A 56,656-nucleotide genomic window follows, 5' to 3' on the forward strand; every position below is an offset into this window, starting at 1 on the left:
CGCCGCGACCTGAACTCGCTGCTCGGTGAGCTGGCCGGCACCGGCGTGGACGCCGTGGTGCTGCACAAGGGCAGCCTGCGGCACGTCGACCACCGCTGGTTCGGCGACATGTCGCTGATCGTGCACCTGAGCGTGAGCACCCGGCACGCGCCGGACCCGGACGCGAAGTACCTGGTCGCGCACGTGGAGGAGGCGCTGCGGCTGGGCGCCGACGCGGTCAGCGTGCACGTCAACCTGGGCTCGCCGCAGGAGGCGCGGCAGATCGCCGACCTGGCGGCGGTGGCGGGGGAGTGCGAACGCTGGAACGTGCCGCTGCTGGCCATGGTGTACGCCCGCGGGCCGCAGATCACCGACTCCCGGGCGCCGGAGCTGGTGGCGCACGCCGCGACGCTCGCCGCCGACCTCGGCGCCGACATCGTCAAGACCGACTACGCGGGTACGCCCGAGCAGATGGCCGAGGTGGTGCGTGGCTGCCCGATCCCGCTGATCGTGGCCGGCGGCCCGCGCTCGGCCGACACCGAGACGGTGCTCGCCCACGTCTCGGACGCGCTGCGCGCCGGTGTGGCCGGCATGGCCATGGGCCGCAACGTGTTCCAGGCCGAGCAGCCCGGCCTGATGGCCGCCGCCGTGGCGCGTCTGGTGCACGAACCACGGCACGTCCCGGACCGGTACGACGTCGACGACCGGCTCGCCCTTACGTCCTGAGACTCCCTGACCGTCCACCGAGGAGAAACCCGTGAAGCTGTGCTGGCTGGACATCCGTAACGTCAACGGCGCCAAGGAGGCAATCGTCGAGGAGGCGGTCCACCAGCGGGTGGACGCCGTCGTGGCGGCCGATCCGGCCGACCTGGAGACGCTCCCCCCGACGGTGAGGAAGGTGCTGTTCCCGCAGGGCGGGGAGCTGCCGGAGAAGCTGGAACCGGCCGACCTGGTGATCGTCGAACCGGCCCGGCACGGCGAGCCCGCCGAACTGGCGGCCCGGTACCCGGACGTGGAGTTCGGCCGGTTCGTCGAGATCGTCGACGCGGACAGCCTGGAGGACGCCTGCCGGTCCGCGCGCCACGACCGCTGGAGCCTGCTGTACTTCCGCGACCCCACCAAGATTCCGCTGGAGATCGTGCTGGCCGCCGCGGCGGGCGCGGCGGGCAGCATCATCACCCAGGTCGCCGACGTCGAGGAGGCGGAGATCGTCTTCGGCGTGCTGGAGCACGGCTCGGACGGCGTGATGCTGGCGCCGCGCGCCGTGGGGGAGGCCACCGAGCTGCGGACCGCGGCGGTGAGCACGGCGGCGGACCTGTCGCTCGTGGAGCTGGAGGTCACCGGCATCCGGCGGGTGGGCATGGGCGAGCGCGCCTGCGTCGACACCTGCACGAACTTCCGCCTGGACGAGGGCATCCTGGTCGGCTCGCACTCCACCGGCATGATCCTGTGCTGCAGCGAGACGCATCCGCTGCCGTACATGCCGACCCGGCCGTTCCGGGTCAACGCCGGCGCGCTGCACTCGTACACGCTGTCCGCCGGCGGGCGGACCAACTACCTCAGCGAGCTGGTCTCCGGCGGCCGGGTGCTGGCCGTCGACTCGCAGGGGAAGTCCCGGGTCGTCACCGTGGGACGGGTCAAGATCGAGACGCGCCCGCTGCTGGCGATCGACGCGGTCTCCCCCTCCGGGACACCTGTCAACCTCATCGTCCAGGACGACTGGCACGTGCGCGTGCTCGGGCCCGGCGGCACGGTCCTCAACGTCACCGAGCTGACCGCCGGCACGAAGGTGCTCGGCTACCTGCCGGTGGAGAAGCGGCACGTCGGCTACCCGATCGACGAGTTCTGCATCGAGAAGTGAGCGGCGGCGGGAAGGGGAGCGGGGCGATGACCGCGCAGCCGGTGCTGGACTTCCACGTACGCCTGGCGCCCCGGCCCGGCGCGCGACAGCGGCTGCTCGACGCGCTGGGCGAGTGCGGGCTGACACGGGCGGTGGTGTGCGCGGGCGGCACCATCGACCTGGGCCGGCTGTCCCGCCAGCTCGTCACCGGCGGCCACGTCGAGACCGACGCCGACAACGACGCGGTGGCGGCGGCCTGCGCGGGCACCGACGGGCGGCTGGTGCCGTTCTTCTTCGCCAACCCGCACCGGCCGGCCGAGGCGTACCGGTCCCGGGCCGCCGAGTTCCGCGGCCTGGAGATCTCACCCGCCGTGCACGGCGTCGCCCTCACCGACCCGCGGGTCGCCGACCTGGTGGCCGTGGCGGCGGAGTTCGACCATCCGGTGTACGTGGTCTGCCTGGACCGTCCCGGCGCGGGCGTGGCCGACCTGGTCGGCCTGAGCCGCCGGTTCCCGCGGGTGAGCTTCGTACTCGGGCACAGCGGCATCGGCAACATCGACCTCTACGCCCTGACCCTGATCCAGGACGAGCCGAACATCTCGCTGGAGACCTCCGGCGGCTACACCTGCGTGGCCGAGGCGGCGCTGCGCCGCCTCGGCGACGGCCGGGTGGTGTTCGGCTCCGAGTACCCGCTGCAGCACCCGGCCGTGGAGCTGGCCAAGTTCCAGGCGTTGCGACTGCCGCCGGACCAGTGGCGGCGGGTCGCCTGGGACAACGCGCATCGACTGCTAGGAGAGGAGAAGCGGTGAGCGAGCCGAGTTCGACCCTGCCCCGGCTCGGCCAGTGGCACGGCCCCGAGGACCTGCGGCGCCTTCAGGAGAAGCAACTGGCGGAGACGTTCACCTGGGCGGCCCGATCGCCGTTCTACCGGGCGCGGCTGGCGTCCGGGGCGCCGCCGGTGACCCCGGCCGACCTGGCCGACCTGCCGCTGACCACCAAGCAGGACCTGCGGGACAACTACCCCTTCGGCATGCTCGCCGTGCCCCGCGAACGGCTGGCGACCTACCACGAGTCGAGCGGCACCGCCGGCAAGCCCACCCCCTCCTACTACACCGAGGAGGACTGGACCGACCTGGCGGAGCGCTTCGCCCGCAAGTGGATCGGCATGTCCGCCGACGACGTGTTCCTGGTCCGCACGCCGTACGCGCTGCTGCTGACCGGGCACCTCGCCCACGCCGCCGCCCGGCTGCGCGGGGCCACCGTGGTGCCCGGCGACAACCGGTCGCTGGCCATGCCGTACGCCCGGGTGGTCCGGGTGATGCACGACCTGGACGTCACACTCACCTGGTCGGTGCCGACGGAGTGCCTGATCTGGGCCGCCGCGGCGATCGCGGCCGGGCACCGGCCCGACATCGACTTCCCGGCGCTGCGCGCGCTGTTCGTCGGCGGCGAGCCGATGACCGACGCCCGCCGGCGGCGGATCAGCCGCCTGTGGGGGGTGCCGGTCATCGAGGAGTACGGCTCGACGGAGACCGGCAGCCTGGCCGGGGAGTGCCCCGAGGGCCGCCTGCACCTGTGGGCCGACCGGGCGCTGTTCGAGGTGTACGACCCGGCCACCGGGACCGTCCGCGCGGACGGCGACGGCCAGCTCGTCGTCACGCCGCTGTTCCGGGAGGCGATGCCGCTGCTGCGGTACAACCTCGAGGACAACGTGTCGGTCTCCTACGACGACTGCGCGTGCGGCTGGAAGCTGCCCACCGTGCGGGTGCTCGGCCGGTCGGCGTTCGGCTACCGGGTCGGCGGCGCCACCATCACCCAGCACCGGCTGGAGGAGCTGGTCTTCTCCCTCCCCGAGGCGTACCGGGTGATGTTCTGGCGGGCCAAGGCGGAACCGGCGCTGCTGCGGGTCCAGATCGAGGTGGCCGCCGCGCACCGGGTCGCCGCCGAGGCGGAGCTGACCCACGCGATCCGGGCCGCGTTCGGCGTGGACAGCGAGGTCACCGGCCTGGCGCCGGGGAGCCTGATCCCGCTGGACGCGCTGACCAGCATGCCGGACGTGGTGAAGCCACGCAGCCTGTTCGGTCCGGACGAGGACTGGAGCAAAGCGCTCCTCTACTACTGAGGGAACCGACATGCCGCAGATGAGGGTCGCCGTGGCCGGCGCCGGCATCGCCGGGCTCGCCTTCGCCGCCGCCCTGCGCCGGGCCGGGATCGACTGCCACGTGTACGAGCAGGCCGAACAGCTGACGGAGGTGGGCGCGGGCGTGCAGGTGGCGCCGAACGCCACCCGGCTGCTGCACCGGCTCGGACTGCGCGACCGCCTGCGTACGGTGGCGGTGGCGCCGCAGGCGATCGAGATGCGCCGCTGGGACGACGGCACGCTGCTGCAACGCACCCCGCTGGGCAGCGCGTGCGGACGCCGCTTCGGCGCGCCCTACTACGTGGTGCACCGCGCGGACCTGCACAGCAGCCTGCTGTCGCTGGTGCCGCCCGACCGGGTGCACCTGGGCGCCCGCCTCACCGCCGTGACGCAGACCGCCGACGAGGCGTACCTGCACCTGTCCAACGGCACCACCGTCGCGGCGGATCTCGTGGTGGGCGCCGACGGCATCCACTCGGTCGCGCGCGAGCAGATCGTGGCGGACCGGCCGCGCTTCTCCGGGCAGTCCATCTACCGCGGGCTGGTGCCGGCCGAGCGGGTGCCGTTCCTGCTCACCGAACCCCGGGTGCAGCTGTGGCTCGGGCCGGACCAGCACTGCGTCTGCTACCCGGTGTCCGCCGGCCGGCAGGTGAGCTTCGGCGCGACGGTGCCCGCCACCGACTGGCGGCAGGAGTCGTGGTCGGGCCGGGGCGACGTGTCGCAGCTCGCGGCCGCGTACGCCGGCTGGCACCCGGACGTCACCCGGCTGATCGCTGCGGCCGACCGGGTCGGCAGGTGGGCGCTGCACGACCGGGACAGCATCGACCGGCTCAGCGCGGGACGGGTGACGCTGATCGGCGACGCCGCGCACCCGATGCTGCCGTTCCAGGCGCAGGGCGCGAACCAGGCCGTCGAGGACGCGGTGGTGCTCGCGGTCTGCCTGGCCGGCGTGGAGCCGGCGGGCCTGGGCGCCGCGCTGCGCCGCTACGAACGGATCCGCCTGCCCCGGACCACCCGGATCCAGCGCCAGTCCCGGGCCAACGCCGAGACGTTCCACCTGGCCGACGGCGCCGACCAGCGCCGCCGGGACGTCGCCGCGCAGTCCTCGTCCGGCCTGGACCGCCACGAATGGCTCTTCGGGTACGACGCCGAGAAAGCCACCACGACCAGCGGAGGGACCTGATGGAACTGACCGGAATCGAGTCGAGGGTCGCCCTGGTCACCGGCGCGGCGCAGGGCATCGGCGCCGCCGTGGCCGGTGTGCTGGCCCGGGCGGGCGCGCAGGTGGCGGCGGTGGACCGCAACGCCGAGGCGCTGACCACAGTCGTGACGAAGCTCGCCGCCGAGGGCGACTCGGCGCGCGCCTACTGCGTCGACGTGTGCGACAGCGACGCGGTGGACGCGCTGGTGCGGCGGGTCGAGGACGAGATGGGCCCGGTCGGCATCCTGGTGAACGCCGCCGGCGTGCTGCACACCGCCCCGGTCGTCGAGCTGTCCGACCGGCAGTGGCGCCGGACCTTCTCGGTGAACGCCGACGGCGTGTTCCACGTGTCCCGGGCGGTGGCGCGGCGGATGGTCGGCCGCCGCCGGGGCGCGATCGTCACCGTGGCGTCCAACGCCGCCGGGGTGCCGCGTACCGAGATGGCCGCGTACGCCGCCTCCAAGGCCGCGTCCGCCCAGTTCACCCGCTGCCTGGGGCTGGAGCTGTCCGGCTACGGCATCCGGTGCAACGTGGTCTCGCCCGGCTCCACCGACACCCCCATGTTGCGGGCGATGCTCGGCGAGGGCGCCGACCCGAGCGCGGTGATCGAGGGCACGCCGGGCGCGTACCGCGTCGGCATCCCGCTGCGCAAGCTGGCCCAGCCGCGCGACGTGGCCGAGGCGGTCGCCTACCTGGTGTCCGACCAGGCGGGCCACGTGACCATGCACGACCTGTACGTCGACGGCGGCGCTGCCCTGCACGTGTGACGCCGTGGCACGGAAACCGGAGGCGAGAACCGATGGCCATGACCCCGATCGCGCCGTACCGCATGCCCGGCGACGGCGACCTGCCCGGCACCACGCTGCCGTGGCGTCCGGACCCGGACCGGGCCGCCGTGCTGGTGCACGACCTGCAGCGCTACTTCCTGCGCCCGTTCGCGGCCGGGGAGTCCCCGATGGCCGAACTGCTGCCCAACGTCGCGAAGCTGCTCGCCGCGGCGCGGGCAGCCGGCGTGCCGGTGCTGTACACCGCGCAGCCCGGCGGCATGAGCCGGCGGGACCGGGGGTTGCTGCACGACCTGTGGGGCCCCGGCATGAGCAGCGACGAGGACGACCGGGGCATCGTCGACGACGTCGCCCCGCAGCCGGGCGACACGGTGCTGACCAAGTGGCGCTACAGCGCGTTCTTCCGCAGCGACCTGGAGGAGCGACTGCGCGGCGCCCGGCGGGACCAACTCGTGGTCTGCGGCGTGTACGCGCACATGGGGTGCCTGATCACCGCCTGCGACGCGTTCAGCCGCGACATCGAGGCGTTCCTGGTGGCGGACGCGCTGGCCGACCTGTCGCGTGCGGACCACCTGATGGCGCTGCGCTACGCCGCGGACCGCTGCGCGGTGCCCTTGTGGACGGCGGACGTGCTGGACGGCCTGGCGGGCGCCGCCGGCGCGGCGCGTCCGGATCGGAGCAGCATCAAACGATGAGGAGAGCATCGATGTCGGAACGGACCCGGGTCGTGGTCGTCGGCGGCACCTCGGGGATCGGGCGGCACTTCGCCCGGTCCTGCGCCGAACGCGGAGACGACGTGGTGATCACCGGCCGTTCGGCGGCCCGGACCAAGACCGTCGCGGACGAGATCGGCGGGCGGACCCGGGGACTCGCCCTCGACCTGGCCGAGCCGGAGCGGATCGCGGACGCGCTCGCCGACGTGCCACACGTCGACCGGCTCGTGGTCGCGGCGCTCGACCGCGACCACAACACCGTCCGCGCGTACCGGCCGGGCGACGCGGCGCGGCTTCTGACCGTCAAGCTGGTCGGCTACACGGCGGTCCTGCACGCCCTCGCCCCGCGGATGACCGACGAGAGCGCTGTCGTGCTGCTCGGCGGCCTGGCCAGCCACCGGCCGTACCCCGGCTCCACCACAGTCACCACCGCCAACGGCGGGATCAGCGCGCTGGTCCGGACCCTGGCGGTGGAACTCTCGCCGATCCGGGTCAACGCCCTGCACCCGAGCATCGTCTCCGACACGCCGTTCTGGAGCGACAAGCCCGCCCCGCGGGAGGCCGCCGCGACGCGCGCGCTCACCCGGCGGCCGGTCACCATGCGGGACTGCACCGAGGCGATCGACTTCCTGCTGACGAACCGCGCGATAAACGGGATCAACCTGAACATCGACGGCGGAGACGTGCTCATCTGACGCCTGCGGCGATCCGCCACGGCCCCCACCACCCGGTCGCGCCCTGCCCGTGCTCCCGCTGCTCGCGGGAGTACCGGGCCAGGTCGCGGGCGGAGAACAGCGCCATGCCGGCGTGGAATCCGGTCACCGGCACCGGAACCCGCGCCCAGTAGGCGAGCCGGCCGTCGACGTGGAACTCCACCTCCGACGTCCGCGCCCGGTAGGTGATGGCGTAGCCGTGCGCCCGGCCCGGCTCCGTCGGCACATCCAGGACCACCCGGTGGACGTAGTGCTCGTGCGGCTGGGTCACGCCGGGCAGCGCGAGGCGCTCGACAGTCGCGTACACGGTGTCGTTCGTCGCGGCGGCGTTGAACACGACGCCGGTCTCCAGGTCGAACAGGGCCACCGTGCCGAACGCGTCCAGCAGGTCGTGCGGGATCTGCCGGTACGTCCGCACGCCCATCTCCACCTCGACGGCCAGCGTGCCCTCCGCCGGCACGGCGAAGCGTCGCACCGACCGGTACATCTGCTTGGCGTTGTTCTGCCGGGGATCGGTGTCGTGGAAGCGGGTGAACGGGTCGACGGTCAGCTCCAGCCGCCCGTCGCCGGTGCGGACGCGGGCGTTGCGGTCCTGGTACCTGTGGGTCTGCCCGTCCGCGCCGGTGATCGACATGACCGCCCAGCGGGCGGGGTCCAGCTCGCGGCCGGTGAAGTCGTCGTACGTCCACGCGCTGGTTCTCAGTGCCGACGTCATGCAGTCACCATCGGACGCCGGCCGGGCGCGGGCATCACCCGTTCACGCGGTTCGGCCGGGCCGGGCACGCCAATGCGCCGGCAGCCTCCCGGAAATCCCGTGATTAAGCCATGCCGCAGCGTGAGCGGTCGCCGAGACTGACGCCGCACGCCATCTCCGCATCGTCTGCGACGTTCTCACCAGGGGGAGAGAGCAATGGACACGGCAGCTCCGGCACCGGACGGCGGTCGTTACCTCGCCGTCCATCACAGCGCAGAGTTCAGGGAACTACGGCGACGATCGAGCACGGTCACGCTCTGGGCCAGCGTCGCCTTCTTCGGGTGGTGGTTCCTCGGCAGCCTGCTCGCCACCTACGCTCCGGACTTCTTCCGGGAGAAGGTGGCCGGCCCGGTCAACGTGGGCCTGCTCTTCGTCTTCCTGTCGTTCACCTTCGTGGTGACGCTCGCCGCCTTCTACCTGCGCTACGCCCGCACGCGGCTCGACCCGCTCAGCGAGAAGATCCGCGCCGACCTGGAAGGAGCGTCCCGATGAGCGTCGTCCTCGCCGACCCGCCACCCCCGGTCGACAACACGTGGGCGACGCCCGCGATCGCCGTCCCGGTCACCGTCGTCCTCGCGCTCGCGGTGCTCTACCTGGTCCGCTCGGCGCGCGCCAGCACCACCACCGCGGACGGCTTCCTGCTGGCCGACCGGCGGATCGGGCCGGTGCAGAACGCGCTGGCGGTGGCGTCCGCGCCGCTGATGTACTCGACGATGTACATCATCACCGGCCACATCGCGCTCAGCGGCTACGACGCCATCCTGCTGATGACCGCCTTCACCATGGGCACCATGCTCGCGCTGTTCCTCTTCGCCGGGCCGGTGCGCAACGTCGGCGGCTACACGCTCGGCGACCTGCTCGCGGTGCGCGTCCGGGAACGGCCGGCGCGGATGGCCTCGGCGGTGCTCACACTGCTGACGTACGTCATGCTGACCGTGATCATGATGGCCGCCATCGCGTTCATCTTCAACCGCTGGTTCGGCGTCGACGCCCTCGTCGGCCTTGTCCTCCCGGTCTTCGTGGTCGGCCTGGTCACCGTCGGGTACGTGTACCTCGGCGGGATGCTCGGGGTCACCCGCATCCTGGTGTTCAAGCTGGTGCTGTCGGTGGTCGTGGTGGGCGTGCTGACCGCCTGGGTGCTGGCCCGCTTCGACCTGAACCTGTTCAGCCTGCTGGAGCGGGCCGAGGCCAACGCGGCGCCGGTGCCCAGCGGCAGCGACCTGCTCGGCCCGGGCCGGCTGTTCGGCGAGGGCGCGACCACGCTCGTGCACCTGTCGAAGCTGTTCGCCATCGCGGTCGGGGTGGCGGCGATCCCGTTCCTGTTCATGCGCAACTTCGCGGTGACCAGCGGGCGGGACGCGCGCAGGTCGACCGGGTGGGCGTCGATGATCATCGTCGGGTTCTACCTGTGCCTGTCCGTCGTCGGGCTGGGCGCGGTCGCGATCCTCGGCCGGGACAACATCGGCGTCATCAAGGCCCACCGCGACATCAGCTTCCCCAAGCTCGCCGACGAGCTGGGCGGGCCGGTGATGGTCGGCTCCCTCGCCGGCGTCGCGGTCCTGACGATCGTCGGGGTCTTCGCGCCGCTGCTGCACAGCGCGGTGACGACGGTGACCAAGGACGTGAACGTGCTGCGGGGCCGCCGGCTGGACCCGGCCGCCGAGTTGAAGGACATCAAGCGCAACACCCTGATCATCGGCGTCGGCTCCGTCCTGCTGGCGGTCGCGATGCTGCCGGTACGGACCCACATCTTCATCCCGACGTCGATCGACGTGGCCGGCGCGGTGGTCCTGCCGATCGTCGTCTACGCGCTGTTCTGGCGCCGATTCAACACCCGCGGCCTGCAGTGGACGGTCTACGGCGGCCTCGCGCTCACCGCGTTCCTGGTGCTGTTCTCCAACGGCGTCTCGGGCGAGCCGGACGCCATCTTCCCGGACCGCAACTTCAAGTTCGTGGACGTCGAGCCCGCGCTGATCACGGTGCCGGTCGGCTTCCTGCTCGGCTACCTCGGCTCGCTCACCAGCCGGGAGCGCGACGACGCCGCCTTCGCCGAGATGCAGGTCCGGTCCCTCACCGGCGCGGTGGCCACGGGACCGGCGCGGCCGGCCGCCGTCGACGACGAGGACCGCGACGGCCGCCAGGACCGGGCGCCCAGCCCGGTGAGCTGACCATCCGCCACGGTGTGGGGCGGCCCCCTCCGCCGTCCCACACCCCCTCGGGAGGCAACTGTGGATCCGGTACCGGTTCTGGTCGTGGGCGCGGGCCCGGTCGGCATGGTCACCGCGCTGGCGCTCGCCCGTCACGGCGTCGCCTGCGTCCTCGTCGACCAGGGCTTCGAGACGTCCGTACATCCCAAGCTGGACTACGTCAACGCCCGCAGCATGGAGTTCTTCCGGCAGTTCGGCCTCGCCGACGACGTGCGTGCCGCCGGGGTCGCGCCCGAGCACCGGTCCGACGTGATCTGGTCGACCGGCCTCGCCGGTGAGCCGATCACCAGGTGGGGCCTGCCCTCGGTGACGCAGGAGTGGCGCCGCATCGCCGAGCACAACGACGGCACCCAGCCGGCCGAGCCGGGCCAGCGGATCTCCCAGATCGACCTGGAGCCGGTCCTGCGGGCGCGCTGCCGGCGGGAACCGCTCGTCGACCTGCGCCTCGGCGTACGGTTCGACTCGCTGACCCAGGACGACGCGGCTGTCACCAGCGTGCTGGCCGACGACACCGGCGGCGAGGTCCGGCTGCGGTCGCGGTACGTCGTCGGGTGCGACGGCGCGTCGAGCCGGGTCCGCCGGGCCGTGGGCATCGGCGAGGAGGGCTTCGACGTGCCCGGCCTGCCGGGCGCGTTCATGGTGCACTTCACCAGCCGGGACCTGGACAGCCTGCACCGGCACGGCCGGTTCTGGCACTACTTCGCGTTCCGGTACGTGATCATCGCGCAGGACGAGGTGGACACCTGGACCGCGCACGTCAACGGGATCGACCCGAACGAGTTCGACGAGCCGCCGGCCGACCCGGAGGCGTTCCTGCTCGACACGATCCGCACCGAGCTGCGGATCGACAAGGTGCTGCTCACCTCGCGCTGGCGTCCCGGCTTCATGCTCGCCGACCGGTACCGCGCCGGCCGGGTGCTCCTCGCCGGGGACTCGGCGCACCGGATGTTCCCCACCGGCGCGTACGGCATGAACACCGGCATCGGTGACGCCGTCGACGTGGCCTGGAAGCTCGCCGCGGTGCTCCGGGGCTTCGGCGGCCCCGCGCTGCTCGACAGCTACGACGCCGAACGCCGCCCGGTGGGGCGGCGCAACATGCACACCTCGCACCGGCACCTGGGCGTGCACCTGCGGGCGGGGGAACTGCTGCGCGACGGCGCCCCGCTGCCGTCCGTCGCGGCCTTCCTCGACGCCGAGCGGGGCGAGAACGAGTACCGGGGCATCGAGCTGGGCTACCGCTATGCCGGCTCGCCGGTGCTCCGGCCGGAGGGCCCGGCCGAACCCCCGGACGACCCGCGGGCGTACACCCCGACGACCTGGCCCGGCGCCCGCCCGCCCAGCCTCCTGCTCAGTGGCGGGCAGCAGATCTTCGACCGGTTCGACCCAGCCACGTTCACCCTCGTGGACTTCACCGGCGACGGCGCCGCCGATCCGCTGCTGGCGGCGGCGGCCGCGCGGGGCCTGCCGGTCACCCACACCGTGGTGACCGACGCCCGGGCCCGCGAGCTGTGGGAACGCGACCTCGTCCTGCTGCGGCCGGACCACCACGTCGCCTGGCGGAGCAACACCGCGCCGCCGGACCCCGACGCCGTGGTCCAGCGCGTACGGGGTGGCGGATAGGCGCGACGTGCCGTCACCGGCGGCCGGGTCACGCGCACACGCGACCGGCGGTCCGGCTGACTCTCGACTGGAGGACAGATGCAGCAATCCGGTTCAACGGCGGAACGCAGCCCACTCGGGCCGTGGGAGGGCAAGCCGGCGGTCCAGCAACCGGACTGGCAGGACCACCCGGCGTACGCCCAGACCTGTGCGGCGTTGGCGGCGGCCCCGCCGCTGGTCCCGCCCGGGGAGGTACGGCGGCTCCGGCAGGCGTTGTCGGAGCTGGCGTCGGCCGGCGGGCTCCTGCTGCAGTTGGGCGACTGCGCCGAGAGCCTCTACGAGTGCACCCCCCGGCACACCTCCGACAAGATCGAGGTCATCGACCGGCTGGGGGACCGGCTCAGTGAGCTCACCGGGTGCAACGTGCTGCGGGTGGGCCGGATGGCCGGGCAGTTCGCCAAGCCCCGGTCGCAGGCGACGGAGTGGCACGACGCGCTGAGTATCCCCTCCTTCCGCGGCCACATGATCAATTCCGAGCTGGCCGCGCCCGGTACGCGCAAGGCCGACCCGCGCCGCATGTGGTGGGCGTACGAGGCGAGCGACCGGGTGCAGCGGGTCCTGCGCGCCCACCGGGAGGGGGCCGGGCGGGCCGCGCGGACCGAGGGGCCCTGGTCGAGCCACGAGGCCCTCGTTGTCGACTACGAGTCCCGGCTGATCCGCCGGGACCCGGACACGGGTGAGCGCTACCTGGCGTCGACCCACCTGCCGTGGGTGGGGGAGCGGACCCGCCGCTCCGCCGAGGCGCACGTGGCCATGCTGTCCACTGTGGCAAACCCGGTCGGCTGCAAGATCGGGCCGGACGCCGACCCGGACGAGGTCCTGCGGGTGTGCGAGGCGCTCGACCCGCGGCGCGAGCCCGGCCGTCTCGTCCTGATCCCGCGGATGGGCCGGGACCGGATCCGGGAGGCCCTGCCGCCGATCGTCCGCGCGGTGGTGAACGCGGGCCACCCGGTGCTCTGGTTGAGCGACCCCATGCACGGCAACACCGTCAAGGCCTCGGTCGGCCTGAAGACGCGGCACCTCTCCGACGTGGTCACCGAGGCGCTGCGGTTCCGCGACATCCTCGACCGGCAGCGGCAGCACGCCGCCGGGCTGCACGTCGAGGTCGCCGCCACCGACGTGACCGAGTGCGTCGGCGGGTCCGTGGCCGGCGAGGACGACCTGGCGCGTCACTACACCTCGCTGTGCGACCCCCGGCTCAACCCGGTGCAGGCCACCGAGTTGATCGAAGCGTGGGCCAAGGACACCGCGACGGTCGGCCCGGCGCCGAGGCGGCCCTGAGGTGCCGACCGTTTTCGAACTGCGGGAAAATTGACAGAAGGAGACCTGCCGGAGCAAATTCGGCCAGGCTAGCCGCGCCGCAGTTCGTCGTCCACTACCTGCGTGGGTAGTGTCTACTACCCGTGCCGGGACCGTCAGTGGTGTTGCCCAGCAGGAATCCCATCGCAATGATGTGTGGGAAGGTGTAATCCTTCGATCGGTGACGCGCGCACCTCATCTTATCCGCACGGAATCCCGTCTCGGCTGAAGCGAGTGTTTCCAATGTGGGGCAACTCAAACACGCTGGAAGTGAAGGGCAACGACGAGAGATTTCCCCTGCCGGACGCAGCTACGGAGGATCGGTCTGTGCTTGGCGAGACGGTTCCGGTTTCCGCGCTGCTGCCCGGCGACTCCCCGCGGCTGGCGGGAGAGAACGTCGAGCACATCCGGCTGCTGGCCGCGATGCACGACCTCCCCCCGATCCTCGTGCAGCGCGGCACGATGCGGGTGATCGACGGCATGCACCGGCTGCGGGCCGCCAAGCTGCGCGGCGACGAGACCGTACGGGTGACGTTCTTCGACGGCGACGACGCCGCGGCGTTCCTGCTCTCGGTCGACGCCAACATCAAACACGGGCTGCCGCTGTCCCGCGCCGACCGGGAGGCCGCCGCCACCCGCATCCTGCGGTTGTATCCGCAGTGGTCGGACCGCGCCGTCGCCGCCGCCGCCGGGCTGTCCCCGACCACGGTCAGCGGCATCCGGCGCCGCCTGCTGCAACCGGCGGCGCGGGAGGGCAGCCGGGTGGGACGGGACGGCCGGGTGCGCCCGCTGGACGGCTCGGCGGGCCGGCGGCGGGCCAGCGCGGTCATCGCGCTCCGGCCGGACGCGCCCCTGCGTGCCATCGCGAAGGAGGCCGGGGTGTCGGTGGGCACGGCGCGGGACGTGCGCGCCCGGCTGCAGGCGGGCCGGGACCCGGTCCTGACCCCGCAGCGGCCGGCGGCCGAGCCCGAGCCGGCCGCCGACGACGGGTCGGAGGCGCGCAGGCGCCGGCCGGGTCAGGCCCCGGCGCCGCCCGTCGACTGGCCGGCGGTACGCGGGAACCTGATCCGCGACCCCGCGGTGAAGTACGCCGAGGTGGGCCGGGCCTTCGTCCGGTGGGCCGACGGGCACGTGGTCGACCCGGCCGCCTGGCGCGAGTTCGTCGACGCCGTGCCGCCGTACTGGCGCACATCGGTGGCCGAGTTGGCCCGCTCGTGCGCCGCCGCCTGGCTGGCGTTCGCCCAGGAACTGGAGGACCGGGCGTGAAAACGGCGGTCCGCATATTTGCGGCGGTTGTCGACGGCGCGTCGAATTCCGTTGCCGTCGCCACTACCCGATCGAGTAGTGGACCGGCGTGAATAACGCGCGTTAATGTTCCTTCGATCCGCTGCCCTCATTTTCGGTGAGCACATTTGTGCGGCGGTCCAATGGAGAGGAGAATTCCCGGTGAAGATTCTGAGGCGGCCGCGGAAACGGCATCTCGGGGGTGCCGCGGCCGTCGCCGCGGCGATCGCCCTGGTGGTGTCGCTGACAAACGGTGTGTCGGCGGCCCCGCAGGCAGCGACCTTCGACCTCGACCACGGGAACGCCCTGACCGACGTCATCTACCCGGCCCTCAACACCGAGCCGCGGGTCGAGTACAGCGGCCGGCCCGGGTCCTGGGCCGCGGACCGGGCCATGCTCATCGAACTGCCGTGGTTCGACGCCCTGGCGGCGTACCACCCCACCGCGGTCGGCATCTTCTCCAGCATCGGCCGCCGTCCCGCCGAGGAGCACACGACGCGCAACAAGAACATCGCCGTCATCTACTCGGCCTACACCTCGCTCAGCAAGCTCTACCCGCAGCACGAGGCGACCTGGCAGCGGATGATGGCCACCGCGGGCCTGGACCCGGCGGTCACCGCGGAGGACCGCACCACCGCCAGCGGCATCGGCATCCTCGCCGCGAAGAACGCGATGGCGGCGCGCCGCAACGACGGTACGAACCGGGACGGCGACGCGGGCGGCCGCCGCTACAACCGCGAGCCGTACGCCGACCACACCGGCTACCGGCCGGTCAACAGCCCGTACGAGCTGCGCTTCCCGTCGCGCTGGCAGCCGAACACCATCTCCAAGCGCGAGGTCGTCAACACGCAGGAGTTCGCGACGCCCCAGTTCGGCCGGGTCAAGCCGATCACCTTCGACCGGCCCGAGCAGTTCCGGCTCACCCCGCCGGCGAACCACCACCTGCTGAACCCGAAGGGCTACCGCAAGCAGGCCGACGAGGTGCTGCGCGCCTCGGCCGGCCTGGACGACCGCAAGAAGATGAGCGCGGAGATCTTCAGCGACAACATCACGCCGTACGGCGCCATCGCGCACACGCTGCTGCGGGGCCGGTACAACACCGAGGACTCCGTCCGGTTCATCGTGATGACGGACGTCGCCGGGTTCGACGTGGCGATCGCCTCCTGGTACTACATGCGCAAGTACGATTCGGTGCAGCCGTTCAGCGCGATCCGCCACCTGTACCCGAACAAGAAGCTGACCGCGTGGGGCGGCCCGGGCCGGGGCACCGTCAATGACATCACCGGCACCCAATGGCGCAGCTACCTCAGCTCGGTCGCCATCGCCGCTCCGGAGTACCCGTCGGTAAACGCGGCGGTCTGTGTCGCCTACGCCCAGGTCGCGCGCCGGTTCACCGGCACCGACAAGCTGACCGTGGTGATCCCGGTGCGCAAGGGCTCCTCGATCGTGGAGCCGGGCGTGACCCCGGCCGCCGACATGATGCTGACCTGGAACAGCTACTCGGAGTGGGCCGCCGAGTGCGGGCAGAGCCGGGTCTGGGCCGGCGAGAACTTCCCCGCCTCGGTCGCGGCCGTCGACCAGTACGCGCCGCAGCTCGGTGACCGTGCCTTCGACTTCGTCCAGCGCAAGCTGAACGGGCGCTGATCCCCGCTGTGCCGGTCCGCGCTGCCGGCCATGCCCTCGGGCGTGGCCGGCAGCGCGCGTTCCGACCCCCTCACCACATGTCTTGCATAGCAAGGTATCTTGCGAGGCATGGACGGGGCACGTGAGCGGATCACCACGAACATCCGCAAGGGCGTGCTGGAGTACTGCGTGCTCGCGCTGCTCTCACGGCGCGACATGTACGGCCTGGAACTGGCCGACTGGCTCGCCGTGCGCGGCCTGACCGCCAGCGAGGGCAGCCTGTATCCGCTGCTCGCCCGCATGCGGCAGGCCGGCACCGTGCAGACCCGGTGGGTGGCCCCCGAGCAGGGGCACGCCCGGCGGTACTACGCGATCACCGACCAGGGGCGGGCGCACCTGCGGGTGTTCGCGACGGTGTGGCGGGAGATCCAGCCGCACGTGGACGAGTTGATGGGGGAGGAAGGATGAGCGACGACGGCCTCCCGGAGGCGGCGTGGGCCTACCTGCGGGCGCTGGACGCGGAGTTGTCGGACGTCCCGTCCGGCACGGCGGAGGAGATCGTCGCGGATGTCCGCGCGCACATCGCCGACGCCCTCGACAGCGGGCGGAGCGCCGACGAGGTCCTCGCCGGCCTGGGTGCCGCGCCGGACGTGGCCCGGCAGGCGCGGGAGGAACTGGGGCTACCGGACCAGGACCGCCCGGAGCGGGTCGGCCGGACGCTGTCCCTGGTCGCGTCGGCGGTCGGCGTGCTGATCGCCGTGTGCGTGAGCTTCCTGCTGCCGTCCACAGTGCCGGTCGAGCCGATCCAGGCCGACGCCGGCGAGCAGGGCGTCCTCGGCCGGCTCGGTCCGGGAATCGCGCTGCTCACGCTGCTACCGGCGCTCGTCGCGGCCGCGCCGCTCGTGGCGCCCGCCCGGGTACGCGCCGGGTCGCGGCTCGCCGGCGCGATCGCGCTGACCATGTTCGCCTGCGCGGCCGGCGAGACGGGCCTGTACTACTTCCCGCTCGCGCTGGTGGCCTGGGCGGCGGCGTTCGTGCCGTGGGCCGTGCGGCGAGGCGCCGGGGGACGGTGGTGGCACGTCCTGGCCGGTGGGATCGTGGCGATGCCCGGCGTACTCGTGGCGGTCGCGTCGGCCGGCGGCTCGGTCGGTGTCGGCTGGGTGGGCGCGGCGCTGTGGATCGCCGGGCCGGTCGCGGCCGGTGCGCTGTGCGCCTACGGATTCCGGGCCGGGTACGCGGTGACCGGGCTGGCCGGCGCGCTGGTCATGATCCTCGCGATGGCCGAGCGCGGCTTCCTGTTCGCCGCCTTCTGGCTGTTCGGCGGGCTGTACCTGGCGCTCGGCGCCGCCGGGTACGCGGCGGCGCGGCCGGCCGACGGCGACCCCGCCACCGCGCGGGCGGCCGACGGTGACCCCACCTCACCGCCCGTCGACGGCGACCCCGCCGGGGCGCCCGGCGCACCGGCCCGGCCGCGACCTGAGCCGGCCACGGAGGCGGACCCGGAGGCCGCGGCGCCGGCCGGCTAGGCCGGCACGGCCTGCTGATCCGCGGCGGCGTCGTGCGCGGCCATCGCCTCCTGGCGTCCGGGCTCCTCGCGCAGGATCGCGGCGTGCAGCCAGGCGTCCGGGATGGCGAACCCGTCCACGAGCGTGCGCATGTACGGGCGCAGCTCCTTGAGCAGCCCGTTCACCACGCTGGTGATCGTCTTCGAGCGGGCCGGGGTGAGCCGGCCGTGCTCCAGCAGCCAGCCCTTGTTCGCCTCGATCACGGTGAGCGCGTACAGGTCGCAGACCCGGGACAGCAGCTCCTTGACCGCCGGGTCGGCGGTGGCGTCGATCCCGGCGACGAACGCCTCCAGCGTCACCCGGTCGATGTGCGCGGCGGCGACGGCGAGGACGTGGTCCTGGACGTCGTTGAAGATGTCGAAGGGCCGGTCCTTCTTGGTCGACGCGCCACCGCGCAGGCGGCGCACCGCGCTGTCGAGCAGGTGCTCCTCGCGGTCCTCGAAGAGCTTGAGCTGCCAGCCCCGGTCGGTGACCGCGACCTCGTCGTCGCGGCCCGGCACGGCGCTGACCAGACGTGCGATCAGCGCCCGGGCGGCGGTGCGCTCCAGCACCATCTCGCGTACCTGCTCGGCGACGAAGGAGGCGCGTCCCCAGCCGTCGAGCGAGCCGAACTCGTCCCGGTAACCGGTCAGCAACCCCTTGGCGACCAGTTGCAGCAGCACCGTGTTGTCGCCCTCGAACGTGGTGAAGACATCGGTGTCGGCCTTGAGGCTGGGCAGGCGGTTCTCCGACAGGTAGCCGGCGCCGCCACACGCCTCCCGGCACATCTGGATGGTGCGGGTGGCGTGCCAGGTCTGCGCCGCCTTCAGCCCGGCGGCCCGGGACTCCAGCTCCCGCTGCCGGTGTTCGTCGACCGGCCCGTCGCCGCCCTGGATCTCGTCCAGCGCCGCGACCAGCTCCGCCTGGGCGAAGGTCAGCGCGTACGTGGTGGCCAGCGCGGGCAGCAGCTTGCGCTGGTGCGCCAGGTAGTCGTTGAGCAGCACCTCGCGGTCGCCGTCGGCGTCGCTGAACTGCCGGCGGATGTCGCCGTAGCGCACCGCGATGGCCAGCGCCGCCTTGGTGGCCGCCGACGCCGCGCCGCCCACGCTCACCCGGCCCCGGACCAGGGTGCCCAGCATGGTGAAGAAGCGCCGGGAGTCGTTCTCGATCGGGCTGGAGTACGTGCCGTCCTCGGCGACCTGCGCGTACCGGTCCAGCAGCATGTCCCGCGGCACCCGCACGTGGTCGAAGCTGAGCCGCCCGTTGTCCACGCCGAGCAGGCCGGCCTTGGGTCCGGCGTCGCCGATGGTCACGCCGGGCATCGGCCGGCCGTGCTCGTCGCGGATCGGCACCAGCCAGGCGTGCACGCCGTGCCGGCGCCCGCCGGTGACGAGCTGGGCGAAGACCACAGCCATCCGCCCGTCCCGGGCCGCGTTGCCGATGTAGTCCTTGCGCGCCGCCTCGTGCGGCGTGTGCAGGTCGAAGGTCTGGGTCTGCGGGTCGTACACGCAGGTGGTGCGCAGTTGCTGCACGTCCGAGCCGTGGCCGGTCTCGGTCATCGCGAAGCAGCCGAAGAGCCGGCCCGCGACGATGTCGGGCAGGTAGGCGTCGTGGTGCCGCTTCGTGCCGAGCGCGGCGACCGCGCCGCCGAACAGGCCCCACTGGACGCCGGCCTTCACCATCAGTGACAGGTCCACCTGGGCCAGCATCTCGGTGGCGACGATCGAGGCGCCCACGTCGCCGCGGCCGCCGTACTCGACGGGGAAGCCCGAGGCGATGCCCAGTTCGACAGGGAGTTCGGACAGTAGCCGGGTGATGCGCTCGCGAGCCTGGTCACCGGTCTCGCCGTACACCGGGAGGAAGCGTTCGTCGAGGTGTTCGCGGTGCGCCCGGCGGACGTCGGCCCACCGGCCGTCAAGCGTTTCCCGCAGGCGTGCGATGTCGATGCGGCCGGCTGCGTGATCGAACATTGTCACTCCTCGGTGCAGTGGACATTTGCGTACACTCTCGGCCTGATCAACATTACCGGCGGTGATCGCGCGCCGCTGGCGGAGCGCGTGGTGAGCCCGGCCACCCCCCGGCGGTTCGGCTGCCCGCGAAGCTGAGGTTAGGCTGTCCTCACTTCAAGCACTGGAGGCATCCCCTCGTGTCCCCGCTTCCCCCCGGCAGCGCCGTCACCGCCCGGCACGTGCTCCGCCAGGCGCTGCGCCGCCAGCGCCGCCCGGTGCTGATCGGCGTGACCCTGCTCGGGCTGCACCAGGTCACCGAGGCGCTCGTGCCGGTGGCGATCGGCGTCATCATCGACCGGGCCGTGGTGACCGGCGACCCGTGGGCGCTCGCGTACTCCGTCGCCGGCCTCGCCGCCCTGTTCACCGTGCTGGCGTTCGCCTACCGCAACGGCGCCCGCCAGGCGTTCGCGGCCGTGGAGCGGGAGGCGCACCTGCTACGGGTGGAACTGGCCGAGCGCGCGCTCGACCCGCGCGGGCACCGCTCCGGCCTACGCGACGGCGAACTGCTCTCGGTCGCCGCCTCCGACGCCGAACTCTCCGCGTACGTGGTCCGGGTGGCCGGCTTCGGCGTCGCCGCGGTGAGCGCGCTGACCGTCGCGGCCGTCGCGCTGCTGGTCATCGACGTCCCGCTCGGACTCGGCGTGCTCATCGGCGTACCGGTGCTGGTCCTGGCGCTGCAACGGATGGCGCCGCTGCTGTCCCGGCGCAGCGCCTCCCAGCAGGAGGCCCTCGCCGAGACCACGGCGCTCGCCGTCGACCTCGTCTCCGGCCTGCGTGTGCTGCGCGGCATCGGCGCCCAGCACCACGCCGCCGGCCGGTACGCCGCCGCCAGCCGGCGCGCCCTCGCCGTGACGCTGCGCGCCGCCAACACCAAGGGCCTGCACCTCGGGCTCACCACCGCCGCGAACGGCCTCTTCCTCGCCGCTGTCGCCGGTGCCGCCGGCTGGCTCGCCCTGCGGGGCCGGCTCACCATCGGTGAACTGGTGACAGTGGTCGGGCTCGCGCAGTTCGTCGCCGAGCCGGTGCAGACGCTGGGTTACTGCGTGCAGTTGTTCGCGATGGCCCGCGCCTCCGCGGCCCGGGTCGCGCGCGTGCTCGGCGCCGAGCCGCTGACCCGGCCGGGCGCCGCGTCCCGGCCGGACCGTACGGACGGGCCGCGGCTCGTCCTCGACCACGTCGGGCACGCCGCGCTGGACGGGGTGTGCCTGCGCGTCGACCCGGGGGAGATCGTCGGCGTGCTGGCGTACGACCCGGCCGACGCGGACGCGCTGGTCGCGTTGCTGTCCGGACGGGTGCCCGCGGACCGGCGCCGGGGCGCGGTACGCGTCGACGGCGTACCCGCCGACGACCTGGACATCGACGCGCTGCGCGGCGCCGTGCTGGTCGAGCCGCACGACGTGACGCTGTTCGAGGGAACCGTGGCCGCCAACCTCGCCGCCGGCCGCAGCACCGACGAGGGACGCCTGCGCGCCGCGGTCCGGGCGGCCGCGGCGGACGACGTGGTGGACGCGCACCCCGGCGGCCTCGGCCACCGGCTCGTCGAGCGCGGCGCCAACCTCTCCGGCGGCCAGCGCCAGCGGCTCGGGCTGGCGCGGGCGTTGCACGCCGACCCGCCGGTGCTCGTGCTGCACGACCCCACGACCGCAGTGGACGCCGCCACCGAGGCCCAACTCGCCGACGGACTGGCCGGCGCGCGCCGCGACGCGCCCCGGGGCACGCTGCTGGTCACCAGCAGCCCCGCCCTGCTGCGGATCACCGACCGGGTGGTGGTGATCGCCGACGGCCGGGTGACCGCCGAAGGGACGCACGAGCACCTGCTGGCCACCGACGCCCGCTACCGCGAGGAGACACTGCGGTGACCGCTGACCCGCGTACCGCCGAACCCGGCCGGGCGTTGCTGCCCACCGCGACCGCCCGGCGGACATGGACGACGCTCGGCGCGGAGTTCCGGCGGCGGCCCGGCCTCAGCACCGCCGCGACCGCCGTGCTCGTCGCCGCCGCCACCGGCGGGCTGGTCGCGCCCTGGGTGCTCGGCCGCCTCGTCGACGACGTCATCGCCGACGCCCCGGTCTCCCGGATCGCCGGCCGGGTCGCGGTGATCGCCGGCGCGGCAGTGCTCACCGGACTGCTCACCGCCGCCGGGGCCGCGCTCGCGTCCCGCCTGGGCGAGACCGTGCTGGCCCGGCTGCGCGAGCGGGTGCTCGACCGGGCGCTGCACCTGCCCTCGGCGACGCTGGAACGGGCCGGCACCGGCGACCTGCTGGCCCGGGTCGGCGACGACGTGGCGGTGGTGACGAACGTGATCGCGGTCAGCGGTCCGGCGTTCGTCGGCGCGCTGCTGTCCGTGGTGCTGACCGTGTTCGGGCTGGTCGCGCTCGACTGGCGGCTCGGCCTCGCCGGGCTGGTGGCAGCGCCCGCGTACGCGCTGGCGCTGCGCTGGTACCTGCGCCGGTCCGCGCCGTACTACGCCCGTGAGCGCGTCGCCACCGGCGAGCGGACACAGGCCATGGCCGGCGCGCTGCGGGGCGCGGCGACAGTGCGCGCGTACCGGACCGAGGACGCGCACGTCGCGGCGATCGCCGAGCGTTCCGGCGTGGCGCGCGACCTGTCGCTGGAGATCTTCAACCTGCACACCCGCTTCGGGCTGCGGATCAACAGGTCGGAGTTCCTCGGCCTGGCCGCGGTGCTCGTCGCCGGGTTCTTCCTGGTCCGCGCCGACCTGGTCACGGTGGGCGCGGCGACCACCGCCGCGCTCTACTTCCACCGGCTGTTCAACCCGATCGGCCTGCTGCTGATGGAGTCCGACTCGGTGCTGCAGGCCGGCGCGAGCCTCGCCCGGCTGGTCGGCGTGGCCGCGCTGCCCGACACCGCCCCGTCCGCGCCGTCGGCGGCCGGGCGGCGCGGCCCGGCGGCGCTGGACGTCACGGTCCGCCGGCACCGCTACGACGACGACGGCCCCCTGGTCCTGGCCGACGTCGAGCTGCGCCTGGCCCCGGGTGAGCGGGTCGCGCTCGTGGGCGCCAGCGGCGCGGGCAAGAGCACGCTCGCCGGCATCGCCGCCGGGATCATCGCGCCCACCGACGGGTCGGTACGCCTGGGCGGCGTGCCGCTGACCGAGCGGGGCGAGCACGCCGTGCGGCGCGACGTCGCGCTGGTCAGCCAGGAGGTGCACGTCTTCGCCGGGCCGCTCGCCGAGGACCTGCGCCTGGCCGCCCCGGACGCCACCGACGCCGAACTGCTCGACGCGCTGGACCGGGTCGGCGCCACCACCTGGCTGCGCGCGCTGCCGGACGGGCTGGCCACGGCGGTCGGCGAGGGCGGCCACCGGCTCACCGCCGCGCAGGCCCAGCAGGTCGCCCTGGCCCGGCTGGTGCTGGCCGCGCCCGCCGTCGCCGTGCTGGACGAGGCGACCGCCGAGGCCGGCAGCGCCGGAGCGCGTGACCTGGACCGGGCGGCGCTGGCCGCCACCGAGGGACGGACCACGCTGATCGTGGCGCACCGGCTCAGCCAGGCGGTCGCCGCCGACCGGATCGTCCTGCTCGACCACGGGCGGATCGTGGAGCAGGGCACGCACTCGGAACTGCTCGCCGCCGACGGCCGGTACGGGCGTCTGTGGCGCTCCTGGAGCGTCCCGGTATGACCGCGCACCGCCCATCGACCCAGGTGAGGGGAACATGACCGACGCGCCGGCCCGCTTCGTGCTCTTCCCGGGGCGGCACCACCTGCTGACCCGGTTCCAGGCCGACTACCTGTGCCGGCTGGCCGGGGACGAGGCCACAGTGGTCTGGGCGGTGACGTCGGCCAACCACGAGAACACCAGACGCAACCCGGTGCCGTACCACCGGCGGGAAGCCGCGATCGAGCGGTTCAGCGTGCTGAGCGGGCTGCGCTCGGTGGTGGTGCCGATCTTCGACACCGCGTACACCGACGCGTTCGCCGAGGTGACGCTGAAATCCATCGCGGTGGTTACCGGGCTCGAACTCACCCCCGCCGACACGCTGCTGGCCTGCTCCACGCCGGAGGTCGCGAAACTGTACGAGCGGCTCGGCTTCCGGATCGCGCCGGTCGAGGCGGACCCGGACCTGCCCGAGCCGCCCGAACGGCCGTGGGACGTGCTGCTGCGCCTGGCCGCCGGGGACGAGACCTGGCGCGCGCTCACCCACCCGGCCACCATCGACGTGTTCGAGCGCTACCGCCTGGTCGAGTCGATCCGGTCGGTGGTGAACGACCCGCTCGTCGGCGACGAGGGCGGCCTCACCGTGACCCGCGACTACCGCACCTACGTGGAGGCGTTCGCCACTGCCGCGCAGCGCAAGTGGGACTCGGTGCGCGGGTACGTGCAGCCCGGCCGCATCGTGGACATCGGCTGCGGCGCGGGCGCGGTCCTGGAGCTGGCCGACCGGGAGGCCGCGCTGCGCGAGAGCGACCTGATCGGCGTGGAGGTCGCCCGCCACCTCTACCAGGAGTGCCTGCACAAGAAGGCGCAGGGCGTGTTCCGCAACGCCAACGTCTACTTCTTCCACCGCAACGTCCTCGGCGGCGCGGTGTTCAAGGACCGCTCGGTCGACACCACGCTCACGTTCGCGCTGACCCATGAGATCTGGTCGTACGGGCGGCAGCGGGAGTCGCTGCTGCAGTTCGCCCGCCGCATCCACGACCACACGGTGCCCGGCGGCGTCTGGATCAACAGCGACGTGTGCGGTCCGGACGACCCCGGGCGGCAGGTGCTGCTGCGGCTGTCGGCCGACGACGGCGACAACCCGGCCGCGCCCCGCCGCGATCTCGCCGAGCTGACCTCGGCGGAGGTCCGGCGCTACGTCGGCGGGCTGTCGACGCGGGCGCGGCTGGACCAGTTCGCCGTCGACTTCGCGTTCGACTTCGACCACGAGCCGCTTCCGGACGGCGCGGTACGCCTGTCGCTGGGTGCGGCGATGGACTACCTGACCCGCAAGGACTACACGGACAACTGGCTGTCGGAGACGCAGGAGCAGTTCTGCGGCCTGAGTTTCGCCGACTGGACGGCGCTGCTCACCGAGGCGGGGTTCGAGATCGGCCCGGCGTCGGCGCCGGTGCGCAACGAGTGGGTGATCGACAACCGGATCGCACCGGTCGCGTCCCTCACCGACCTCGACGGCCGGCCGCTGGACTGGCCGACCACCCACGTCCTCACCGTCGCCCACCGCCCCCGCAACCAGTGAGACCGACGGCGCCCGCCGCTGCCGGCGGGCGCCGTCGCCGCTCACCGGCTCAGCGCGATCCGGATCGCCAGGACGATCAGGATGAGCCCGGTCAGCCGTTCGATCACCAGCAGCACTGACGGCCGGGTCAGCCAGGGCTGCAACCTGTCGATGAGCATGATGTAGCAGGCCCACCAGAGCACGGCGAGGCCGATGAACGTGGCGGCCAGCACCGCCGTGCGGGCCGCCGCCCCGTCGCCGGGCCTGACGAACTGCGGCACGAACGAGACGTAGAAGACGACCACCTTGACGTTCAACAGCTGGCTGGTGACGCCCATGACGAACGAGCGGCGGGCCACGTGGGGCTCGTCGGCGGCGGGGGCCTCCGGCACCGGCGCGGGGCCGGTGTCCGGGTCCGGCCCGGCGCCGCCCGCGCCGACCGGGACCGGCTGCGCCGCCGGGGCCGTCCGGCGCGGCCGGGTGGCCCAGAGGATCGTGCCGCCCAGGTAGAGCAGGTACAGCGCGCCGGCGACGCGCAGCACCGTGTAGAGCGTCGGCGAGGAGACCAGCAGCGCGGACAGGCCGGCGGTGGCGAACGACGCGTGCACCAGCGCGGCGACGAACAGCCCGGCCAGCACCACGAACCCGGCCCGCCGGCCGTACCTGACGGTCTGCCGGGTGACGAGCGCGAAGTCGACGCCCGGCACGATGATGATGAGCAGGCTGGCGGCGACGAAACTGATGATCTGGATGTCAGACACGACGCCGGCTCTCCTGTCCTGCGGCGAGCGCCGGCGCCGCCTCCTCGATGACGGAGACACCGCTGTCCTGGCGTGGCCCGTGCCGGCGCCACTGTTCCCGCAGCCGGATCCGGCCGTCCGGCAGCCGCTCGGGCCGGGACTCGCACTCGCCGACCACTATGGTGCCGTCGGTGAGCACCTCCAGGTAGGCGAAGCGAACCACGCCCTGGGCGTCGCAGGTTCCCGCGAGCCGGCCGTGCCGGACCGGGCCGCCGGTGATCTCCGCCCAGACCAGGTCGCCGCGCTGGTGGTAGTGCCCCCGCAGCGGCTCGGCGCCGTCACCGGCGTGGTCGACGGAGACGAAGACGCGGCCGTCGTAGTCGAATGTCGTCATCGCGCTCACGCCCACCGGGTGCTCACGTAGTCGTCACGGAACCGGCAGACCGTGCGGCCGGCGATCGAGTTCAGGATCATCGCGCTGCGGATCGGCAGAATGCTCAGGTTGGAGTCGACGAGCCCCTGCACGTACCGCCCCCGGTTCAGCACGAAGATCTTGTGGTCGTCGGCGTGCTTCCACCGGATCGAGTAGTCCGACTCGATCACCGGTTCGCCGCGCTCGTCCACGTCGATCAGCGCGGACAGTTCCGGATCGAAGGGGAGCGGGGCGAGCCGCCGGCCCGCCGCGACGATCACGTTCACCGCCCGGTGCCGTTCCTCGCCACTGCCGGCGGTGAGGCACTCCAGCTCCACCTCCCCGTCGAGCTGCCGGGCGCCGGTCACGGTACGGCTCGGCATGATCGTGACCGGGAACCGCCCGGTCCGCAGCCGCTCCTCGTAGTTGTGCTGGTAGACGCCGCGCAGCGTGCCGGGGGAGATGCCGTCGCTGGTCAGGATCTGCCCGGAGACCAGCCGTTCCCGCACGTCCCGGGACAGCGAGAGGAACGCCTCCTGGTAGGCGGGCCGGTACAGGTCGTTCGCCGAGGGGGAGTCCTCCAGCGGCGCGAACCAGGACCGCCGGCCGATCCACTTGATGTCGCGGCAGCCGCGGGCGAGCAGCGCTGCGACGCACTCCGCGCTGGTCTGGCCGCTGCCGATCACGACCCACGGCACGTCCGGCTCGTCGGGCACGCCGGCCAGGCGCCGGTTCAGCTCGTCGGCGACGAACAGGTGCCGGGGGTCGAGGGCGTCCAGGAAGTCCGGTACGAAGGGGACGGTCCCGCTGCCGAGCACCAGGTGCTGGGAGCGGGCGACCTCGACGCCGCCGCTGCGGGTGACTATCGCGCCGTCGAACTCGACCCGGTCGACGCGGGCGCCGTAGGTGATGCGCGGCAACTGCTCCGCCGCCCACACCAGGTACTGCTGGTACTCGATCCGGGGGATGGTGTCGAAACCGGCGCCCAGCAGGGCGTAGACCCGGCCGGTGGTGACCAGGTAGTTGAGGAACGACAGCGGGTGCGTCGGGTCGTAGAGCGAGACCAGGTCCTTGACCCAGCCGGTCTGCATGCGCACGCCGCTGTGCAGCATCCCGTCGTGCCAGCCCGGCTGGTCCCGCGCCTCGAACAGCGCGATGTCGTGCGGCGCGAGCGCGTCGTACATCGCGGCGAGGCTCAGGTTCGCCGGCCCCGCGCCAATTCCCACTGTGTGATAGGTCTGCGTCATCAGTCTGCCTCTGTGTCTAGCCGTGCGGGACACGGATCGCGGATCGGGAGTTCAGCAGGGCGGTGGCGGCGAGCCGGCTGGCGGCCAGGACGGTCTTGGCGGCGCCGCCGCTGCCGCCGGTGAAGGTGTGCACGGCGCCGGCCACTGCGCGCAGTGCCAGGCCGGGCGGGTCGCTGTAGCAGTCGACGGCGCTGACCGGCGGGCCGTCCGGGCGCGGGTCCAGGCCGGGCAGCCGCCGCGCGGCGACCGCCCGCACCCGAGCCGCCAGGCCGGAGTCCGGCGCGGGCGCGGGCGGGTCGACGTCCCAGCGGTCGCTGGGCAGCCCGAGAAGGACACGCCCCGGACCGGCGGGCCGCCCGTACAGGCCGCTCGTCTCATCGACGAAACACGGCAGGTCGGCCCGGCCGGTGCGGTGGTGGGCGTACTGGATGTGCTTGGTGCGCAGCGTGCTCGGCAGCCCGGCGGCGCGCAGCAGGCCCGGCGTCCAGGCTCCGGCCGCCACCACGACCAGGTCACCGGTGAGGCGGCGGCCGTCGCGCAGGTCGACCGCGCCGTCGCCGAGGCGGGCCACCGGCGTGGTCTCGGTCCGGTCCAGGCCCCGCAGGACGCTGCGGCGCAACCGGTCCGGGTCGAGGTGGCCGGCCCGGCGTTCCCAGACCCCCACCGTGCCGTCCGGGAGCCGGTCGAAGCCGAACCGCCGGGAGACCTCGTCGCGGGTCAGCACCTCGGCTCCGGCCACGCCGGCCGCCGCCCCGGCGTCGACGGCGTCGAGCAGGTAGAGCGAGCCGGTGGCCCGCCACCCGGCGGCCGCGGCGAGCGCCGGGTCGTCCCACAGCTCGGCGAGGCTCGCGGTGGCCAGGGCCCGGGCGGCCGGATCGGGCTCGAAGGCGCGTGCCAGGCCACCGGAGGCGGCGGTGGCGTCGGCGTGCCCGCCGCCCGGACCGCCGCCGTGCGGGCCGACCAGCACCGCCTCGGCGCCCGCGTCCCGCAGCCGCCGGGCGAGCAGGACACCGGCGAGGCCGGCGCCGACGACGAGCACGCGGGGCTCACCCACCGGAGGCCGCCGGTTCCGCGCCGCCGACGACGTCGAGCAGGCGGGCCGCCCGGTCCGGGTCACCGGGGTACGCGGCCAGCGCCGCCCGGACGACGGTGGCGCTGTCGAAGTGCGCCGGGCGCAGGGCCTGCTCGCCCCGGGTCAGCTCGACGTCGGCGAGCACACCGTCCAGACCGGGTACGGCCCCGGCGCGCGTGGCGGCGTAGCGCGCCTTGAACGCCTCGTACGCCTCGGGCCGGAAGTCCGACTCGTAGCTGTCCGGCCGGTCCCAGCTCAGGAACGCCCGCACCACGGCCGGGTCCTCGTCGGCGAGGAACTCGTGCGCCCAGATCGCGTGCCCCCGGCTGGTGGAGAACTTCGCGCCGGTGAGCCGGTAGAACTCGTTCACCACCAGGCCGGTCGGCCGGTCGGGCAGCCCGGCGGCCAGGTGCAGGGCGGGGATGAGCAGCGCGTAGTAGAAGGCGTTGTCCACCCCGAGGAAGATCCACTGCTCGTCCACGTCCTGCCACGCGTCGAGGTACCCGGCCAGGGTGTCCGCGTCCGGCCGCAGGTGGCGGGCGGGCAGCAGCAGGTTCGCCAGGGCCATCTCGGCCCAGACGTCGATGCGCAGGCCGTCGTCCCACTCGATGCCCCAGTCCGTCGGGTACGCCAGCGGCACCTCCGGCAGCCCGCCGTCGAGGTACGACGCGACGAGCCGGCGCAGCCGGGGCGGTAGCACCGCCCCGGACCAGAACCCGGCGAGCCGTTCCCGGTGCTCGTCCAGCCGCAGCACCGGCACCGTGTGGGTGACCGGCTCCGGTGGCGCGTCGCAGCAGGTGGACCGCGCGTCGACCAGGTTCGCGGCGCTGCAGAAACCGCCGCACCCCTCGCAGGTGCCGCCGTTCGCGCCTGCCCCGCAGGCCGGGCAGCGCCCCGCGACCCGCACGTGGTGCAGGGTCCGCCGGCAGGCCGCGCAGGCGCGCAGCGACACCGGCGCGACCTCGACCACCTTCGCCTCGACCAGTTCGGTGAGCAGGCCGGCCACCGCCCGGCGGTACGCCTCGTCGGCCAGTGGGTCGGCCATCACGTCGTACCGGATCCGCGCGGCGCGCAACGCGGCGTGGATCAGCGACCCGTAGCGGGCGACCGTGTCGGCCGGCGTCTCGCCGTTCGCCTCCGCCCGGGCGAGCACGTAGTTCTGGTGGGCGTCCAGCCCGCACTGGGTCACCACCCGCCGGCCGGCGGCGCGCAGCGCGCGGGCCGCCACGTCCCCGGCGACGTACGGGCCGCTGAGGTGCCCGAGGTGCAGCGGACCGTTCGGGGTCGGCGGCGGGGTGACCAGGAGCACCGCGCCCCGCCCGGCCGGATCGTCAGCCACGGCCGGTCCCGTCGCCCGCGTCCGGCCGGCCGGTCTCGGGGCGCGGCATCCAGTAGACGCTCAGGATGGTCAGCGGCTGCTCGGGGGAGGGGTTGTGGATGACGTGGCGCTGCTCGGGTTCGAGCAGGATCACCCCGCCGGTCGGCACCTCGACCTTCTCGCCGCCCGCCTCGTAGATGGCGGTCCCGCGGGTCACCACGGCGAACTCCACCTCGGGGTGGACGTCCTCGGTGCTGCTGCCGCCGGGCGGGATCACGCACCACATGGCGTCGAACGGCAACGGGCCGAGATCGCGGTACTGGGTCCAGCGGCCGATCTGGATGCCGTACTCGTCGGTGAGCTCGGCGGTGTCGCTGACGTACCTTCGCATGTTCGTCCTCCTGGTCGGCGCGATGCCCGTCGGGCGCGCCGGACGGATCTGGGTTTGCGGAGAGTGACCGGAAGTGGTGCTTCTGCGACGCAGAGCCAACCGCCTGCCGGAGTGGCAATTCGACTTCGGTCGATAGCGTCGGACCCACTGTGGACCTAACCTCGGCTGGCCAACAGGAGCTACACCGGCAGATCACCGGCAATGGCGCTACTGATTGCCCGCTCAGTGGCCGCGCAGCGGTGGTCCGCCTGTACGAATCCACCAGAACCGGTACGGAGACGACGCTGTGATCGGCTACATGGATACGTTGGGTGACGAAATTGCTACCGCTCGGCGACGAGCCAACCTGACTCAGGAGGAACTGGCCGCCCGCACCGGGCTGAGCGTCCGGAGCATCCGCAACCTGGAGTCGTCGCGGGTGACCCGCCCGCGCCCGGCGACAGTGCGGCTGCTGCGCGACGTGCTCGGCCTGCCGGCACACCCGGCGCCGGCCCGGATCCGCCCCATGCAGTTGCCGCTGGAGATTCCCGGCTTCACCGGCCGTTCGGCACAACTACGGCAACTCGACCGGCTGCTCGACGGCGGACCGCGGCGGATGTCCAGCGTGGTGGTCTGCGTCCTGTCCGGACGCTCCGGGATCGGCAAGACGGCGCTGGCGCTGCGCTGGGCCCACCGGTCCGCCGCACGGTTCGTCGACGGGGTGCTGCACGTCCAGCTCGGCGGAAGCGACTCGCGCCGGCCGGCGGTGGCGCCAGCGGAGGCGCTCGCCAGCCTCATCGAGGCGCTCGACGTGCCCGGCGGCATTCCCTGCGGTCCGGCCGCGCGCACCGGGCTGTACCGCAGCGTGCTCGCCGGGCGCCGGATGCTCATCGTGCTCGACGACGCGCGCGACGCCGAACAGGTCCGGCCGCTGCTACCCGGTGTCCCCGGCTGCATGGTGGTGGTGACCAGCCGGGACCGCCTCACCGGACTGGTCGTCGGCGAGGCCGCGCGTCCGGTCGTGGTGGACGAGCTGGCGGCCGGTGAGGCGTGGGAGCTGCTGGCGGCCCGTCTCGGCGAGCGTCGCCTCACCGCCGAACGCGAGGCGGTACGGCAGATCATCGCCCACTGCGCGGGGGTGCCCCGGGCGCTGGCGGTGGTCGCCGCCCGCGCCGCCGTCGCGCCCCGGCTGCCGCTGGCGGAGGTGGCCCGCCAACTGCGGTAGGGACCGGCGGACCGGGGCGCGGGCGCCCCGGTCAGCGCCGGTCGGCGCGGGTGCCGGCGCGGGCGGCCACGTGGGCCGGCACCGGCGCGGTCGGCGGGAGCGCCGGGTCGGTCACCGGCTGCTCCCAGCGGGCCACGAGCGGAAGCTCGCCGGCCCAGAGTCCGAGCGCGGCGTCCGGGCTGTCGCCGTCGTCCGGCGGGCCGCTGCGCGTCTTCACCGACGCCTCGGCCAGCGGCAGCGCCAGCAGGGCCGTGGCCGCCAGCTCCCGCCGGTTCGGGCGGCGGGCGTGGTCCCACTGGCCAGGGGCGACGTGCTCGGTGAGCAGGCGGAGTCCGTGCAGCTTCTCCTCGGTGCCGGTCACCCACCGGGGCCGGCCGTAGATCATCGCGCTGCGGTAGTTGACGCCGTGCTCGAACACCGAGCGCGCCAGCACCAGGCCGTCGACCACGGTGACCGTGACGCAGACGTCGGTGTCGGTGGTGAGGCTCCGGCTGGCCACCGAGCCGTGCAGGTAGAGGTGCCGGTCGTCGAACCCGTAGACGGTCGGCACCACCATCGGGTGACCGTCCACCAGGACGCCGAGGTGGCAGACGAACCCGGCCCGGAGCACGTCGAACAGGGCGGCGCGGTCGCGGTGCCCCTTCTCCTTCATCCGGCGCAGGCTCGTGCGGGGCGTCGCGGACAACTGCCCGTCGGCATCGGTCATAGCTGATCTCCCGTCGGTCCCGCCGTTTCTACCGGGCCGGACGGCGCTCCTCAAGAGGGCCGGCGGGGGCGACCCGGTCAGGTCGGCGGGTGCTCGCGGCAGCCCCGCGGTCGCCTGCTCAGCGGACCTTCCTCGTCGGTCGCTTACGAGGCGGCGTCAGCAGCTCGGCGATCGCCGAGATCGCGGACGGCACCAGACGGTAGTACGCCCACACACCCCGCTTCTCACGCTCGATCAGACCGGCCTCGGTGAGGATCCGAAGGTGATGGCTGACGGTCGGCTGGGAGAGCCCGAGCGGCGCGGTGAGGTCGCTGACGGACGCCTCGCCCTCCGGAGCGGACTGGATCAGGCTGAGCAGGCGCAGCCGGGCCGGGTCGGCCAACGCCTTCAGCACTCCCGCGAGGCGTTCGGCATCGGCACGCTTGATCGGCTCGCCGGTCAGCGGCGAGATGGCAGGGGTGGCAGTTTTCGCAGTTCCCACGCTTGCATCGTTGCATCAACGGCCGCCGCATGCCTGTGCAACCAGGACCGGATCATGGTGAGTCGCACGACAGGGGTGTCAGGCGGTGGGGCGCAGGTCGGCGAGCAGCCGTTCCACCCGGGCGCGGATCTCGTCCCGGATGGGGCGTACCGCGTCGACGCCCTTGCCCGCGGGGTCTTCCAGCTTCCAGTCCTCGTATCGCCTGCCCGGGAAGACGGGGCAGGCGTCACCGCAGCCCATGGTGACGATGACGTCCGAGGACTCCGCCGTCTCGTACTCCAGGCGCTTGGGGGTCTGGTCGGTGATGTCGATGCCGACCTCCCGCATGGCCTCGACGGCGGCGGGGTTGACCTGGCCGGCGGGCGCGCTTCCGGCGGAGCGGACCTCGACGGTGTCGCCGGCGAGGTGGCGCAGCCACCCGGCGGCCATCTGGGAACGGCCGGCGTTGTGCACGCAGACGAACAGGACGCTGGGTTTGTCGCTCATCGGGTCTCCATGATCCTGATGGTTGCCGTGACGTGCCGCGGCGCGGTCGGGGCATCTCATGGCCGGGTTCCCGGCGCGGGGAACAGGCGGGCACGGGCCCACAGCGACACGTAGACCAGGCCGACGAGAACCGGGACCTCGATCAGCGGGCCGACGACGCCGGCGAGGGCCTGGCCGGAGGCGATCCCGAAGGTGCCGATCGCGACCGCGATCGCCAGTTCGAAGTTGTTGCCCGCCGCGGTGAAGGCCAGGGTGGTGGTGCGTTCGTAGTTCAGGCCGATGGCCCGGCCGAGCAGGTAGGAGCCGGCCCACATGAGGGCGAAGTAGGCCAGCAGCGGCAGGGCGATGCGGGCCACGTCGACCGGCCGGTCGGTGATGGCCTCACCCTGCAGGGCGAACAGGACGACGATGGTGAACAGCAGTCCGTACAGGGCGACGGGTCCGACCCTGGGCAGGAATCGCCGCTCGTACCAGTCGCGGCCCCTGGTCCGTTCGCCGAGGCGGCGGGACAGGTAGCCGGCGAGCAGGGGGATGCCGAGGAAGACGAGCACGTTGCCGGCGATCTCCCAGCCGGAGACCTGCAGCGCGGCGCCGTCCAGACCCAGCCAGCCCGGCAGCACCGACAGGTAGAACCAGCCGAGCAGGCCGAACGCGAGGACCTGGAACACCGAGTTGACGGCGACGAGGACCGCTGCCGCCTCCCGGTCGCCGCAGGCCAGGTCGTTCCAGATGATGACCATCGCGATGCAGCGGGCCAGGCCGACGATGATCAGACCGGTGCGGTACTCCGGCTGGTCGGCCAGGAACATCCAGGCCAGGGCGAACATGACGGCGGGACCGACGATCCAGTTGAGGATCAGCGACGAGACCAGGAGGCGCCGGTCACCGGTGACGGTGTCGAGGCGGTCGTAACGGACCTTGGCCAGTACCGGATACATCATGATCAGCAGGCCGAGGGCGATGGGCAGGGAGATGCCACCGACCTGGACGGCGTCGAGAGCGTCGTCCAGGCCGGGAACGATCCGGCCGAGCAGCAGGCCGGCGACCATGGCCAGGCCGATCCAGACCGGCAGGAACCGGTCGAGGCGCGAGAGGCGTGCCACCAACGGTGGGGCGTGTTCGGCTCTGGTGGCGGTGCTCATCGGTCTGCTCCCGTGGATCGTCGGTGCCGGCGCGTGCGCGTCGGGTGGGGTCGCCCTGTGCCGGGCGGCTGCGTCGGGCGCCCGCAGACTGAGGCGGTGATCAGGCCGGCTTCCCGCAGGGTGCGGCGGTGTGCGGGGCGACGCGATCGACGCGGTCGGCGAGGTCGGCGTAGGCCGCCTCGAACGCTTCGTCGGTGTCGACGCGGGCCGGGTCCGGCACGGACCAGTGCAGGCGGGGGCGGACCGGCCCGGTGAGTTCCTCGTGGGCGTTGTCGCAGACGGCGATGACCAGGTCGCCGTCCCGGACGACGTCGTCGACGTGTGCGGTGCCGGCCGGGCCGAGGTCGAGGGCGTAACGGTGGGCCACGGCGAGCGCGCGGGGATGGACCCGCGGCGCCGGCCTGGTGCCGGCGGATGCGGCGTCGCCGTTGGCGCGCTGCCTCCACAGCGCCGCGGCCAGTTGCGAGCGGGCGGAGTTGTGGGTGCAGACGAAGATGACCCGATGCGCGCCCGCCAGTGGTGGCGGCGTGAGGGCGGAGAGGGCGGCCGGTCGGAGTCGAAGGTAGATGCGTCGCCGATCGCCCTCCGACCGGCCCCGGACGACGAGGCCCGCGTCGGCGAGGACCTTGACGTGATGGGCGACCAGGTTCGTCGGCATGGCGAGGGTGTGTGCGATCTCCCCGGGTGAGGCGTCGCCCAGGGTGAGCGCGTCCACGATGGCCAGGCGGGCCGGGTCGCCCAACGCCGCATGGATCCGCGCGCGCTCGACCAGCGAGTAAGACTCAATGTCCATTGACTCAATAATTTCTGATTAATCTGGAGGCGTCAAGCCGCGCGGCCGGATCCCCCGGGAGCGCGAGTCGCCGCGCGGTGGTCTACCGCTGCGCCGCGGCGGTCGGCTCGATCGACAGCAGGCCGGCGAGCTGGCGCAGGATCTGTGGCCGCGCCCGGTAGTAGACCCACGTGCCCCGCCGTTCGGCGTCCACCAGGCCTGCCTCGCGCAAGGTCTTGAGGTGATGAGAGATCGTCGGCCCGGTCAGGTCGAACGCCGGCGTCAGGTCGCACACGCAGGCCTCGCCGCCGTCGGCGGAGGCGATCATCGACATCAGCTGCAGCCGTACCGGATCACCGAGGGCCTTGAACGCGGGCGCGAGGATCGCGGCCGTCTCTGCCGGGACCCGGCGCTGCGCCAGTGGGGGGCAGCACGGCGCGTCGGCGTCGAGGTCGACGAGGGGGATCGGCGCTTGGCGCTTCGGCATGCCTCTAGGTTGACATCCATCTAATCAGCGTGCAACTCTCTGTTTAGACATATGTCAAGACAAGGTGCTCCCAGGAAATGAGGCTCGTCATGTTCGGCTTCCCGCGTCGCCGGCCGTCATCCGTGGCAGGGGTCCGGTTCTGCGACTCCTGCGCCCGGGTGTCCACTCCCGCGCAGAGGATCGCCCGCCTCCGCGACCGCGCCCGCACCACCGCCTACGCGCTGACGGCACCCCGCTGAGAAGCGGGACCGCTGCCCTGCGGATCGCCCGCTCCGGCGCCTGCTAGGCTTCCATCGTCAATCGGCGATTAACGATGGAGGGAGAGATGATGGGGGACCTCCTCGACCGCGACACCGCGCAGACCTATGCCTCGTGGTTCCGGGCCCTCGCGGACCCGACGCGGGTGCAGGTGGTGGAGTACCTGGCCCGCCACGCCCGGCCGATGAGTGTGGGGGAGATCGTCGCCGCCGTCGGGCTCGCCCAGTCCACCGTCTCCCAGCACCTGAAGATCCTCACCGAGGTGCGGTTCGTGCTCGTCGAGCCGGTCGGCACCGCACGCCACTACCGCATCAACGACGCCTGTGTCGGGTGCTTCCCGTCCGCCGCCGACGTCGTCATGGGTCGCCCGGCCCCCGATCCGGTCGGAGCCTGCTGAGGCAGGCGTCACCCGCACCTCTTGATCCGCCATTCTCAACACCGAGGAGTTCCCGATGAGTGTCCTGGACGAGTCGCCCGTCGTGGTGATCGGCGCGGGCCCGGTGGGTCTCGCCGCCGCCGCCCACCTGCACGAGCGTGAGCTGCCCTTCCTCGTCCTGGAGGCCGGGGACACCACCGGCGCGGCGGTGCGGCAGTGGGGGCACGTGCGGCTGTTCTCCCCGTGGCGCTACAACGTCGACCCCGCCGCCCGCCGGCTGCTCGACGACGCCGGCTGGGTCGCCCCGGTCGAGGATGCCCTGCCCACCGGCACCGAGCTGGTCACCGACTATCTCCAGCCGCTCGCGGACCTGCCGCAGCTCAAGCCCCACCTGCGCTACGGCGCGCGGGTGGAGGCGATCAGCCGGCTCGGCCTGGACCGGCTGCGCACCGCCGGCCGCGAACAGACGCCGTTCCTGATCCGCCTCGCCGACGGCGGCGAGTTGCTCGCCCGCGCCGTCATCGACGCCTCCGGCACCTGGGGCACCCCCAACGTCCTCGGCGCCTCCGGCCTGCCCGCCCGCGGCGAGACGGACGCCGCGGCGTTCCTCGAGCACGCCCTGCCCGACGTGCTCGGCAGCGGCCGGGACCGCTTCGCCGGCCGGCACACCCTCGTCGTCGGCGCCGGCCACTCCGCCGCGAACACCCTGCTCTCCCTGGCCGAGCTGGCCACCGCCGAACCCGGCACCGAGGTGACCTGGGCGATCCGCTCGGCCAGCCCCGCCCGCACCTACGGCGGCGGAGACGCCGACGCCCTGCCCGCCCGCGGCGCGCTCGGCGCCCGGCTGCGCGACCACGTCGACGCCGGCCGGATCAGGCTGCTCACCGGATTCTCCGTACACGCCCTCACCCCGGCCGAGGGCCGGGTCACCGTGGCCGTCCGGCACGCCGACGGCACCGACGAGTCCGTCACCGTGGACCGCGTCGTCGCCGCCACCGGCTTCCGCCCCGACCACTCCATCGCGGCCGAGCTGCGCCTGGACCTCGACCCGGTCATGGGAGCCACCCGCGCCCTCGCCCCGCTGATCGACCCGAACGAGCACTCCTGCGGCACCGTCCCGCCGCACGGCGCCGCCGAACTCGCGCACCCCGAGGTCGGCTACTACGCCGTCGGCATGAAGAGCTACGGCCGCGCGCCGACGTTCCTGATGGCCACCGGCTACGAGCAGGTCCGCTCCGTCGTCGCCGCTCTCGCCGGCGACTGGGACGCCGCCCGCGACGTCCAGCTCGACCTGCCCGAGACCGGCGTCTGCAACAGCAACCCCGCCGACTCCACCGGCGCGGACAGCTGCTGCGGCCCCGACCCGGCGGCCACGCCGGCCGCAAAGGGGCTGGCGACCGGAATCTCCGGGGGCCTGCTCTCCGCGCCGCTCAGCCTGGTCAGCCTCGACACCCCGACCAACGGCGAGACCGGCGGCTGCTGCACCAGTTGATGACCACCACGACGGCGCCCGCCGGCCCCACGGCCGGCGGGCGTCACGGGTGGCGCCTCGTCGCCGCCCTCGCCGTCACCAGCACCATCGGATACGGCACCCTCCATCGCCTGCTGGCCGCGGTCACCACCGCCCGCCTTCTCGCCGCCGCCGCGATGCGCTCGGTAGGGAGCGGACAGCCCTAGCCGAGCAGCGTCCGCAGCGCCCCGGCGAGGCCGGCGCCGGCGGTGACCGGGTGGAGGAAGGACAACCGGATGTCGGCGTGACCGTCCGGCCGCTCCGCGCGCAGCACGATGCCCTCGGCGTCGAGCGCGACCGGGACCATCCGCGTCGCGCCGGCGCTGACGGCGCTGTCGACGAGCGCACCGAGCCGGTCCAGGAGGTCGCCGTGGCACCGGGTCAGGTGCGCGAGGTGGGCGGCCTCGTCGACGGCGATCGGGTCCGGGCGGGCGGCACGGTACGTGCCGAGGTCCACCGTGACGGGTTCGGTGGCCCGGTCGAGGAGGATCTCGTCCGGCTCGATCGCCCACAGCGCCACCGGCGGCAGGTCGAGCAGCGACATCACGGTGGCCGGGTCGCAGGCGTCGAGCGCGGCCGGATCGAAGCGGCGGGCGGTGCCCAGGATCCGCAGCCGGTCCCGCACCCGCGAGCGTACGGCGACCGGAGCGAGGTGGGTCACGTCCACGCGTACCGCACCGCGGTGACCGCGCGCGGCCACCAGCAGGCCGCCGGTGCGGCTCATCGCGTCGACCGCGAGGACGATCGTGCCGTCGGGGAGGACTGCGTGGGCGGACAGGAGGTCGGCGGTGGTGTCGCCGAGCGTCAGCCGCAGCGACGAGGCAGCGCTCAGCACGCACCGGGCGGCGACGGCGTCGCGGGGCGTGGAGGTGACCGGAGACGGCCCGGCGGCGACCGGGGTGACGCCGGTCGACGGGGCCGGGCGCCCGGCGGGGTGCAACGCCATGTCTGTCTCCTCGGCCGGAAGGGGTGAAGTCGGCCCAGGTCAGACGGTAGTAGGTAAGGCTTACCTGTGCAACGGCGGGTCGGGTGCCGGAGACGCATACGGGTCACGACGGTGACCGTCGTGACCCGTACGGGCGTGGGTGTCCGCTTTGTTAGGCGGGCTGGTAGGTCAGGCAGTCGCTGACGGTGGCGCCGGGGCCCACCGTGATCGACTCGGCCGTGCAGGCGAGGTTGGTGTTGAACACGCACTCGGCCCGCGCGCACGCGCCCACCGCGCCGGTGACCTCCGCGATCCCGCCGCTCATCGACGACTCGACGAACGTCGCGCAGGACGCCGCGTCGGCGCTCGCCGCCACGGTGATCGCGGGCGCGTGACAACCGTTGTCGTTGAAACTGCACGCCGTGGCGGCGCACTCACGTACCGGCGGAGACTGCAACAGCGTCTTCATGGTGCCTCCAAGTCATGCGGGCCGGCGGTGCGACGGCCGGCCTCGTGGTGCTCGAATGCCATTCGGTATTAGCCCTGCGAGCGGGGCTTCAAACCTGTCCGCCCGAAGTGAGGATCATGCTCACCATAGCAGCGGAATGCGGCGTCGGCGGCGGTAAACCGTCGATCCCGCGCGAACTCCCGGGCGGGCGAAGATGAGGCTACCTTTGTAAGGAAAGCCTTTGTTTGCCGGTGCGAGGTGGGCGTGCGCTGGCCCCGTCCGCGCTGGTCCGAGCGCAGGGTGCGGTCCGGCGAACGGCCTGGAGCGCGCCGAGGGTCATGCGCCGGATCGGGGAGGTGAATTGATGTGCGGAAATCGGCGCTCCGGAGCCGGGAATTGGTTTCGCCGCCCGGGGCGGAAATCGAATTTCCGCAGCGCCGGTTCCGTACACGGAATTGTGCGCCCGCGCCGGTCGGCGGCGGTGGGTCGGCCGGGGGTCCGCGTCGTGCCCGTGCGCCGGGCTGTCGTCCGCGCGGGCCGCCCGGGGCGGGGGCCCGCGGGGTGGCGGGCAGGATGGCACCCTGAGCGGGCCGGGGCGCCGGTCCGCGCCGGTCGGACCTGGCAGGATCCCCGGGCGGACAGAAGGTGAGGCGGCGTGGTCGAGGGGTGGCACGGCTGGTTCGGCACGATCAACGGGGTCGTGCTCGTCACGGTGGCCGCGCTGCCGTTGGCCGCGCTGGTGGTGTGGCTCCTCGCGCGCCGGCGCGGCGGCGGGCCGGCCTGGCGGCTGTCGCTGGCCGAGGTCGGCATCGTCTACGGGACCGTGCCGTGGGTCTGGATGATCATGCTCCCGGGGGACGGCGTCGGTGTGGTTCCGGGCCGGGTGAGCCTGGTGCCGCTGCGGGACCTGCTGACCGTCCTCGCGAGCGGGCCGCTGACGGTGACGGTCCAGATCGTCGGCAACCTGCTGGTGTTCGCGGCGCTCGGGTTCTTCGGCCCGCTGCGGTTCGCGGCGCTGGCGTCGGTGCCGCGGATCCTGGCGCTCGCGGCCGGTTGCTCGGTCCTGGTCGAGGTCGCGCAGTACGTCCTGCGGCTGGACCGGGTGTCCTCGGTGGACGACGTCCTGCTCAACACCGCCGGCGCCGGACTGGCCGCGCTGGCCTCGCGCCGCTGGTGGCCGGCCCCGGCGTCTCCGGACCGGCCCCTGCCGGTGCCGGCGGCGAAACGCTGAACGGCCCGGATACGGCACGATGGGCCGGACCTCACGGCCCGGCCCATCGCGTCAGCGCGTCAGGTCGACGCGTTCACCGTCCGGTCAGCACAGCTTCTTCGCCAGAGCGGTGGTGGCGCCACCGCTCTCGTACGAGACGAGCAGCGAGGTGCCGGCCGGGAGCGACCCGCTCAGCGGCAGGACGAGCGTGCCGTCCTTCCGCAGGCTGGCCTGGGTCTGCGCCACGACCCGGCTGCCGTCCCAGACGAAGACCCGGGCGGTGCCGGCCTTCTTCACCTGGAGCTGCACCGAGACCTTGTTGGCGGTGCGGGTGACCTTCTTGAGCTTCACCGTGTTGTCCGCCAGCTTGGCGTAACCACCCGGTGCGACCCCGTCCGAGACGGACTGCAGCAGGGTCTGCGGCGAGTCCACGCTCAGCGCCGCGGTGTCGGGCATGATCGGAGCCTTCGGCGCCGACGGCTGCGCCGGCAGGCCCGGCAGGAGCGCGTTGCCCCAGCGCCACGGGTCGGCCCGCACGCCGCTCCAGGTCGACCAGCCGACCCGGGTCTGCGAGCTGAGGTCCTGCGTGTCCGAGTCGTTGACCAGGATGTTCAGGCCCATCCGGCTCGGGTCGATGGTGTCCGGCAGCACGCTGAACGGAATCTTGACCTCGATCCGGTAACCCGTGTACGGGTTGCTGGTCACCACGGAGGCGATCTCCACACCCGGCGCGGTCTCCGGGCCGCCCTGGTGGTTGTCCCGCTCCCGGGCGAAGCACGGCGGGTTCCCGTTGGCCGGGTCGTTCGTGGCCGGGAAGAGCGCCATGTTGAACACCGTGGAGGTGTTCGCCGAGTTGCCGCGCGGGTCGATGCCGAACTCGATGTTGTCGTTACGCCGCGGACGCTTGCAGTCCTCCGGCGGCAGGACGGTGCCGAGCACGTCATCGGTGATGTTGAAGATGGCGTACAGGGCGTCGTCGGTGTGGGTCAGCTGGGCGGTGCCGGAGATGTCCGACGCCGGGGCGGCGGTGCCCTCCCAGCGGGTGGAGATGTCGATGACCTCGCCGGTGTACTCGTGGTCGTGCCCGTGACCGTCCACCGTCGGCGCGGTGGTGGCCTTCGGGATCGTGGTGGTCGGGACCAGGTTGAACGCGCCCGGCTCGGTGGCGCTGCCACCGACGTAGCTGGTCTCGATCTGCACCCGGTAGGCGCCGTTGTCCGGCGCCCGGTTGGCCGTCGGCAGCGACGTGTCGGTGTTGCTGACGGTGAACGTCACCGAGGTGGTGGCGCCCGGCCGCAGGCCGCTGTACGGCACCTGCTGCTCGGCCACCGAGAAGCCGGCGGGAACGTTCAGCTTGACCGAGCCGGACTCGACCCGGGTGCCGTGGTTGGTCAGGTTGACCTTGACGCTGCGGGTGCCGCCGCTGGGGATGTTCAGCAGGGACTCGATGAGCGCGTCGAGCTGCTGGGTCTTGTTCCGCACGGTCCAGGCGCGGAAGTCGGCGATCTCCTCCAGCGGCTCCAGGGTGCCGCGCACCGGAGCGGTGCCCTGCACCTGGGCGCTGCTGACGCCGCTGCCGTCCTTCTTGCTGGTCAGCGTGGCGTTGAGCCGGAAGCGGGTGCCCACCTCGACCTGCGCGGGCGGGGTGACGGTGAAGGTCTTCACGACCTCCTTGCCCGGGGTCAGCGTGCCGACGTTGCCGTTGCCGCTGACGCTCCAGCCGGCCGGGACGTCCAGGGCGACCTTGGCGCCCGGGATGGCCTTCTCGGCGTACAGGACGGTGTCCACCTTGATGGGCTGGCCGCCGACGGCCTCCCAGGTGCGCGGACGCACGTGGACCTCGGTGCCGAGCGGCAGGCCGCCCGGGGCACGCAGGGTGGCGCCCTGCAGCGCACCGGTGCCGGCGCCCACGTTCGGGTCCGGGTACGGCGTGCGGGTGTCGATCAGCGTCAGCCGGTTACAGCCGATGGCGTCCGGGTTGGTCGTCGGGAAGGAGCTGTTGCCCCAGCCCTGCGACACGTACTCCCGGCGGGCCCAGGTCTGGACCGTGTTCCACCGGTTGCCGTCGTGCCGCGCCGACTCGTAGCCCTGCCAGGTGCCGAAGATGACGTTGCTGGCCTCGGCCGGCGTGAACGTGGTCTCGCAGGCGGGGCCGTTGGTGCCGGTGGTGCCGCTGCCACCGGTCTGGAAGATGCGGGAGACCCGCCAGGGCTTGAGCCCTTCCTTCTTGATCTGCTCCGGGAACGCCTTCGGGTCGGCCGCCGCGTAGAAGGCCTCCACGGCCAGCATGGCCGCCTTCTGGTGGTTGCCGTGGTTGCCCTGCGTCGCCGAGGGGTTCATCGTGAGGATGACCTCGGGCTTGGTGGTCCGCAGGACCCGCACGATCCGGGACAGCGTCTCCTGGTGGCCCCAGACCTCCTCGGTCAGCGGGGCGCTCGCGGTGTACCAGAAGTCGAGCGCGTCCAGGTTGTAGATGTGCTCGACGCCGGCCCAGCCGACGGCCTTGCGCTCCTCGGCCTCCCGCAGGATGCCGAGCTCCGGGCCCTCCTCGAGACCGGTGGCGTTGCCACCGCCCTCGCCGCGGGTGGTGGTGATGACGCCGGCCTTCATGCCGTGATACTCGTTCCAGTATCCGAGCATGCCGAGCTGGCCTGCCTCGTCGTCCGGGTGCGCGCCGATGAACATGATGTCCAGGTCGACGGGCTTGTCGGACTTCTTGGCCTGTGGCTTCGGTGCTGCGTTCTGGGGGTTGGCCTGGGCCGGAGTGGCCAGGCCCAACGACAGAAGACCGCACATGGCGATCGCTGCCGTGGTGCGCCATCTCATGGGCATACCTCTTCGTCTCGAAGCGAGAGTGCTGCGGCTGGGGGACGGGTCACGGGCCCGGCGCGCGCCGGGTCGTGACGCGGACAGCTGTCCATTGAGGACTGTTGGGTCCTCGCTGGTCGTGGTGCTCGACAACGGGGTGATGGTGTACGCGCACCGTCACGGCGTGAGCGGTGCACACGGTGGCGACGGATCGGTCCACCGGAAGGCCTTCGGGCCGTAACCTAGGGATCTTGCGGAGGCGTCGTCAATAGGCCCGGACGACTTTCTTCCTTATTCGAAGAAACAATCCCCGCAGCTCAGTGGCCCGGCTGCTCGGCCTGCATCAGCCGTAGGGGGCGCTTTGCCCGACTTTGGGCACCCAATGTGGACGCGAGGGCCCGGTTTTGCGTGCCATGTCGGGGTGGCCTGGCGCGTCCGGCTTGCCACTTCCCAAATTTCCGCTGGCCGGAGCTCCGAGATCATCTCGTTACTTGACGTCTCATTTTTTTCACACTAGGAAGAAAGCGTGTCTGACAAAGCCCCGACCAGCCCGGTCAGCCGTGAGCGGTCCCGTGAGATCAAGCGTCTCTCGGTGATCTTGGCCGCCCGGCAGGCCCGGCGGCTGTCCCGAGTGGACCTGGCCGAGATGACCGGCCTCTCGGCGGCCACGGTCACCGCGCTCGTGCGGGAACTCGTCGCCGAGGGCTACCTCATCGAACGCGGGCCCGGCGCGCCCACCACCGGCCGGCCCCGGGAGATGCTCGAGTTCAACCCCCGCGCCGAGCTCGTCGCGGCGGTGTCGCTGGAGCCACCCCGGATCAGCTGCGAGATCGCCGACAGCGAGGGCGCGGTCATCGCGCACCGCGTCGCGCGGCTCGGCGCGAACGTGGTGGAGACCGTCTGCGAGTTCGTCCTCGACCTCGTCGGCGACAACCTGCCCTCGCTGCGCGGCGTCGCGATCGCGGTGCCCGGCGTCTCCACCAACGGCGCGGTACGCCTCGCGCCGTCGGTCGGACTGGTCGAGGCGTGGCCGATCGGCGAGTCCGTGCAACGGCGGCTCGGCGTACCCGTGGTCGTCGACAACGACGTGAACCTCATGGCCGCCGGCGAGTGCGTCGCCGGCGCCGGCGCGGACGTGGCGAACCTGCTGCTGATCCACGTCGCCGAGGGCATCGGCGCCGGCCTCGTGCTCGACGGCAAGGTCCGCCGGGGCGCCAGCGGAGCCGCCGGCGAGGTCGGCTTCCTGCCGCTGGGCGGCACGACCGAGCGTCGCTACAGCGGTGTCGGCGACTTCGAGGCCCGGTGGTCGGTGAACGCCATCGCGGAGCGGGTCGTCGCGCTCAACCCGGGCCGCCGGCCCGAGTCACCGGTACGGGAGCTGAGCCGCCTCGCCGCGACGTCTGCGCCCGCCCGCGAGTACCTCGACGAGGTCCTCGGCGCCTGGGCCGGGCTCATCCTCTCCTGCGCCTGCGTCGTCGATCCGGGACTGGTGCTGCTCAGCGGCGCCGCCGCGGAACTGGACGACGCGGCCCTCGACCAGCTTCAGACCCTCGTCTCCGCCCGGACCCCGGCCCCCACCGAGGTACGCCGGGCCACCCTCGGTGACCAGGCAGTGCTGCACGGAGCGATCAGCTACGCGCTCTCGGCCGCGGTGCCCCGCCCCTCGCTTCCCTGACCACCACCCGACCCCGGCCCCCGACGACCCCGACCCCGACACCCACCCACCACACCCACAGTCACCGTCGCGGCGACCGCGTCCGGATCCCGGACGACAGGTCGCGGCGCGATGCGGCGCGCCCCGGTCCGGGCGCGACCCGCGGACCTTCGACCCCGAGCCCGGGGGGCCGGCGAACCCGCCGGCGTCCCCGGGCCGGCACCGCACACCGTCTTTCTCCGCTCCCGATAGTTCCCCCGCAAAATGGAGGTACCAATGAAACGTCGTTTGGCCCTGGCCGTCGCGTTCAGCGCGCTGCTGGCCGTCAGCGCGTGCGGCAGCAGTGACGACGACAAGGACACCGGCTCCTCCGGCGCCGCGCCGGCCGAGAAGGTCGTCATCTACAGCGCCCGCGACAAGTCGGTCACCGACTACGTCGTGGAGCAGTTCACGACCAAGAACCCCGAGTACAAGGGCAAGGTCGAGGTGCTCAACATGGGCGCCCAGGAGGTGCTCGAGCGGGTCCGCGCCGAGAAGGCCAACCCGCAGGCGTCGGTCTGGTGGGGCGGCACCCAGCAGGGGCTGGCCGCCGGCGCGTCCGAGGGGCTGCTGGAGTCCTGGCAGCCGTCGTTCGCCTCGAAGATCGACGCGCGGTACAAGGACGCCGAGGGCCGCTGGTTCGGCGAGATCCTGCTGCCCGAGGTCATCATGTACAACAACAAGGCGCTGACCCCGGAGACCGCGCCGAAGGACTGGGACGACCTGGTCGACCCGAAGTGGAAAGACAAGATCATCATCCGGGACGTGGCCGCCTCCGGCACCATGCGCTCGATCTACGCCTCGATGATCCAGCGCTACACCCCCGACGGGTCGAACCCGCAGCCCGGCTACGACTGGCTGCGCAAGCTCGACGCCAACACCGTCGAGTACGCCGCCAACCCGAGCGACCTCTACCTGAAGATGTCGCGTGAGCAGGGCGTGGTCAGCGCCTGGAACCTCCAGGACATCCTGCTGCAGGCCAACGAGAAGATGCCGTTCGGCTACGTCATGCCGGCCTCCGGCGCGCCGGTGCTCGTCGACGGCGTGGCCGCGGTCAAGGGCGGCAACACCGAGGGCGCGAAGAAGTTCCTCGAGTTCCTCTTCGACGACTCGCTGCGGGCCAGCCTGGCCAAGGACTACTTCCAGATCCCCGCGGTCGAGATCGCCGAGAAGCCCGAGTGGCTGACCAAGCTCGACCTCAAGCCGATGGACGTCAACTGGGACGTGATCGGCAAGAACGAGACCGCCTGGATCACCCACTGGAACGCCCAGATCAAGGGCAAGGGCTAAGACGCTCGGAACCGGGCCGTGCTGCGGCACGGCCCGGCTTCGTCCTGGAAGGACCCACGAAATGATCGATGTCCGACTGACGGCGGTCAGTAAGCGCTTCGCCAAGTCGAGCGACTCCGCGGCGGTCGATGACGTCACCGTCACCATCGGAGCCGGCGAGTTCTTCACGCTGCTCGGACCGAGCGGCTGCGGCAAGACGACGACGCTGCGCATGGTGGCCGGCTTCTACTTCCCGACCTCCGGTCACATCCACTTCGGCGACGACGACGTCACCCACTGGACGCCGAACAAGCGGGACACCGGCATGGTGTTCCAGAACTACGCGCTGTTCCCGCACATGACTGTGGCGCAGAACGTCGCGTACGGGCTCAAGGTCCGCCGGGTCTCCCGCGCCGACCAGGCCCGCCGGGTCACCGAGGCGCTCGAACAGGTGCACCTCGCCGGGTACGGCGACCGGCGCATCGACGCGCTCTCCGGCGGCCAGCAGCAGCGGGTCGCGCTGGCGCGGGCCCTGGTCATCCGCCCGCGCACCATGCTGCTCGACGAGCCGCTGTCGAACCTCGACGCGAAGCTGCGCGAGGAGACCCGCGCCGAGATCCGGCGCATCCAGCGGGAGAGCGGCACCACCTCGATCTACGTGACGCACGACCAGGCCGAGGCGATGGCGATGTCGGACCGGATCGCCGTCATGGAGTCCGGCCGGGTCCAGCAGGTCGGCACCCCGCACGAGATCTACTACAAGCCCGCGAACGCGTTCGTGGCCCGGTTCATCGGGCGCAGCAACGTGCTGAGCCTGCCGGTGACCGGCGCGACCGACGACAGCGTCGCGGTGCGCCTGCCCGGCGGCGCCACCATCGACGTCGGCGCGCCCGCCGGGCACGGGCTCGGCGCGGGCGACACCGCGCTCGTCTCCGCGCGCCCCGAGCACATCGCGCTCGGCGGCGACGACGACACGGCGGCCATGCGCGGCCGGATCAGCCACGTCGAGTTCACCGGCATGGCCACCAACATCAGCGTCGACGTGGACGGCAACGAGGTGATGGCGGCGCTGATCGACGCGCCGGCCGGCCTGCAGCTCGGCGACGTGGTGGGACTGCGGCTCGTACCGGAGCGCCTCTGGGTGGTCAAGCCGTGACCGCTGCGACCCGGACCGCCCCCGCCTGGGCGGCGGCCCTCGGCCGGCGTCTGTCCGGCGGGGCCAATTCCCGCTGGTTCCCGTACCTGCTGGTGCTGCCGCTGGTCCTGGTGCTCTGGGGCTTCGTCGTCCAGCCGATGTTCGCCACCTTCCGCGAGAGCGTCAGCGCCAACGGCTCTGACAACTACCTGCAGTTCCTCTCCTCCTCCGGGGTGGCCCGCGAGTCGCTGTTCACCTCGCTGTTCATCTCGGCCGCCAGCGTGCTGCTCTGCGGCATCGTCGGCGTGGCGATGGCGTTCCTGCTCAAGCGGTTCCACTTCCGCGGCCGGCGGCTCATCGAGGCGTTCATCCTGGTGCCGGCGGCCCTGCCGCCGCTGATCGGCGCCGTGTCCTTCCAGCTGCTCTACAGCAACATCGGCATCGTGCCGCGCGGCCTGCAGGCGCTGCTCGGCACCGAGAAGCCGGTCCTGGCCTTCGACGGCATCGCCGGTGTGCTCGTGGTGCACACGTTCACCATGTACCCGTTCTTCTTCCTGGCCGCCTCCGCGGCGCTGGCCGGGATGGACCCGTCGGTCGAGGAGGCGGCGTACAACCTCGGCGCGGGCCGGTTCCGGGTGTGGCGCACGGTCCTGCTGCCGATGCTCACCCCCGCGCTGATCTCGGCGTCGCTGCTGGTCTTCATGACGTCGCTGGCGTCGTACACCGCGCCGCTGCTGTTCAACGTCAGCCAGACCATGACGATGCAGATCTACATCAACCGCACCAACGGCGACCTGCCGATGGCCTCGGCGTACGCCTCGGTGCTCGGCATCGTCTCGATCATCTTCCTGCTGGCGATGCGCTGGTACGAGGGACGGCGCAACTACCAGTCGCAGTCCAAGGGCATCTCGGCGGTCCGGCGGGAGATCACCAACCCGATCGGCCGCTGGCTCGCGCCGCTCGCCTCGGTGCTGGCCACGCTGGTCCTGCTCGCCCCGGTCGCCGCGATCGCGCTCGTCGCCTTCTCCGAGGACCGGTCCTGGACCACCGAGGTGCTGCCGCCGACGTACACGTTCGAGAACTTCGTGACCATCTTCACCGACCCCAAGGCGTTCGAGCCGATCCTCAACTCGGTGCAGATGAGCCTGATCGCGGTCGTGGGCTGTGTGGTGATCGGCGTGCTCATCGCGTACGCGGTGCGGCGGCTGAAGTTCGTCGGGCGCGGCCTGCTCGACGTGGCCGTGATGATCGCCTGGGCGCTGCCCGGCACGGTCGTCGCGATCAACCTGATCTCGGCGTTCAGCACCGGCAACGCGTTCAGCTTCGGGCAGGTGCTGGTCGGCACGTTCTGGATCCTGCCGCTGGCCTACTTCGTGCGGTTCCTGCCGATCGTGTTCCGGTCCAGCTCCGCGACGCTGGCGCTGATCGACCCGTCGCTGGAGGACGCCGCCCGCAACCTCGGCGCCTCCTGGCTGCGCGCGTTCTACACGATCACCGTGCGGCTGATGCTGCCCGGCGTGCTCGCCGGCGCGCTGCTGGCGTTCGTGCACGGCGTCGGCGAGTTCGTCGCCTCGGTGCTCATCTACACCTCGTCGACGGTGCCGATCTCGGTCGCCATCAACAACCGGATGTACAGCTTCGAGCTGGGCACCGCGGCCGCCTACGGCATGCTCCAGGTGCTGCTCATCTTCGTGGTGATGTGGTTCTCCGGTCGGCTGGAGAGCAGCCGGACCGCGACCCGGAGGGCCGAGCAGTGGACGAACTGATCGAACGGTGGCGGACCGGGGGAGGGCTGCTCCCGGTCACCCGGGTACCCGGGCACGCGTTCGCCGCCGTGACCGAGGCGGCCGACCTGGCGGTGCTGCCGGTCGGCGCGGTCGAGTGGCACGGCCCGCACCTGCCGATCGGAACCGACCTGATCCTGGCCGAGGGCTTCGCCGGGGAACTGGCCACCGGGCCGGCCCGGGCGGTGCTGTTCCCGGCCACGCCGTACGCCGCCTGCCCGGGTCAGACCCGGCCGTGGCCGGGCACGGTGGCGCTGCGACCGGAGATCGCCGTCGGCTACCTCGCCGACGTGCTCGCCGGCATCGTCGAGGCGGGCTTTCCCCGGGTGCTCGTGGTCAACGGGCACGACGCCAACATGTCCACCGTCCGCGCCGCGATGGAGTGGGTCTCCGGCCGGCACCGGGCCAGCATGATGCTGGTGAACTGGTTCCAGCTCGTCGGCCCGGACGAGACCACCGAGATGTTCGGTGAGCTGCCCGCCCGGGGGCACGGCGGCGCGTACGAGAGCTCCGCGGTGCTGGGCTTCGACCCGGACGCGGTGCGCCTGGACGCCGCGCCGGACCTGCCGCCGAAGCCGAAACTGCCCACCCCGTACCCGTACGTGCTCGTGGAGTCGCGGCCCGACCCGTGGCAGGGCTGGTCGGGCCATGTCTCGCTGGCCGGGGAGGAGGCCGGCGGCCGGATCCGCGCCACCGCCGGCGCACGCCTGCGCGAGCTGGTCGTGGCGTGGCTCGCCGCGCCGCTGCCCGGGCCCCCCGGCGCCGACGGGCCGGACCAGACGACCGGATGACCACGCGCGGCACGCCGCACGACAACGCACCACCTCGGGAGGCCACCATGAGCCCGTCACTGACCGTCTATCAACAGCACCACCTCCGGGTGGTGTTCGACCACCACGTCGCCCACCTCTACCCGGCGATGGTCACGGCCAGCAAGGCCCACGTCGTCATGCTCGCCGAGCAGGGACTGATCACCGACGAGGCCGCCGCCACGATGCTGCGCGGCCTGGTCACCCTCACCGGGGACCGGCCCGAGGAACTGGAGTACGACGGCAGCGTCGAGGACGTCTACTACACGCTGGAGAAGCGGCTCGCCGCCGCGGCCGGCATCGAGCCGTCGCAGCTCAGCGTGCAGCTCGCGCGCAGCCGCAACGACCTCGACGCCGGCGTGTTCCGGATGGTGCTGCGCGACCAGCTGCTCCAGGTGCTCGACGCGCTGCTGGCCACCGGCCGTACCGTGCTGGACCGCGCGGACCGGCACGCCGACGTGGTGGTCACCGGCTACACGCACCGCCGCCCGGCCCAGCCGACCAGCATCGGGCACGTCTTCGCCGGCTACGCCGAGGCGCTTGCCGGTGAGGCCGCCGCGTACGCCGACCTGCTGGACGAGATGAACCGCTCGCCGCTGGGCTCCTGCGCGTTCGCCGGCACCGACCTGGACATCTCGCCCCGGCGGCTGGCCGACCTGCTCGGCTTCGACCAGCTGATCGTCAACTCGTACGAGGCGGTGGCCGGCGCGGACCACCTGGTCCGGGTCGCCACGCTCAACGCGCAGGCGCTCGCCACCGGGGCCCGGCTGGCCCGCACGCTGATGGACTGGCTGAGCTGGGGCTGGGTGGTCACGCCCGGCGAGTTCACCCAGGGCAGCAGCATCATGCCGCAGAAGCGCAACCCGGTGGTGCTGGAGCACCTCGTCTCGATGGCGGGCGCCGCGGCGGCCGACGCGGCCAGCGTGCTGAACAACGTCGGCGCCGCCTGGTGGGAGGACTCCAACAACGCCACCACCGACGTGCAGGCCCGCCTCTGGGACGGCGACGACCGGGCGTACCGGTTCTTCTCACTGCTCGGCGGCCTGATCGAGAAGCTGGACCCGCTGCGCCCGCCGTCCGCTGAGGAGATCGTCGCCTCCGGCGCCACCACCACCGCCGCGGCCGACGCGCTGGCCCGCCATGGTGTGCCGTTCCGGGGCGCCCACTCGCTGCTCGGCCGGCTGGTACGCGGCGGCGCGCCGGCCACCTGGACCGGGGACCTGGTCCGGTCCACCGCCGCCGAGCTGGGTCTGACGCTCGACGACGCCGCGGTGCGGGACCTGCTGGCCGCCGCGGTCCGCCCCGAACTCGTGCTGCGCCGCGCCCAGGCCGACGGCCCCGGCGAGGCGGCCGTCCGGGACCAGGTCGGACGACTGTCTACAATGCTCGACGCGGTGCAGGAGCGGGCGCAGGCGTTGCGCGAGCGGCTGACCCGTGCCGACACGGCTCTCGCCGAGGCGGTCGCGGCGAGGGTAGGCCCGTGACGGGGCGACAGACGCAGCTGGCCGTGGTCGCGGACGTCGTGTCGCGGCGACCACGTGATCTGGACCGACGGCCCGAAGGGCGATCTGACATCACCATGGAACGACCGGCAAATCCGCGCCTGCTCGGCATCGACTTCGGCGGCACCAAGATGGCCATCGGCGTGGGCGACGCCGACGGCCGGCTGCTCGTCTCCGAGCGCCTGCCCACCAATGCCGAGCAGGGCGCGCAGCAGGCCCTCACCCGGGCGCTGGACCGGGCCCGCGAACTCGCCGAGCAGACCGGCGGCACGCTCGTCGCGGCGGGCATCGCCTCGCCCGGCGTGGTCCACGACGAGGGCATCGAACTGGCGCCGAACGTGCCCGGCTGGGAGCAGCTGCGGCTCGCCGACGCGGTCCGCGCCCACCTGAACCTGGCGCACGTGCGGGTCACGAACGACCTGAAGGCAGCCGCCCACGCCGAGCTGCGGCTCGGGGCGCTGCGCGACGCGGACCCGGGACTCGTCGTCGGGCTCGGGACCGGCGTCGCGGCGGCGGTCACCGTCAACGGCGAGGTGCTGCCGGGCCGCCACGGCGCCGCCGGGGAGATCGCCTACGGGCTGACCGACCACAGCTGGCCGCCCCGCCTGGAACCGATGCTGGAGGCGACGTTCTCCGGCCGGGCCCTGGACGAGCTGGCGCAGCGGCTGGGCGTGGACGGCCGGGCGGCCGGCCTGTGCGCGGCCGCGGAGCGGCCCGGTCCGATCCGCGAGCAGCTCCGCCTGCGCGTCGACGAGCTGGCCCGGCAGCTGGTCACGTGCTGCCTGCTGCTCGACCCGCAGCGGATCGTGCTGGTCGGCAGCGTCGCCGGCAACGACCTGGTGCGGGCGCTGCTGACCGAACGGCTCACCCACACGCTGCCGTACCCGCCGGAGATCGTGCTGTCGGACTTCGCGCAGGACGCCGCGCTGCTCGGTTCGCTCGCCATGGCCGTCGAGGCCCAGCCCGCGGTGGTCTGAGCGGGCCGGGCGCCGGGAACGGATCGGGCGGGGCGCGGTGGGGCGCCCCGCCCGGTCGTTCTCGCGGTTTCAGTCGGTGGACGCCTCGGCGCGGCGTACCACCTCGGCGGCGGCCCGCACCACCGCCCGGTCCAGCAGCCGCCCGTCGGCGTCGGTGGCCACCCCGGAGCCGCCGCGTTCGGCCCGCTCCAGCGCCGCCAGCACGGCCCGCGCCGAGGCCACCTCGGCCTCGGTGGGGGTGAACACCTCGTTGATCGTCGCGATCTGCCCGGGGTGGATGGCGCTGCGGGCCCGGAAGCCCTGCCGCAGCAGCGCCCGGGTGGTCAGCTCCAGCCGTTCCGGGTCGCGCAGCGTCGTCTCCACCGGTCCCACCGGCGGGGTGATGCCGGCCGCCGCCGACGCGACCACGACCTGGGAACGGATCGGCGCGAACTCCGCCCGCTCCGGTCCCGGCTGCAACCCCAGCTCACCGGCGAGGTCCGCCTCGCCGAGGCCGAGCCGCAGCACCCGTGGCGCCTCGGCCACCCGCGGCGCGGTGAGCACGCCCCGGGCGGTCTCGATCAGCGCCACCACCCGGAACGCCGGGGCGTCCGGGCCGAGCCGCCGCTGCACCCGGGTCAGCGCGGCGTCGACCTCGGCGAGCAGCTCCGGCTCGGCCTTCGGCACCCAGACCCCGGCCGCCGCCGGGGAGAGCACCTCGACGTCCGCCGCGACCTGGTCGCTGTTGATCCGCACCCACAGCTCGGGGCCGGCCGGCGCGGCGGCGCCCAGGTACCCGGCGACCGTCTCCCGGGCGTGCGCCTTGCGGGCCGGCGTGACCGCGTCCTCCAGGTCGAGCACGAGCGCGTCCGCGCCGCGCCCGGCCGCCTTGTCCAGCAGGTCCGCCCGGTCGCCCGGCACGTACAGGTAACTGCGCGCCACCGCCGCCATCAGTCGTTCCCCCTACCGCTGCGGGCGGGCGAGGTAGCGGCCGGCCGGCTCGCCGGTGACCTTGCCGTCGACGAGCACGTGCTGCCCGCGCACGAAGGTGTCGGTGACCCGGGCGGTCAGCTCGAAGCCCTCGAACGGCGTGTACTCCTGCGTCGACTCGGAGTCCTCGGCGCGCACCGTCCAGGTCGAGTTCGGGTCGACCAGGCAGATGTCGGCGTCGTACCCCTGCGCGATCGCGCCCTTGTTGCGCAGGCCGAAGCGCTGGGCCGGGTTCCACGAGGTCAGCTCCGCCACCCGCTGGTAGGACAGGCCGCGCCGGTTGCCCTCGGTGACCAGGCCGGGCAGCAGGTACTCGGCGCCGCCGAAGCCGGACTTGGCGACGAAGATGTCGTCGCGCGGCTCACCGAACTTGACCTCGTCCTTGCAGCAGGCGTGGTCGCTGACCACCCAGTCGATCTTGCCGTCCAGGACGTACCCCCAGAGCGCCTCGACGTCGGCGCGCGGGCGCAGCGGCGGGTTGACCTTGCCGCCCAGGCCGTGCGCGGTGTCGATGTCGGCCACCAGGTGGCCGATGGTCACCTCGCGGCGGAAGTCGATGTGCGGGAACGCCCGCGCCATCCGCAGCGCCGCGTCGACCGCCTTCTCCGAGGTCAGGTGCAGCAGGTTGATCTTCGGCAGACCGGTCTCGTGCGCCAGGTACGACGCGATCGACACGGCCAGTCCCTCGGAGTGCGGCGGCCGCGACGCGTGGTACGCCTCCAGCCCGCGCAGCGTGCCGTCCTGCTCGACCTGCTTGGTGTACGCGCTCATGATCTCGGCGGTCTCGCAGTGCAGCGACAGCGAGATCTCGTCGGCCAGCTCGGGGAAGCGCTCCCGGGCCGCCTGGACGCCCCGCATCACGAACTCGAAGTGGGCGTAGTCGTACCGCTCGCCCTCCGGGATCATCAGGAACGAGTTCTGGTCGGCGGAGCGGCCGTGCAGGCCGTGGCTGCCGTAGAACATGAAGATCTTGAACGAGGTGACCCCGTGCTCCTCCACCAGCGACGGCACCTCGCCGATGTGCTCCCGCGACATGGGCGCCAGGTGGAAGCCGTAGTCGATGTAGGAGCGGCCCTCGGTCGCGGCCAGGACCTCGGGGAAGAAGTCTGCGTACCGGCCGCCCCGGTTGAGGTAGTACTGCCCGGTGCGCATGTAGTTCAGCGCCGTGGTGACGCCGCCCTGCACCGACGCGCGGCTCTCCGAGACGGCGTCCTCGCTCAGCGGGTTGTAGATGCCCCAGTGCTGGTGCGCGTCGACCACGCCGGGGAAGGCGAGCCGGCCGCCGCCGTCGACGACCTGGGCGGCCTCCGCCCGGTCGATCTGCGGGGCGACGCGGCTGATCCGCCCGTCGGTGACGCCGATGTCCATCAGCTCGGGCTCGGGCCGGTCGTGCCGGACCACGCGGACGTTTGTCAACAGCAGGTCGTAGGTGCTCATGGTGTTGCTCCTCGTGCTCGGTTCAGCGGCGGTTGATCAGGCCCATCAGGCCGTGGACGTCGGGGGCCTGGTCGAGCCGGTGGACCTCGTCGGCGATGCGGGCGGCGGTGGCCTCGGGCAGGGACGCGGCGTTCGTGCGGAACTTCACCGCCAGCTCGGCGTCGCTGAGCGGACGCTGCGGGCCGCCCCGGTTGGCCAGGACCTCCTGCACCCACTCGCGTCCGTCCCGGGTGACGATCCGCAGCACCGCCGGGAACTGGTGCGGGAAGATCTCGTCGCACCGCTCGTCGGCCACCACGTCGACCCGCGCCATCAGCGCCCGCCGTTGCGGGTCGTGCGCCAGGGCGTCGGTGAAGTCGGCCAGCTCCACGCCCAGACCGCCGCCGCCGATCAGGCCGGCGGCGACCGCGTACGGGCCGCTGAACTGCGCCTCGTAGCCGGTCTGCGGCGCGCGCTTGCGCTCGATCGGCTGGCCGATGGTACGCACCGTCGGCGTGGGCACGCCGAGCGTGATCGACTCGATCTCGTCCAGCGGCAGCCCGCGCTCGCGCAGCGCGATCGCCGCGTCGATGGCGGCGTGGGTGAAGTGGTTCGCCGGGTACGGCTTGAAGAAGATGCCGGGCACCGCCCACTCGGAGCCGAGCCCGCGGACGATCTCGTCGCCGTCGAACTCGCCGCGCAGGAACGCCTGGAAGAAGCCGAAGCGCCCCTCCAGCACGGTCGGCGGGCCGGTCACGCCGTGCCGGGCCAGCTGCGCGGCGCTGACCGCCGCGTGCGCCGCCCAGCCGCAGTGGATCCGCTTGACGGTGCCGCCGTTGCGGTTGGACTCGATCAGCCCGGCCGCCATCGAGGCGGACACCCCGAGCGCGTCGAGCGTGCCGCCCGCGTCCAGCTTCAGCAGCCGGGCCGCGGCCACCGCCCCGCCCAGCGTGCCGCAGATCGAGGTGGCGTGCTGGCCGTGCTCGAAGAAGACCGAGTTGCCGGCCGCCGGGTCGTAGCCGGCCATGCCGAGGCGTACGCACGCCTCCAGGCCCACCGCGATCGCGGCCACCGTCTCCTGCCCGGAGGCGCCGGACAGCTCGGCGGCGGCGAGCGCGGCCGGCACCACCGTGGCGCTGGGGTGCAGCACCGACGGCAGGTGCGTGTCGTCGTAGTCGAGGGAGTGCGCCAGCACGCCGTTGGCGAACGCGGCCAGCGCGGCCGGGACCTTCTCGTCCACGCCGACGGCGGTGGCCTGGCCACGGCCGCCCTGCTCGGCGACGTACGCCAGCGCGGCCTGGCTGGTCGGCAGCGGCTGCGCCGCCACGCAGAGCCCGAGCACGTCCAGCACGCGGGCCCGGACGCTGGCGACCACCTCGTCGGGCAGCGTCGCGGCGGAGGTGTCGGCGGCGAAGGCGGCCAGGTGCCGGCCCAGGGTCGGCTCAGCCACGGCTGACCACCGCCAGCGGACGCACCGGGGAGCCGGTGGCGCCGTACAGCGGCAGCGGGGCCATGACGAAGGTGAACTCGTACACCTCGTCGCGGGCCAGCTCCTCCAGCGCCATCGTCTCGATCAGGTAGATGCCGTGCTCCACCAGCAGGATCCGGTGCGCCGGCAGCGTGCTGTGGCCCTTGCCCGGCGGCAGGCACTCGAAGGCGATGGTGTCCGCGCCGGCCGCGTGCACGCCCCGCTGCGCCAGCCAGCCGGCGCCGTCCGCGCCGACCCCCGGTACGCCGGAGTCCTTGCCGATGTACTGGTTGCGGTCCTCGTGGTCGAACAGCCGGCCCCAGCCGCTGCGGATGAGCACCACGTCGCCCGCGCCCACCGGCGTGCCCTGCCGGGACACGGTGGCGTCCAGGTCGGCGGGGGTGATCTCGTAGCCGGCCTCGCAGCCCTCCAGGCCCAGCGTGGCGGGCACGTCCAGCAGCACGCCGCGGCGGACCATCGGCGCGACGGTGTGCACGCCCAGCTCGTCGAACCGGCCGCCGACCTGCGCCGCGGCGGCGTCGGCGCCGCCGTGCAGCCGGCCGTCCTGGGACACGTGCGCGAGGGCGTCGACGTGCGTGCCGACGTGCGTGCCCATGACCAGCAGGTCGTTGGCGGCGGAGCCGCCGTCGGCGCGCACCATGTCGCCGTGCCGGCGCGGCAGGGTGAGCCCGAACGCCGGGTGGTTCGGTGACT

52 protein-coding genes (2 of these 52 cut by a window edge) are annotated in these 56,656 nt (G+C 73.1%); 31 read left to right on the forward strand and 21 right to left on the reverse strand.

The genetic code is table 11. The features are described from left to right. The 8 genes in view from KBX43_RS00925 to KBX43_RS00960 are tightly spaced (at most 32 nt apart) and all read left to right on the forward strand, a layout consistent with a single transcriptional unit that may run on beyond the window. Nucleotides 1-705 carry the 3' portion of a 2-amino-3,7-dideoxy-D-threo-hept-6-ulosonate synthase gene (locus KBX43_RS00925; protein WP_043323078.1) on the forward strand. The gene continues 117 nt to the left of window position 1, outside the view, so the window shows 705 of its 822 coding nt (coding positions 118-822); the start codon falls outside the window, past its left edge; it ends in the stop codon at nucleotides 703-705. 31 nt (nucleotides 706-736) lie between these two features. Then, nucleotides 737-1,840: a 3-dehydroquinate synthase II family protein gene (locus KBX43_RS00930; RefSeq protein WP_210882368.1), complete on the forward strand. Its 1,104-nt coding sequence runs from the start codon at nucleotides 737-739 to the stop codon at nucleotides 1,838-1,840. Between the two features lie 26 nt (nucleotides 1,841-1,866). Further along, entirely contained in the window at nucleotides 1,867-2,628 is a 762-nt protein-coding gene (locus KBX43_RS00935) for an amidohydrolase family protein (protein ID WP_210882370.1), read from the forward strand. Next, nucleotides 2,625-3,941, forward strand: coding sequence for an AMP-binding protein (locus KBX43_RS00940; RefSeq protein WP_307851442.1), 1,317 nt, complete (start codon nucleotides 2,625-2,627; stop codon nucleotides 3,939-3,941). Before KBX43_RS00935 ends, KBX43_RS00940 begins: the two co-directional genes overlap by 4 nt. Before the next feature lie 10 nt (nucleotides 3,942-3,951). After that, nucleotides 3,952-5,142 (forward strand): FAD-dependent monooxygenase, encoded by a 1,191-nt coding sequence (locus tag KBX43_RS00945; protein WP_187692350.1) that lies wholly within the window; start codon nucleotides 3,952-3,954, stop codon nucleotides 5,140-5,142. Further along, on the forward strand, nucleotides 5,142-5,927 hold the full coding sequence (locus KBX43_RS00950) for a 2,3-dihydro-2,3-dihydroxybenzoate dehydrogenase (RefSeq protein WP_187692349.1): 786 nt from the start codon (nucleotides 5,142-5,144) through the stop codon (nucleotides 5,925-5,927). Before KBX43_RS00945 ends, KBX43_RS00950 begins: the two co-directional genes overlap by 1 nt. A 32-nt stretch (nucleotides 5,928-5,959) precedes the next feature. Then, nucleotides 5,960-6,640, forward strand: a complete 681-nt coding sequence (locus tag KBX43_RS00955; protein WP_113973003.1) for an isochorismatase family protein — start codon at nucleotides 5,960-5,962, stop codon at nucleotides 6,638-6,640. 11 nt (nucleotides 6,641-6,651) lie between these two features. Further along, entirely contained in the window at nucleotides 6,652-7,353 is a 702-nt protein-coding gene (locus KBX43_RS00960) for an SDR family NAD(P)-dependent oxidoreductase (RefSeq protein ID WP_166456207.1), read from the forward strand. Here KBX43_RS00960 and KBX43_RS00965 read toward each other — a convergent pair. Further along, a complete protein-coding gene (locus KBX43_RS00965) occupies nucleotides 7,346-8,086 on the reverse strand; it encodes a DUF6081 family protein (protein ID WP_166456208.1) in 741 nt (246 codons plus the stop codon). The two genes, KBX43_RS00960 and KBX43_RS00965, sit on opposite strands and share 8 nt — an antisense overlap. A 195-nt stretch (nucleotides 8,087-8,281) precedes the next feature. On the opposite strand from KBX43_RS00965, the gene KBX43_RS00970 reads away from it, so the two are divergent. The 8 genes from KBX43_RS00970 (at nucleotide 8,282) to KBX43_RS01005 (ending at nucleotide 17,723) form a co-directional block, all read left to right on the forward strand. After that, the gene (locus KBX43_RS00970; RefSeq protein ID WP_043323102.1) at nucleotides 8,282-8,617 is read left to right on the forward strand and encodes a DUF485 domain-containing protein; all 336 of its coding nucleotides are present in this window, start codon (nucleotides 8,282-8,284) and stop codon (nucleotides 8,615-8,617) included. Then, entirely contained in the window at nucleotides 8,614-10,293 is a 1,680-nt protein-coding gene (locus tag KBX43_RS00975) for a cation acetate symporter (protein WP_187692348.1), read from the forward strand. Before KBX43_RS00970 ends, KBX43_RS00975 begins: the two co-directional genes overlap by 4 nt. Nucleotides 10,294-10,353: 60 nt before the next feature. Further along, complete coding sequence (locus KBX43_RS00980; protein WP_210882378.1) at nucleotides 10,354-11,952, forward strand: FAD-dependent monooxygenase; 1,599 nt, start codon at nucleotides 10,354-10,356, stop codon at nucleotides 11,950-11,952. A 78-nt stretch (nucleotides 11,953-12,030) separates the two neighbouring features. Continuing rightward, nucleotides 12,031-13,272, forward strand: a complete 1,242-nt coding sequence (locus KBX43_RS00985) for a 3-deoxy-7-phosphoheptulonate synthase (RefSeq protein WP_210882381.1) — start codon at nucleotides 12,031-12,033, stop codon at nucleotides 13,270-13,272. 345 nt (nucleotides 13,273-13,617) lie between these two features. Continuing rightward, nucleotides 13,618-14,556: a ParB N-terminal domain-containing protein gene (locus KBX43_RS00990; protein WP_197494849.1), complete on the forward strand. Its 939-nt coding sequence runs from the start codon at nucleotides 13,618-13,620 to the stop codon at nucleotides 14,554-14,556. 180 nt (nucleotides 14,557-14,736) lie between these two features. After that, nucleotides 14,737-16,218, forward strand: a complete 1,482-nt coding sequence (locus KBX43_RS00995; protein WP_210882383.1) for a vanadium-dependent haloperoxidase — start codon at nucleotides 14,737-14,739, stop codon at nucleotides 16,216-16,218. Nucleotides 16,219-16,326: 108 nt separating this feature from the next. Beyond that, nucleotides 16,327-16,665: a PadR family transcriptional regulator gene (locus KBX43_RS01000; protein ID WP_043323114.1), complete on the forward strand. Its 339-nt coding sequence runs from the start codon at nucleotides 16,327-16,329 to the stop codon at nucleotides 16,663-16,665. Then, nucleotides 16,662-17,723 carry a DUF1700 domain-containing protein gene (locus KBX43_RS01005; RefSeq protein WP_210882385.1) on the forward strand — a complete coding sequence of 354 codons (1,062 nt, stop codon included), beginning with the start codon at nucleotides 16,662-16,664 and terminating at the stop codon, nucleotides 17,721-17,723. Before KBX43_RS01000 ends, KBX43_RS01005 begins: the two co-directional genes overlap by 4 nt. Here the strand turns inward: KBX43_RS01005 and KBX43_RS01010 are convergent. After that, a complete protein-coding gene (locus KBX43_RS01010; protein ID WP_064445557.1) occupies nucleotides 17,720-19,711 on the reverse strand; it encodes an acyl-CoA dehydrogenase in 1,992 nt (663 codons plus the stop codon). The two genes, KBX43_RS01005 and KBX43_RS01010, sit on opposite strands and share 4 nt — an antisense overlap. A 176-nt stretch (nucleotides 19,712-19,887) precedes the next feature. Here KBX43_RS01010 and KBX43_RS01015 point away from each other — a divergent pair, with 176 nt between their 5' ends. Genes KBX43_RS01015 through KBX43_RS01025 form a run of 3 tightly spaced genes read left to right on the forward strand, consistent with a single transcriptional unit; the run spans nucleotide 19,888 to nucleotide 24,948 of the window. Further along, nucleotides 19,888-21,609 carry an ABC transporter ATP-binding protein gene (locus KBX43_RS01015; RefSeq protein WP_069088387.1) on the forward strand — a complete coding sequence of 574 codons (1,722 nt, stop codon included), beginning with the start codon at nucleotides 19,888-19,890 and terminating at the stop codon, nucleotides 21,607-21,609. Then, entirely contained in the window at nucleotides 21,606-23,390 is a 1,785-nt protein-coding gene (locus KBX43_RS01020) for an ABC transporter ATP-binding protein (protein ID WP_210882406.1), read from the forward strand. The genes KBX43_RS01015 and KBX43_RS01020 overlap by 4 nt, the downstream gene beginning before the upstream one ends. Before the next feature lie 34 nt (nucleotides 23,391-23,424). Next, on the forward strand, nucleotides 23,425-24,948 hold the full coding sequence (locus KBX43_RS01025; RefSeq protein WP_210882408.1) for a class I SAM-dependent methyltransferase: 1,524 nt from the start codon (nucleotides 23,425-23,427) through the stop codon (nucleotides 24,946-24,948). A gap of 41 nt (nucleotides 24,949-24,989) precedes the next feature. On the opposite strand, the gene KBX43_RS01030 is transcribed toward KBX43_RS01025, so the two are convergent. Genes KBX43_RS01030 through KBX43_RS01055 form a run of 6 tightly spaced genes read right to left on the reverse strand, consistent with a single transcriptional unit; the run spans nucleotide 24,990 to nucleotide 30,107 of the window. After that, complete coding sequence (locus KBX43_RS01030) at nucleotides 24,990-25,688, reverse strand: LysE family translocator (RefSeq protein WP_210882410.1); 699 nt, start codon at nucleotides 25,686-25,688, stop codon at nucleotides 24,990-24,992. Continuing rightward, nucleotides 25,681-26,061 (reverse strand): hypothetical protein, encoded by a 381-nt coding sequence (locus KBX43_RS01035; RefSeq protein WP_233607666.1) that lies wholly within the window; start codon nucleotides 26,059-26,061, stop codon nucleotides 25,681-25,683. The genes KBX43_RS01030 and KBX43_RS01035 overlap by 8 nt, the downstream gene beginning before the upstream one ends. 5 nt (nucleotides 26,062-26,066) lie before the next feature. Then, a complete protein-coding gene (locus tag KBX43_RS01040; RefSeq protein WP_104112319.1) occupies nucleotides 26,067-27,326 on the reverse strand; it encodes a lysine N(6)-hydroxylase/L-ornithine N(5)-oxygenase family protein in 1,260 nt (419 codons plus the stop codon). Nucleotides 27,327-27,342: 16 nt separating this feature from the next. Beyond that, complete coding sequence (locus tag KBX43_RS01045; protein WP_210882412.1) at nucleotides 27,343-28,380, reverse strand: FAD-binding oxidoreductase; 1,038 nt, start codon at nucleotides 28,378-28,380, stop codon at nucleotides 27,343-27,345. Then, nucleotides 28,373-29,737 (reverse strand): class I tRNA ligase family protein, encoded by a 1,365-nt coding sequence (locus KBX43_RS01050; RefSeq protein ID WP_210882420.1) that lies wholly within the window; start codon nucleotides 29,735-29,737, stop codon nucleotides 28,373-28,375. Before KBX43_RS01050 ends, KBX43_RS01045 begins: the two co-directional genes overlap by 8 nt. After that, the gene (locus tag KBX43_RS01055; protein WP_166456215.1) at nucleotides 29,730-30,107 is read right to left on the reverse strand and encodes a cupin domain-containing protein; all 378 of its coding nucleotides are present in this window, start codon (nucleotides 30,105-30,107) and stop codon (nucleotides 29,730-29,732) included. Before KBX43_RS01055 ends, KBX43_RS01050 begins: the two co-directional genes overlap by 8 nt. A gap of 298 nt (nucleotides 30,108-30,405) precedes the next feature. On the opposite strand from KBX43_RS01055, the gene KBX43_RS01060 reads away from it, so the two are divergent. After that, nucleotides 30,406-31,311, forward strand: a complete 906-nt coding sequence (locus KBX43_RS01060; protein WP_247677023.1) for a helix-turn-helix domain-containing protein — start codon at nucleotides 30,406-30,408, stop codon at nucleotides 31,309-31,311. Between the two features lie 31 nt (nucleotides 31,312-31,342). Here the strand turns inward: KBX43_RS01060 and KBX43_RS01065 are convergent, their stop codons facing one another. The 6 genes from KBX43_RS01065 to KBX43_RS01090 all read right to left on the reverse strand — a co-directional run bounded on the left by KBX43_RS01065 (nucleotide 31,343) and on the right by KBX43_RS01090 (nucleotide 35,385). Then, nucleotides 31,343-32,017 carry a pyridoxamine 5'-phosphate oxidase family protein gene (locus tag KBX43_RS01065; RefSeq protein WP_069088392.1) on the reverse strand — a complete coding sequence of 225 codons (675 nt, stop codon included), beginning with the start codon at nucleotides 32,015-32,017 and terminating at the stop codon, nucleotides 31,343-31,345. A gap of 118 nt (nucleotides 32,018-32,135) precedes the next feature. Beyond that, entirely contained in the window at nucleotides 32,136-32,498 is a 363-nt protein-coding gene (locus KBX43_RS01070) for a helix-turn-helix transcriptional regulator (RefSeq protein ID WP_043323144.1), read from the reverse strand. A 78-nt stretch (nucleotides 32,499-32,576) separates the two neighbouring features. Beyond that, nucleotides 32,577-32,984, reverse strand: coding sequence for an arsenate reductase ArsC (locus KBX43_RS01075; RefSeq protein WP_210882423.1), 408 nt, complete (start codon nucleotides 32,982-32,984; stop codon nucleotides 32,577-32,579). Nucleotides 32,985-33,040: 56 nt separating this feature from the next. Further along, nucleotides 33,041-34,126 (reverse strand): ACR3 family arsenite efflux transporter, encoded by a 1,086-nt coding sequence (arsB, locus tag KBX43_RS01080; RefSeq protein WP_113972990.1) that lies wholly within the window; start codon nucleotides 34,124-34,126, stop codon nucleotides 33,041-33,043. A 100-nt stretch (nucleotides 34,127-34,226) separates the two neighbouring features. Further along, nucleotides 34,227-34,919, reverse strand: coding sequence for a helix-turn-helix domain-containing protein (locus KBX43_RS01085; RefSeq protein WP_210882425.1), 693 nt, complete (start codon nucleotides 34,917-34,919; stop codon nucleotides 34,227-34,229). Nucleotides 34,920-35,001: 82 nt separating this feature from the next. Beyond that, nucleotides 35,002-35,385, reverse strand: coding sequence for a metalloregulator ArsR/SmtB family transcription factor (locus tag KBX43_RS01090; protein ID WP_064445568.1), 384 nt, complete (start codon nucleotides 35,383-35,385; stop codon nucleotides 35,002-35,004). A gap of 328 nt (nucleotides 35,386-35,713) precedes the next feature. Here KBX43_RS01090 and KBX43_RS01095 point away from each other — a divergent pair, with 328 nt between their 5' ends. The 3 genes from KBX43_RS01095 to KBX43_RS01105 are packed head-to-tail and all read left to right on the forward strand — an operon-like array spanning nucleotide 35,714 to nucleotide 37,696. Beyond that, nucleotides 35,714-36,040: an ArsR/SmtB family transcription factor gene (locus KBX43_RS01095; protein WP_369799347.1), complete on the forward strand. Its 327-nt coding sequence runs from the start codon at nucleotides 35,714-35,716 to the stop codon at nucleotides 36,038-36,040. Between the two features lie 55 nt (nucleotides 36,041-36,095). Then, on the forward strand, nucleotides 36,096-37,511 hold the full coding sequence (locus KBX43_RS01100) for an NAD(P)-binding domain-containing protein (protein WP_210882434.1): 1,416 nt from the start codon (nucleotides 36,096-36,098) through the stop codon (nucleotides 37,509-37,511). Further along, nucleotides 37,511-37,696: a hypothetical protein gene (locus KBX43_RS01105; RefSeq protein WP_104112324.1), complete on the forward strand. Its 186-nt coding sequence runs from the start codon at nucleotides 37,511-37,513 to the stop codon at nucleotides 37,694-37,696. Before KBX43_RS01100 ends, KBX43_RS01105 begins: the two co-directional genes overlap by 1 nt. Here KBX43_RS01105 and KBX43_RS01110 read toward each other — a convergent pair. Next, nucleotides 37,693-38,475: a hypothetical protein gene (locus tag KBX43_RS01110; protein ID WP_064445571.1), complete on the reverse strand. Its 783-nt coding sequence runs from the start codon at nucleotides 38,473-38,475 to the stop codon at nucleotides 37,693-37,695. The two genes, KBX43_RS01105 and KBX43_RS01110, sit on opposite strands and share 4 nt — an antisense overlap. A gap of 151 nt (nucleotides 38,476-38,626) precedes the next feature. After that, nucleotides 38,627-38,923 carry a DUF1540 domain-containing protein gene (locus tag KBX43_RS01115; protein ID WP_064445572.1) on the reverse strand — a complete coding sequence of 99 codons (297 nt, stop codon included), beginning with the start codon at nucleotides 38,921-38,923 and terminating at the stop codon, nucleotides 38,627-38,629. A gap of 634 nt (nucleotides 38,924-39,557) precedes the next feature. Here KBX43_RS01115 and KBX43_RS01120 point away from each other — a divergent pair. Continuing rightward, complete coding sequence (locus tag KBX43_RS01120) at nucleotides 39,558-40,133, forward strand: VanZ family protein (RefSeq protein ID WP_064445573.1); 576 nt, start codon at nucleotides 39,558-39,560, stop codon at nucleotides 40,131-40,133. 84 nt (nucleotides 40,134-40,217) lie between these two features. Here the strand turns inward: KBX43_RS01120 and KBX43_RS01125 are convergent, their stop codons facing one another. Beyond that, nucleotides 40,218-42,938 carry a sugar-binding protein gene (locus tag KBX43_RS01125; protein WP_210882447.1) on the reverse strand — a complete coding sequence of 907 codons (2,721 nt, stop codon included), beginning with the start codon at nucleotides 42,936-42,938 and terminating at the stop codon, nucleotides 40,218-40,220. Nucleotides 42,939-43,446: 508 nt separating this feature from the next. Here KBX43_RS01125 and KBX43_RS01130 point away from each other — a divergent pair. From KBX43_RS01130 to KBX43_RS01160, 7 genes are all read left to right on the forward strand, one after another. Then, nucleotides 43,447-44,595, forward strand: a complete 1,149-nt coding sequence (locus KBX43_RS01130; RefSeq protein ID WP_043323169.1) for an ROK family transcriptional regulator — start codon at nucleotides 43,447-43,449, stop codon at nucleotides 44,593-44,595. Between the two features lie 255 nt (nucleotides 44,596-44,850). Further along, a complete protein-coding gene (locus KBX43_RS01135; protein ID WP_064445575.1) occupies nucleotides 44,851-45,903 on the forward strand; it encodes an extracellular solute-binding protein in 1,053 nt (350 codons plus the stop codon). A 61-nt stretch (nucleotides 45,904-45,964) separates the two neighbouring features. After that, nucleotides 45,965-47,038 carry an ABC transporter ATP-binding protein gene (locus KBX43_RS01140; RefSeq protein ID WP_043323172.1) on the forward strand — a complete coding sequence of 358 codons (1,074 nt, stop codon included), beginning with the start codon at nucleotides 45,965-45,967 and terminating at the stop codon, nucleotides 47,036-47,038. Then, nucleotides 47,035-48,783 (forward strand): iron ABC transporter permease, encoded by a 1,749-nt coding sequence (locus KBX43_RS01145; RefSeq protein WP_064445576.1) that lies wholly within the window; start codon nucleotides 47,035-47,037, stop codon nucleotides 48,781-48,783. Before KBX43_RS01140 ends, KBX43_RS01145 begins: the two co-directional genes overlap by 4 nt. Further along, nucleotides 48,771-49,592, forward strand: coding sequence for a creatininase family protein (locus KBX43_RS01150; protein WP_209962362.1), 822 nt, complete (start codon nucleotides 48,771-48,773; stop codon nucleotides 49,590-49,592). Before KBX43_RS01145 ends, KBX43_RS01150 begins: the two co-directional genes overlap by 13 nt. A gap of 47 nt (nucleotides 49,593-49,639) precedes the next feature. Beyond that, nucleotides 49,640-51,094, forward strand: a complete 1,455-nt coding sequence (locus tag KBX43_RS01155) for an argininosuccinate lyase (protein ID WP_043330003.1) — start codon at nucleotides 49,640-49,642, stop codon at nucleotides 51,092-51,094. Between the two features lie 95 nt (nucleotides 51,095-51,189). Beyond that, nucleotides 51,190-52,089 (forward strand): ROK family protein, encoded by a 900-nt coding sequence (locus KBX43_RS01160; protein WP_210882449.1) that lies wholly within the window; start codon nucleotides 51,190-51,192, stop codon nucleotides 52,087-52,089. A 69-nt stretch (nucleotides 52,090-52,158) separates the two neighbouring features. Here KBX43_RS01160 and KBX43_RS01165 read toward each other — a convergent pair whose 3' ends face one another. The 4 genes in view from KBX43_RS01165 to KBX43_RS01180 are tightly spaced (at most 22 nt apart) and all read right to left on the reverse strand, a layout consistent with a single transcriptional unit that may run on beyond the window. After that, on the reverse strand, nucleotides 52,159-53,019 hold the full coding sequence (locus KBX43_RS01165) for a CoA ester lyase (RefSeq protein WP_210882451.1): 861 nt from the start codon (nucleotides 53,017-53,019) through the stop codon (nucleotides 52,159-52,161). 12 nt (nucleotides 53,020-53,031) lie between these two features. Next, nucleotides 53,032-54,495, reverse strand: coding sequence for a dihydroorotase family protein (locus KBX43_RS01170; RefSeq protein WP_043323186.1), 1,464 nt, complete (start codon nucleotides 54,493-54,495; stop codon nucleotides 53,032-53,034). Nucleotides 54,496-54,517: 22 nt separating this feature from the next. Continuing rightward, a complete protein-coding gene (locus KBX43_RS01175; RefSeq protein WP_064445579.1) occupies nucleotides 54,518-55,924 on the reverse strand; it encodes an MmgE/PrpD family protein in 1,407 nt (468 codons plus the stop codon). After that, nucleotides 55,917-56,656: the 3' portion of a cyclase family protein gene (locus tag KBX43_RS01180; protein WP_210882453.1), read on the reverse strand. Its footprint extends 100 nt past the window's final position; the window shows 740 of its 840 coding nt (coding positions 101-840); its start codon lies beyond the right edge, outside the window — the gene reads right to left on this strand; its stop codon occupies nucleotides 55,917-55,919. Before KBX43_RS01180 ends, KBX43_RS01175 begins: the two co-directional genes overlap by 8 nt.

Source organism: Micromonospora sp. C41 (assembly GCF_018070485.1).
In the GTDB taxonomy this organism is placed as follows: Bacteria; Actinomycetota; Actinomycetes; order Mycobacteriales; family Micromonosporaceae; genus Micromonospora; species Micromonospora chalcea.

Coding starts and splice junctions, on each gene's coding strand:
- KBX43_RS00935 (WP_210882370.1), top strand. CDS start 1,867: ATGACCGCGCAGCCGGTGCTGGACTTCCACGTACGCCTGGCGCCCCGG.
- KBX43_RS00945 (WP_187692350.1), top strand. CDS start 3,952: ATGCCGCAGATGAGGGTCGCCGTGGCCGGCGCCGGCATCGCCGGGCTC.
- KBX43_RS00950 (WP_187692349.1), top strand. CDS start 5,142: ATGGAACTGACCGGAATCGAGTCGAGGGTCGCCCTGGTCACCGGCGCG.
- KBX43_RS00955 (WP_113973003.1), top strand. CDS start 5,960: ATGGCCATGACCCCGATCGCGCCGTACCGCATGCCCGGCGACGGCGAC.
- KBX43_RS00960 (WP_166456207.1), top strand. CDS start 6,652: ATGTCGGAACGGACCCGGGTCGTGGTCGTCGGCGGCACCTCGGGGATC.
- KBX43_RS00965 (WP_166456208.1), bottom strand. CDS start 8,086: ATGACGTCGGCACTGAGAACCAGCGCGTGGACGTACGACGACTTCACC.
- KBX43_RS00970 (WP_043323102.1), top strand. CDS start 8,282: ATGGACACGGCAGCTCCGGCACCGGACGGCGGTCGTTACCTCGCCGTC.
- KBX43_RS00975 (WP_187692348.1), top strand. CDS start 8,614: ATGAGCGTCGTCCTCGCCGACCCGCCACCCCCGGTCGACAACACGTGG.
- KBX43_RS00985 (WP_210882381.1), top strand. CDS start 12,031: ATGCAGCAATCCGGTTCAACGGCGGAACGCAGCCCACTCGGGCCGTGG.
- KBX43_RS01000 (WP_043323114.1), top strand. CDS start 16,327: ATGGACGGGGCACGTGAGCGGATCACCACGAACATCCGCAAGGGCGTG.
- KBX43_RS01005 (WP_210882385.1), top strand. CDS start 16,662: ATGAGCGACGACGGCCTCCCGGAGGCGGCGTGGGCCTACCTGCGGGCG.
- KBX43_RS01010 (WP_064445557.1), bottom strand. CDS start 19,711: ATGTTCGATCACGCAGCCGGCCGCATCGACATCGCACGCCTGCGGGAA.
- KBX43_RS01025 (WP_210882408.1), top strand. CDS start 23,425: ATGACCGACGCGCCGGCCCGCTTCGTGCTCTTCCCGGGGCGGCACCAC.
- KBX43_RS01035 (WP_233607666.1), bottom strand. CDS start 26,061: ATGACGACATTCGACTACGACGGCCGCGTCTTCGTCTCCGTCGACCAC.
- KBX43_RS01040 (WP_104112319.1), bottom strand. CDS start 27,326: ATGACGCAGACCTATCACACAGTGGGAATTGGCGCGGGGCCGGCGAAC.
- KBX43_RS01055 (WP_166456215.1), bottom strand. CDS start 30,107: ATGCGAAGGTACGTCAGCGACACCGCCGAGCTCACCGACGAGTACGGC.
- KBX43_RS01060 (WP_247677023.1), top strand. CDS start 30,406: ATGGATACGTTGGGTGACGAAATTGCTACCGCTCGGCGACGAGCCAAC.
- KBX43_RS01065 (WP_069088392.1), bottom strand. CDS start 32,017: ATGACCGATGCCGACGGGCAGTTGTCCGCGACGCCCCGCACGAGCCTG.
- KBX43_RS01075 (WP_210882423.1), bottom strand. CDS start 32,984: ATGAGCGACAAACCCAGCGTCCTGTTCGTCTGCGTGCACAACGCCGGC.
- arsB (WP_113972990.1), bottom strand. CDS start 34,126: ATGAGCACCGCCACCAGAGCCGAACACGCCCCACCGTTGGTGGCACGC.
- KBX43_RS01085 (WP_210882425.1), bottom strand. CDS start 34,919: ATGGACATTGAGTCTTACTCGCTGGTCGAGCGCGCGCGGATCCATGCG.
- KBX43_RS01090 (WP_064445568.1), bottom strand. CDS start 35,385: ATGCCGAAGCGCCAAGCGCCGATCCCCCTCGTCGACCTCGACGCCGAC.
- KBX43_RS01095 (WP_369799347.1), top strand. CDS start 35,714: ATGGGGGACCTCCTCGACCGCGACACCGCGCAGACCTATGCCTCGTGG.
- KBX43_RS01100 (WP_210882434.1), top strand. CDS start 36,096: ATGAGTGTCCTGGACGAGTCGCCCGTCGTGGTGATCGGCGCGGGCCCG.
- KBX43_RS01105 (WP_104112324.1), top strand. CDS start 37,511: ATGACCACCACGACGGCGCCCGCCGGCCCCACGGCCGGCGGGCGTCAC.
- KBX43_RS01110 (WP_064445571.1), bottom strand. CDS start 38,475: ATGGCGTTGCACCCCGCCGGGCGCCCGGCCCCGTCGACCGGCGTCACC.
- KBX43_RS01115 (WP_064445572.1), bottom strand. CDS start 38,923: ATGAAGACGCTGTTGCAGTCTCCGCCGGTACGTGAGTGCGCCGCCACG.
- KBX43_RS01125 (WP_210882447.1), bottom strand. CDS start 42,938: ATGAGATGGCGCACCACGGCAGCGATCGCCATGTGCGGTCTTCTGTCG.
- KBX43_RS01135 (WP_064445575.1), top strand. CDS start 44,851: ATGAAACGTCGTTTGGCCCTGGCCGTCGCGTTCAGCGCGCTGCTGGCC.
- KBX43_RS01140 (WP_043323172.1), top strand. CDS start 45,965: ATGATCGATGTCCGACTGACGGCGGTCAGTAAGCGCTTCGCCAAGTCG.
- KBX43_RS01155 (WP_043330003.1), top strand. CDS start 49,640: ATGAGCCCGTCACTGACCGTCTATCAACAGCACCACCTCCGGGTGGTG.
- KBX43_RS01160 (WP_210882449.1), top strand. CDS start 51,190: ATGGAACGACCGGCAAATCCGCGCCTGCTCGGCATCGACTTCGGCGGC.
- KBX43_RS01165 (WP_210882451.1), bottom strand. CDS start 53,019: ATGGCGGCGGTGGCGCGCAGTTACCTGTACGTGCCGGGCGACCGGGCG.
- KBX43_RS01170 (WP_043323186.1), bottom strand. CDS start 54,495: ATGAGCACCTACGACCTGCTGTTGACAAACGTCCGCGTGGTCCGGCAC.